The organism is Microbacterium halophytorum, assembly GCF_002970975.1.
Lineage (GTDB): Bacteria > Actinomycetota > Actinomycetes > Actinomycetales > Microbacteriaceae > Microbacterium > Microbacterium halophytorum.
This window is the reverse complement of sequence record NZ_PNFA01000008.1, coordinates 1-55,974: the sequence shown is the minus strand read 5'-3', so window position 1 is coordinate 55,974 and position 55,974 is coordinate 1. Positions and strand designations below refer to the sequence as shown.

Sequence of the window (55,974 nt, the reverse complement as noted above, 5' to 3'; positions counted from 1 at the left end):
GCCGGCATGCGCGACCACTTCGGCGACTACCAGCGCCAGCTGTTCCTGATGGACCACGCGGGCCTTCCCCTGAAGACGGTGCTCGAGCAGATCGACCTGCTGGGCGAGGAGGTCGTTCCCGTGCTGCGGCGCGAGCTCGACCGTGGGCGCCCCGACGAGGTTCCGGATGCCCCGACCCACGCAGCGCGCGTGAAGGCGAAATACGGCGACCGGCCGCCGCGGCAGCCGCGGCCGAACGCGAACCGCGGCGACAACGTGACGGGCGGCTCGCCGTACCAGGACACCCCGGAGCCCGCGGGCAGCGCCTTCGGACTGGGGGCGCAGCGATGACGACGACTTCGCTGGCGGTCGTCTCGGCGGGCCTGAGCACGCCGTCGTCGACCCGTACGCTCGCCGACAGGATCGTGTATGCGGTCCTCGCCGAGCTCGAATCGCGGGGCATCACCGACCGCGAGGCGCGCACGTTCGAGCTGCGCGACGTGGCGCACGACATCACGAACAACCTGCTCACGGGCTTCGCCCCGAAGCCGCTCGCCGAGATGAACGGGGTGATCGCCAGCGCCGACGCCGTGATCGTTGCGACGCCGATCTTCTCGACGAGCTACTCGGGGCTGTTCAAGAGCTGGATCGACGCCCTCGACCGCGACGTGCTCGAGGGCAAGCCCATCCTGATCTCGGCGACGGCGGGCACGCCGCGGCACTCGTTGGCGCTCGACTACGCCATCCGGCCGCTGTTCACCTACCTGCACGCCGAGCCCGTGACGACCGCCGTCTTCGCCTCAGCGGAGGACTGGGGAGCGGGGGCCGACGGCGTCGCGCCGCTGCAGCAGCGCATCGACCGCGCCGCCGGGGAGCTCGCCGATCGGCTCGCCGGCGGTGCGGCGGCGCGCAAGCCCGACCCGTTCAGCCCCGAGGCCTACATGAACGGAGCCGGCAGCTTCGCCGACCTGCTCACGGAGCTGCCGAACCGCTGACGGCGGGGCGCGCGGCCCGGGTTCAGCCGCTCTTGCGGCGGAACTGGCGCTGCGTATGCGCGTCGTGCTTCTCGTGGATCGCGGAATCGCCGTCGAGGTGGGCCTCGCCGCTGCGCTGCCGCGCGTTCTTCTTGTCGAGCGCCTCGCGGAACTTGCGCTTCATCTCGTCGGTCGTGCTGACGTCGTCGTCATCGTCGGAAGCCATGCCGCCGAGCATAGCGCGGTGCGGAGCCGCGTGCGCGTGCCGCGCGATCGCGAACGCCAGGGGCACATCCGGTGAACTCTGCGTGATCCGGCCGAGTTCGGCGCCGGCGGGGCCGCGGCATCCGGGATTCTGGTGGCATGCGGATCGCGGTCATCGCCGAATCGTTCCTCCCTCACATGAACGGGGTCACGGGCTCCGTTCTGCAGGTCGTGCACCACCTGCGGCAGATGGGTCACGAGACCCTGGTCGTCGCCCCGAAGGCGCCGGGCCAACCCGAAGACGTCGCGGGCATCGATGTGCCTGAGACCACGTACCTCGCCTCGCTGCCGCTGCCCAGCTACCCGGACGTCAGGGTCGCCCTGGCGCCCGTCGCGCAGCTGAAGCGCATCCTGGCCGGCTTCGCACCCGACGTCGTGCATCTCGCCTCGCCGGCCGTCCTCGGCTGGCAGGGCGTGGTCGCGGCCGATGCGCTCGGCCTCCCGACGGTCGCGATCTACCAGACCGACGTGATCTCCTACGCCGAGCGCTACGGCGTACCAGGGGCCGCGCCGTTGGCGCAGGCGCACATCGCGCGCCTGCACCGCAGGGCGACGCTGACGCTTGCGCCGTCGTCGCACGCCGAGGCGCAGCTCGCGGGCCTCGGCGTCGACCGCCTCCACCGCTGGGGCCGCGGCGTCGACGCCGAGCGCTTCCGCCCGGAGCGCCGCAGCGCCGGCTTCCGGGAGGGCGTCCTGGGGCCGGACGCGGCGGAGCCCGCGGCATCCGGAACGCGCATCGTCGGCTATGTCGGGCGGCTCGCGCCCGAGAAGCAGGTCGACGACCTCAAGGTGCTCGCGGACGTGCCGGGGACGAAGCTCGTGATCGTCGGCGACGGCCCCGAGCGCGAGAGGCTCGAGCGGGAGCTCCCCGATGCGCACTTCACGGGGTTCCTGGGTGGCGTCCAGCTCGCGGAGGCCGTCGCCAGCTTCGACGTCTTCGTGCATCCGGGGGAGTCCGAGACGTTCTGCCAGACGGTCCAGGAGGCGCTGGCGTCGGGTGTTCCGGTCGTCGCGGTCGGCCGCGGCGGCCCCGTCGACCTCGTGCGCTCCAGCGTCGACGGCTGGCTGTACCGCCCCGGCGACGTCGCGGACCTGAGGGCCAGGGTCGCCGACCTCACGGGCGACGAGACCAAGCGCGCCTCGTTCGCGGCGGCCGCGCGCGGCAGCGTCGCGGATCGCACGTGGGCGGCGCTGACCGAGCAGCTCGTCGCGCGCTACGAGGAGGCCGAGCGGCTGCGCCGGATGGACGCCGCGTCGATGGCGCGCGCGGCCAGGCGTGCGGGTGAGCCGGAGGCCGCGGCGGGCGGCGGCTGGAACCGGTACGTCGCGCTCGGCGACTCGCTCACGGAGGGTCTCTGCGACGGGTCGCGCGTGCCGGACGGCGAGTACCGCGGCTGGGCGGACCGCCTCGCGATGCTGCTGGCGCAGCACGCGCGGGGGGAGGCCTTCCGGTTCGCGAACCTCGCGGTGCGCAGCCGCCGGGTGCGCGATCTGGAGCGCGATCAGGTGCCCGCGGCGCTCGAGCTGCGGCCGCAGCTGGTGTCGATCCTGATGGGGCACAACGACCTGATCGGCCACGCCGCCGACCCGCACGCGCTGGCGGCCGAGCTCGAGCGGTCCGTCGTGCACCTACGCGCAGAGGGCATCGACGTGCTCCTCGTCACACCGTTCCTGCCGCGGCGCTTCGCCGCGCGGATGTTCGCCCGCCGGTTCGCGGCATACGCGAGCGAGCTGCGCCGCATCGCCGACGAGCATGGGGCGATGCTGCTCGATTCCGACGCGCTGCCGGAGCTCGGCGACACGGGGCACTGGTCCGCCGACAAGGTGCATCTGCGCTCGAGCGGCCACCGGATGCTCGCCTACCGCGCGGCCGAGGTGCTCGGGATGCGCGACGCGCCGCGGCTCGCGGAACTCGATCGCGCGTTCCACGAGGATGCGGACGAGCCCTCCGGCCGCTGGGTGACGCAGCACGCGCTCCCGTGGGTGTGGCGCCGCGTGCGCGGGCGCACGGCGGGCGACGGCCTGCTGCCGAAGCACAGCGACTACGTCGAGGTGCGGGCGGGCGGCTCGTCGCGCGACGGCGCCGACGCCCGATAGGGCGCGGCGCCCGGCGACCGGGGAAGCGGCCGCTGATAGGCTGGACGCACAACTGAAAAGATCACGGAGCAGGTTCGTAGGAGCTGGTCCCTAGAAGTGGCTTCCCGGGTGGCGCATCCGGTGGGCTTCTCCTGGTGGCCAGCGTGCAACTCCTCAAGCTCCTGCTCCTCTCGTATGCCCGTGCCGGACACGGGCTCGATCGAAGGAGACACCCCTTGGAGGGTCCTGAAATCACCGCAGCTGAAGCCGTTCTCGACAACGGCCGCTTCGGCACCCGCACCATCCGCTTCGAGACCGGCCGACTCGCCCAGCAGGCGCAGGGCTCCGTCGCCGCCTACCTCGACGAAGAGACCATGCTCCTGTCGGCCACCAGCGCCGGCAAGCACCCGCGCGAAGGGTTCGACTTCTTCCCACTGACGGTCGACGTCGAGGAGCGCTCGTACGCAGCAGGCAAGATCCCCGGCTCGTTCTTCCGCCGCGAGGGCCGCCCCTCGACCGAAGCGATCCTGGTCTGCCGCCTGATCGACCGGCCGCTGCGCCCGTCGTTCGTCAGCGGCCTCCGCAACGAGGTCCAGGTCGTCATCACGGTCCTGTCGATCGCGCCCGGCGAGTTCTACGACGCCCTCGCGATCAACGCGGCTTCGGCGTCGACGCAGATCTCCGGCCTGCCGTTCTCCGGCCCGATCGCCGGCGTCCGCCTCGCCCTCATCCCGGGCTACGGCTCGCACGAGGACCAGTGGGTCGCGTTCCCGAACGCCGAGCAGGTCGAGCAGTCGGTCTTCGACCTGATGGTCGCCGGCCGCGTGCTCGACAACGGCGAGGTCGCGATCATGATGGTCGAGGCTGAGGCCACCGAGGGCAGCTGGAACCACATCAAGGCCGGCGCCGTGAAGCCGAACGAAGAGGTCGTGGCGGGCGGCCTCGAGGCCGCCAAGCCGTTCATCAAGCAGCTCGTCGAGGCGCAGGCGACCATGGCCGCCAGCTCGACGAGGGAGCCGCTCGAGTTCCCGACGTTCCCCGCGTACAGCGACGAGACCTACGACTTCGTCGAGGGTCGCGCCCTCGCCGAGCTGGAGAAGATCTACCAGGTCGCCGACAAGGCCGAGCGCCAGAACGCCGACGACGAGCTGAAGGCGGCCGTCAAGGCGGAGCTGGTCGCCAAGGTCGAGGCCGAAGAGCTGCCCGCGGCGGCCCCGCTCGAGTTCTCGGCGGCGTGGAAGTCGGTCACGAAGAAGATCGTTCGCGGTCGCATCCTCACCGAGGGCGCCCGCATCGACGGCCGCGGCCTCGCCGACATCCGTCCGCTCGACGCCGAGGTGCAGGTCATCCCGCGCGTGCACGGCTCCGCCATCTTCCAGCGCGGCGAGACCCAGATCATGGGCGTCACCACGCTGAACATGCTCAAGATGGAGCAGCAGATCGACTCGCTGTCGCCGACGACGTCGAAGCGCTACATGCACCACTACAACTTCCCGCCGTACTCGACGGGTGAGACGGGCCGCGTCGGCAGCCCGAAGCGCCGCGAGATCGGCCACGGCTTCCTGGCCGAGCGCGCGCTCGTGCCGGTGCTGCCCAGCCGCGACGAGTTCCCCTACGCGATCCGCCAGGTCTCCGAGGCCCTCGGATCGAACGGCTCGACCTCGATGGGCTCGGTCTGCGCCTCGACGCTCTCGCTGCTGAACGCGGGTGTGCCGCTGCGCGCGCCCGTCGCCGGCATCGCGATGGGCCTCGTGTCGGAGGAGAAGGACGGCGAGACCCGCTACGCGGCGCTGACCGACATCCTCGGTGCAGAGGACGCCCTGGGCGACATGGACTTCAAGGTCGCCGGCACGAGCGAGTTCGTCACGGCGCTCCAGCTCGACACGAAGCTCGACGGCCTCCCCAGCGAGGTCCTCACGGGTGCGCTGACGCAGGCCAAGGAGGCGCGCCTGCGCATCCTCGACGTGCTGAACTCGGCGATCGACAGCCCCGACGAGATGGCGCCGACGGCGCCCCGCGTCATCAGCGTGCAGATCCCCGTCGACAAGATCGGCGAGCTGATCGGCCCGAAGGGCAAGACGATCAACGGGATCCAGGACGAGACGGGCGCGACCGTCTCGATCGAGGACGACGGCACCGTGTACATCGGTGCGACCGACGGCCCGACAGCCGAGGCGGCGCGCGCGCAGGTGAACGCGATCGCCAACCCGACCAACCCCGAGGTCGGCGAGCAGTTCCTCGGCACGGTCGTGAAGATCATCCCGTCGGGCGCCTTCGTCTCGCTGCTGCCGGGCAAGGACGGACGCCTGCACGTCACGCAGATCCGCAAGCTGAACGGCGGCAAGCGCGTCGAGAACGTCGAGGACGTCCTCTCGGTCGGTCAGAAGGTTCTGGTCCGGATCGCCGAGATCGACGACCGCGGCAAGCTCGCGCTCGAGCCGGTCATCGAGGAGCAGGCCGAGGTCGCCGAAGAGGCGGCCGAGTAATACGACTCGATAACGAAGGGGCCCGGATCCCCGTTTCCGCCGCGGCGGAACGGGGATCCGGGCCCCTTCCGCGATATCGTGGCGCCTGATCGGGGAGGGATCATGCAGGACAGCGCGCGCCGGATGCCAGGACTCACCTGGCAGCACCCCGCGGTCGCCGACGCCCCCACTCGCGTCTCCAGGGTCGAGCGCGCAGGGCACCCCTCCGCCCCGATCCCGACGATCGGCCCCGGTATCGGAAGCAGTCTGCGGGAGCCGCTCGGCGAGACCGGCCTCGAGGTGTTCGGCCTGATGATCGGCGGGGGAGAGTTCGGCTGGACGATCGGGCAGCAGGCGAGCTTCGCCGTGCTCGACCGCTACGCCGAGCACGGCGGCAACGCGATCCACACGGCGGACAGCTTCGCGGCCGGCCGCAGCGAGCACATCATCGGCCGCTGGCTGGCAGAGCGGGGCGTACGCGACGAGACGGTCCTGGGTGTGCGCATCGGCGGGCATCCGGATCACCCGGGGCTCGGTTCGGTGCCGCTGGTGCGGGCTGTCGAATCGTCGCTCGAGCGGCTCGGCACCGACCGCATCGACGTCGCCTACTTCGACGCATCGGAACTCGACTCGGTTCCGCTCGAGGACGCCCTCGCCACGGCGGACTGGCTCGTGGAGACGGGGAAGGTCCGCTCCTTCGGCGCGTACGGGCTCTCGGCCGATCAGCTCGTCGAGCTGCGCATCCTGGCCTCGGCCGGCTATCCCCGCATCCCGGTCATCGACGTGCCGTACAACGCGATGCGGCGCAGAGACTTCGAGGGTGATCTGCGCCTCGTCTCGCGGGCGCAGGGCATTGTCCTGACGCCGTCGCACCCACTGGAGCACGGGTTCCTCACGGGCATGCACCGCTCGCGCGCGCAGGCGGCCGCCTCGACCAGGGGAGCGCAGCTGGCCGGCCGGATGAACAAGCGCGGCACCAAGGTCCTGAAGGCGATGGACCGCATCGCCGGCGAGCTCGGTGTGCCGCACGCCGCCGTCGCAATCGCGTGGCTGCGCGCGCAGCCTGCCGTCGTCGCGCCGATCGCCAACGCGTTCGAACCGAGCCACGTCGACGAGCTCGTGCAGGGGGTCGGCGTCGCGCTGTCGCGCACGCACCTGGCCGAGCTCACCCGCGCGGCGGCATAGCCGTTCCGGATCCTGTGCGTCACGGCGCCGCGCCGAGGAGACGGTGGGCGTGCTCGCGCCGTTGACGACGCCGAGCCGGAACGAAGGTCTCGGCGATGTCGGTCATCCGTGGAAGACTGGGCGCACACCGGCGAAGGAGCTGAACATGGTCGAATCACTCGCCGCTCCCACGCTCGTCGAACCGGACCGCATCCGGCTCGGCGGCGGGCCCAGCCGAAGATTCGAGGGCGCGGACCACGGGGCGGGCGTCTCGTACTTCTACATCGACAATCGGCCGGGCCAGGGCTCGAAGCTGCACTGGCACCCGTACCCCGAGACCTGGGTCGTGCTGGAGGGCGATGTCACTTTCATCGTCGGCGACGCGCGGATCGCGGCGACCTCGGGGGACACCGTCACGGGGCCGGCCTTCGTTCCGCACAAGTTCGCCAACACGGGAACCGGCACGATGCGCCTGATCGGCATCCATGCGTCCGCCGTCATCATCCAGACCGACCTCGAATAGGGACCACCCATGTCGTTCCAGGCATACCTCGACAACATCGAGACCAAGACGGGTCTCACCCCTCGCCAGTTCATCGACCTCGCGCGGGAGAAGGGCTTCGGGCCCGACACCAGGGCGACCCCCATCCTCGAGTGGCTCAAGGCGGACTACGACCTGTCCCGCGGCTACGGCATGGCGCTCGTCCACGTGATCACGAAGGGCCCGCAGATCAGCGCGAAGCACGTCGGCACCGCCGGTTCGCACGCGGACACCTCCGACATCCTGTGGCTCGATGGCAGGGCCACCAATCCCGAGCACACCGACGAAGAGACAGCGTAACGGCGCGCGGGCGTCCGCATCTCCCTTCGGTCCGCGCCGCCGTCACCGGCGCCCGATAGGGTGGAGGCACGGCGCAGCGATGCGCTCGGCTGTGATCGAGACCGGTTCAGGAGAAGAGCGGATGACGCACTACATCTACCTCGTCCGTCACGGCGAGCACCGCGACGCGGAGTTCGGGTTGGAGGACGGCCCGCTCTCCGCCAGGGGGCAGCGGCAGGCGGCCGCCGTCGCCGATCGGCTCTCGGGGCTCCGATTCGACGCCGTCTGGCACTCGCCGCTGGAGCGGGCGAGCGAGACGGCGCGGTACGTGGCCGAGCGGCTCCCCGCGGTGGATCCGCAGCCGCACGCGCTGCTGTTCGACTGCGTCCCGACCGGGATGACGGAGGAGACCCCCAGCACCTTCGAACCGTTCTTCGGCTCGTACACCGAGGCCGAGATCGACGCGGGCCGCGCGCAGATGGCCGATGCGGTCAACGAGTTCCTCGTGCGCAAGAACGAAGACGTGCACGAGCTGCTGATCACCCACAACTTCGTCATCTCCTGGTTCGTGCGCGAGGTGCTCGAGATGCCGGAGTGGCGCTGGATGACGCTGAACCAGGCGCACTGCGGTCTGACGGTGATCGGGCAGAAGCCCGGCAGGCCGTGGACGCTGCTCACGCACAACGACCTCGGCCACCTGCCCTACGAGCTGCGCACCGGCCTCCCCGAAGACGCCCTCGTGTAGCCGGCGGAGGCGAGCACCGCGTCGGCTGCGTTCTCGTCGCATGCAGAACGCAGTACGGCCGCGCTGGGGGATCCCTTGCCGCCTAGGATGGACGCATGGCAGCACGCGTGGCCCTCGTCGGCGGAAACGGCAAGCTCGGTTCGATCATCCGGCAGGTGATCGAGGAGCACGACGGCTTCGAGGTGCACGCCGTGCTCGGTTCGTCGAGCGACTTCGCCGAGCTCGAGGGAGCCGACCTCGTCGTCGACGCGTCGGTTCCCCACGTCAGCATCGACGTGGTGCGCCGCGCGACGGAGCTCGGGCTGCCCGTCGTCGTCGGCACGAGCGGCTGGTCCGCTGAGCGCATCGCCTCGGTGGGCCCGCTCGTCGAGGCCGCAGGCACGGCCGCCGTCTTCATCCCGAACTTCTCCCTCGGCTCGGTGCTCGGCAGTGCGATCGCCTCGGCCGCGGCCCGGTTCTTCCCGTTCGCCGAGATCGTCGAGACGCACCGCGACACCAAGATCGACTCGCCCAGCGGTACGGCCGTTCGGACCGCCGAGATGATCGCCGCGGCGCGCCGCGAGCCGGTCGAGGCGCCGCACGCCGACCAGAGGGCCCGCGGGCAGCAGGTCGCGAGCGTGCCGGTGCACTCCCTGCGCCGCCCCGGCATCGTCGCGAAGCAGGAGACGATCCTCTCCGGCCCCGGCGAGAGCCTCGCCGTCGTGCACGACACGATCGATCCCGCGGCCGCGTACGCGCCCGGCATCCGGATCGCGCTCGAGGCGGCAGGGGCGGCGTCCGGCGTCGTCGTGGGCCTCGAGGGCTTCATCGACATCGGCATCGGCGTGCCCTCCGGGGGCGCCGCACGGCCCGTCGACGAGGGCGGCGTGACCGGTCAGGTGGCGACGAGCGCATGAAGACGCGCTTCGGCGTCGCGCTGATGGCGGCGGCGCTGCTGCTGTACATCGTGCTCGTGGGCGGGCGGGCCGTCGCGTTCGTCGGGACGGGCGATCCGGTCGGCATCGCGATGGGCGCCGCGCTCATCGTCCTGCCCGTCATCGCTGTCTGGGCCCTCGGGCGCGAGCTGTGGTTCGGCGTGCGCGCAGAACGGCTGGGCAAGCGCCTCGAGGCAGAGGGAGGCCTCCCGGACGACGCGGTGCACGCCGCGCCGAGCGGCCGGGTCGACCGCGCGGACGGCGAGGCGGTGTTCCCGAAGTACCGGAACCAGGTCGAGGACGCCCCCGACGACTGGCGCGCCTGGTATCGGCTCGGCCTCGCGTATGACGCGGCGGGCGATCGGCGCCGCGCCCGCGAGGCGATCCGCAAGTCGATCTCGCTCGCACCCCGCGGGGCCTGAGCGGCCCGCGCACGCAGAGAGGCGCGCCCCGGCGGATCGCAGGATCAGCCGGGGCGCGCCGCTTCGGTGCGCGGTGCCTACGCCAGCGCCGCCTCGAGGGTGATCTCGATGCCGGCGAGGGCCTGCGAGATCGGGCAGCCGTTCTTCGCGGCCTCCGCGATCTTCGCGAAGGCCTCCTCGTCGATGCCGGGGACGGTCGCGCTCACGTTGAGGTGGCTGCCGGTGACGCCGGTGCCGGGCACGAACGTGACGGACGCGGTCGTCGAGACGCTCTCGGGCGGCGTGCCGTTGCTCGCGAGCTCGTTCGACAGCGCCATCGAGTAGCACGACGAGTGCGCGGCGGCGATGAGCTCCTCGGGGGTCGTCGTCGACGAGGAGCCCTCGCTGCGGGCCTTCCAATCGACGGGGAAGGTGCCGATGCCGGAGGCGGGGGAAACGCTCCCCGAGCCCTCGAACAGGCTGCCGTTCCAGGTGGTGGTCGCTTCGCTGGTGACGCTCATGGGGAACTCCTTCTGTCGACGGTCCCGGTCATCCGCCAGCCTACTGACGAATGCGGCGCGCGTGTGGGCGCATCCGGGCTCGGTGTCGCCGGATCGCCGTAGGCTGGGGGCATGACCGCCGCCATCCCGACGCCGTACGAAGACCTGCTCCGCGATGTGCTCGCGAACGGCACGCACAAGGACGACCGCACGGGAACGGGCACGACGAGCGTGTTCGGCCGGCAGATCCGCTTCGACCTGTCGGAGTCGTTCCCTCTGATCACGACGAAGCGCGTGCACTTCCGCTCGCTCGCTCTCGAGCTGCTGTGGTTCCTGCGCGGCGACTCGAACGTCCGCTGGCTCCAGGAGCGAGGCGTGCGGATCTGGAACGAGTGGGCCGACGAGAACGGCGACCTCGGCCCCGTCTACGGCGTGCAGTGGCGCTCGTGGCCCGCGCCGAACGGCGAGCAGATCGATCAGATCGAGAACGTCGTCGAGCAGATCAGGAAGAACCCCGATTCCCGGCGCCACATCGTCACTGCCTGGAATCCGGCCGAGATCGAGGGCATGGCGCTGCCGCCCTGCCACGCGATGTTCCAGTTCTACGTCGCCGACGGGAGGCTCAGCTGTCAGCTCTACCAGCGCAGCGCCGACCTCTTCCTCGGCGTCCCGTTCAACATCGCCAGCTATGCGCTGCTGACGCACATGGTCGCGCAGCAGACCGGTCTGGAGGTCGGCGACTTCGTCTGGACGGGCGGCGACTGCCACATCTACGACGACCACCGCGAGCAGGTCGCCGAACAGCTCTCGCGCGAGCCGTTCCCGTACCCGCGGCTCGAGATCTCCCGCACCCCCGAATCGATCTTCGACTACGAGTTCGAGGACTTCGCGATGGTCGGCTACCAGCACCACCCGACGATCCGCGCGTCGGTGGCGGTCTGACGGCATGGTGCTGCGGGCGATCTGGGCGCAGACCGCGGCCGGCGTGATCGGGCGCGACGGCGTCATGCCGTGGCACGTGCCGGAAGACCTCGCGCACTTCAAGCGGGCGACGCTCGGCGCCCCCGTCGTGATGGGGCGGCGCACGTGGGAGTCGTTCCCGCCGCGCTTCCGCCCGCTGCCCGGTCGCGAGAACATCGTCATCACCCGGAACACCGGTTTCGCGGCCGAGGGCGCGACGGTCGCCGGCTCGCTCGACGAGGCGCTGGAGCGGGGGAGCGGCGGCGGAGCCGAACCGTGGGTGATCGGCGGCGGCTCGGTCTACGCCGAGGCGATGCCTCTGCTCGACGAGCTCTGGGTCACCGAGATCGACGTCGACGAACCGGGCGATGCCTTCGCGCCCGCGATCGGGCCGGAATGGCGCCTCGCCTCGAGCGACCCAGGCACCGGATGGAAGACGAGCGAGGGCGGCATCCGGTACCGCTTCCTCGTGTACGCGCGCCGCGGCACATCCTGACCCGCCCCGCCGACGCGGACCGATCCGCACGCTCAGCCGGCGGCGGCTACTCTGGTAGACATGTCGCAGCCAGCCAACCCCTTCGGTCAGGTACTCGTCGCGCTCGTCACCCCGATGACCGCCGACGGCGAGGTCGATTGGCCCGCGACGGAGAAGCATATCGACGGGGTGATCACAAGCGGTGCCGACGGCATCGTCGTGACGGGGACCACGGGGGAGACCTCGACCCTCACGGACGACGAGAAGCTGCGCCTCGTCGAGGTCGCGAAGTCGGTCTCCGGCGGCCGCGCCAAGGTGATCACGGGCGGCGGCTCGAATGAGACGGCCCACGCCATCGACCTCTACCAGAAGAGCGAGAAGGCGGGCGCCGACGGCATCATGATCGTCACGCCCTACTACAACAAGCCGACCCAGGCGGGCCTGCTCACGCACTTCCGGCTGATCGCCGACTCGACAGAGCTGCCCGTCATCCTGTATGACATCCCCGGCCGAACCGGCGTGCCGATCACGTACGAGACGCTGCTGCGCCTCGCCAAGCACCCGAACATCCTCGCGGTCAAGGACGCCAAGGGCGACTTCAGCGAGGTCAGTCGCGTGCTGAACCAGACCGATCTGCTGTACTTCTCCGGCGACGACGCCAACGCCCTGCCGCACATGGCGATCGGCGCATCCGGGCTCGTCGGGGTCACAGCGAACATCGTCGCGGCGCCGTACCGCGCCATGGTCGACGCCGTCAACCGCGGCGACCTGGCGGCCGCGACGGCGCAGCACAAGGCGCTCGAGCCGCTCGTCCGGGCCGTCATGACGCACGTGCCGGGTACCGTCGCGGCGAAGTACATCCTGCACGGCCTCGGGTACATCTCGAGCCCGCGGGTGCGCCTGCCGCTCGTGGGGCCCGAGGAGTGGGAGGCCGCCATCATCGAGGACGAGCTCGCCCTCGTCACCGGGATCGACGGGTTCGACCCCTCGAACTTCCGCCCCGACCGCAACGCGGCCGCGGGCGGCGCGCTGCCGAAGATCCCCGGCACGACGCGCTGAGGCGCGCCGCACACAGACCTCGCGGGCGCTCGACGGCCGCACACAACAGAAAACGACGACGAACCGGACGCGCACCGCGTCCCGGGAAGGCGGACCATGTCCACACCTGTCTACGACCCGCAGCCCCTCAAGAAGGGCGCGCTGCGCATCACCCCGCTCGGCGGCCTCGGCGAGGTCGGTCGGAACATGACGACGTACGAGTACGACGGCAAGATCCTCATCATCGACTGCGGCGTGCTCTTCCCCGAGGAGCACCAGCCGGGCGTCGACCTGATCCTGCCCGACTTCGAGTCGATCAAGGACCGCCTCGACGACATCGAGGGCATCGTGCTCACGCACGGTCACGAGGACCACATCGGCGCCGTTCCGTACCTCCTGCGCCTGCGCGAGGACATCCCGCTGATCGGCTCGGGGCTCACCCTCGCGCTGGTGCAGGCGAAGCTCAAGGAGCACCGCATCAAGCCCGTCCTCGAGAAGGTCGTCGAGGGCGAGCGATGGGACATCGGCCCGTTCGACCTCGAGTTCGTCGCGGTCAACCACTCGATCCCGGATGCCCTGGCCGTCGCCGTCCGCACATCGGCCGGTACGGTGCTCCACACGGGTGACTTCAAGATGGATCAGCTGCCGCTCGACGGCCGCATCACCGACCTGCGCGCCTTCGCCCGCCTCGGCGAGGAGGGCGTCGACCTGTTCCTGCCGGACTCGACGAACGCCGACGTGCCAGGGTTCACCCCGACCGAGCGCCAGATCGGGCCCGTCCTCGACCAGGTGATCGCCAAGACGCCTGGTCGCGTCGTCGTCGCGAGCTTCTCGAGCCACGTGCACCGCGTGCAGCAGGTGCTCGACGCGGCGAACGCCAACGGCCGCCGTGTCGCCCTCCTGGGCCGCAGCATGGTCCGCAACATGAAGATCGCGGCCGACCTGGGCTACCTCAAGGTGCCGGACGGCGTGCTGATCGACTACAAGAAGGCGCGCGACGTGCCCGACGACAAGATCGTCTACATGTCGACCGGGTCCCAGGGCGAGCCGATGGCCGTGCTCAGCCGCATGGTCAACCTCAACCACGAGATCGAGCCCGGCCCCGGCGACACCGTCATCCTCGCGTCGAGCCTGATCCCCGGCAACGAGAACGCCGTGTACCGCGTGATCGACGGGCTCACGAAGCTCGGCGCGAACGTCGTGCACAAGGCGAACGCCAAGGTGCACGTCTCGGGCCATGCGGCGGCGGGCGAGCTGCTCTACTGCTACAACATCCTGCGCCCGAAGAACGTCTTCCCCGTGCACGGCGAATACCGCCACCTGACCGCGAACGCGAAGATCGCACAGGACAGCGGCATGGACCCGGAGCGCACGATCGTCGGCGAGAACGGCACGGTCATCGACCTCTCCGGCGGCGTCGCGACCGTCGCCGGTCAGCTCGACATCGGCTTCATCTACGTCGACGGCTCCAGCGTCGGCGGCGTCACGGACGCCGACCTCAAGGACCGCAGAACGCTCGGCGAGGAGGGCTTCGTCTCGGTCGTCGTCGTGATCGACTCGAAGACCGGCAGGATCGTCTCCGGCCCCGAGATCCACGCACGCGGCGTGGCCGAGGACGACAAGGTCTACGAGAAGATCAAGCCGAAGATCGCGAAGGCGCTCGAGGAGGCCGTGCAGAACGGCGTGCGCGACAGTCACGCGCTGCAGCAGACGGTTCGCCGGACGATCGGCCGCTGGGTCGGCACCTCCCTCCGCCGCCGCCCCATGATCGTCCCCGTGGTGATCGAAGCCTAGGGTGCGCTGATCCAGCCGGCGCCGCCGGCGGCCGCTGGACCAACGCGCCCCGGGCCGCCGAGCCGACGCGCTCAGGCGCGGACCCGCAGGCGTCAGAGCGCGCGATCCCGCGGCTCCCAGAACTCCCGGAAGCCGCGGGATCGCGCGTTTCTGCGGCCGAATGTCGGCGGGGACGCGTACCGTTGAGCCCATGGCCCGTGCGAGCACTGCGAAGAAGAGCACGCGCTCGAAGACCTCGAGCGCGAAGAAGCCCGCGCCCGCGCCGAAGAAGTACGTCGGAGACGACGACGCACCGGGCGCCGCCGTCCGAGCCTGGGGCGGCCTCTCCCGAGCCGTCGGCGGCCTGTTCCGCGTCTTCGGTGCCGAGGAGCTCGAAAAGGGCGACAGGCGCGACGGCTTCCCGACGTTCCTCGTCCTGCTGGCGGTCGCCGGCGCCGTCACGGAGTGGTTCTTCATCGGGAACCCGGTGGCGCAGCAGATCAGCGCCTACACGTTCGGCATGCTGATCGGTCGCGAGGCCTTCGTGTTCCCCGTGATGCTGCTGTTCCTCGCCGGCTGGCTCTTCCGCCACCCGTCGAGCGTGAACAACAACGGCCGGATCGGTATCGGCTTCGGTCTGCTCACGATCGTGGTGACCGCGTTCTGCCACGTCGCGGGCGACCAGCCGCAGCCGCAGGCGGGAATGCCGGCGCTGAGCGCATCCGGCGGCCTGTTCGGCTGGATGCTGGGGCAGCCGCTGCTGATCCTGACACCGATCGGCGCGTACATCGTGCTCGCGCTGCTGGGCGTGCTGAGCGTCCTGATCCTGACCAAGACGCCGCCGAACCGCATCGTGGCACGCCTGGGCGAGCTGTACGACTGGATGTTCGGCACGGAGCGCGCCCAGGCGTCCTCCGAGACTGCGGCGACCGAGGTCCTCGAAGAGCCGAAGAAAAAGCGCCGCTCGAAGAAGGGCGACGACGAGGACGACGCGGGCGACGACGACGAGCTGCCGTGGTGGCGCCGGAACAAGACGGGGCGCGAGGAGACGACGGACGTCGTCACCGACCCGCAGGATCTGACGGAGCTCCTGCCGACGCAGGCCGACGGCGGCTACGACAAGGCCGTCGTGGTCGACGAGCCGGCGGCCGATGCGGCGACCGAGGTGCTCTCCGACATCGGCGGTGTGACGGCGGGGCTCGCGGAGTCCGGTTCGACCGCGCTGATGGGCGACGACGACACGGGCGACCTGTCGGAGGGGCTCGCAGGCCTGAGCAGTTTCGGCACGGATGGGCCGGGCGGCCGCGGGCCGCAGCCGCCCGAGGCGCACTACGACCTGCCCAGCGCAGCGACCCTCTCCGCGGGCCCGCCCGCCGTGGCGAAGTCCGAGGCGAACGACAAGATGGTCGCGCAGATCGAGAGCGTCTTCGAACAGTTCAAGGTCGACGCGAAGGTCACAGGCTTCTCCAGGGGGCCGACGGTGACGCAGTACGAGGTCGAGCTCGGCCCCGGCGTCAAGGTCGAGAAGATCACACAGCTCTCCAACAACATCTCGTACGCCGTCGCGTCGAACGACGTGCGCATCCTGGCGCCGATCCCCGGCAAGAGCGCGATCGGCATCGAGATCCCGAACCTCGATCGCGAGACGGTCGCGCTCGGCGACATCCTGCGCTCTCCCGCGGCGCAGCGCTCGACGCACCCGCTCACGATCGGCGTCGGCAAGGACGTCTCCGGCGGCTTCGTCGTGGCCAACCTCGCGAAGATGCCGCACCTGCTCGTGGCCGGTTCGACCGGGTCCGGCAAGTCGAGCTTCGTGAACTCGATGATCACGAGCCTGCTCATGCGCGCCAAGCCGAGCGAGGTGCGCATGGTGCTCGTCGACCCGAAGCGCGTGGAGCTGACGAACTACGCCGGCGTCCCGCACCTGATCACCCCCATCATCACGAACCCCAAGAAGGCGGCGGAGGCGCTGCAGTGGGTCGTGAAGGAGATGGACATGCGGTACGACGACCTCGCGTCGTTCGGCTACCGCCACATCGACGACTTCAACAAGGCGGTCGTGGCGGGCGAGGTCGTGCTCCCTCCGGGCAGCGAGCGCGTGCTGAAGCCCTACCCGTACCTCCTCGTCGTCGTCGACGAGCTCGCCGACCTCATGATGGTCGCGCCGCGCGACGTCGAGGACTCGATCGTCCGCATCACCCAGCTCGCCCGCGCATCCGGGATCCACCTCGTGCTCGCCACGCAGCGGCCGTCGGTCGACGTCGTGACCGGCCTCATCAAGGCGAACGTGCCCTCGCGCTTGGCCTTCGCCGTTACGAGCGTCACGGACTCCCGCGTCATCCTCGACGGGCCGGGCGCCGACAAGCTGATCGGCCAGGGCGACGCGCTGTTCTCGCCGATGGGCTCGGGCAAGCCCTTCCGGCTCCAGGGCGCGTGGGTCACGGAGGACGAGATCGACGCCGTCGTGAAGCACGTCACGCGGCAGGCGCAGCCGGAGTACCGCTCCGACGTGGCCGAGGCGATGGACGCGCCGAAGAAGGAGATCGACTCCGACATCGGCGACGACCTCGAGGTGCTGCTCGCGGCCGCGGAGCTCGTCGTCTCGAGCCAGTTCGGATCGACGTCGATGCTGCAGCGCAAGCTCCGGGTCGGCTTCGCGAAGGCAGGTCGGCTGATGGACCTGCTCGAATCGCGCGAGATCGTCGGCCCGAGCGAGGGCTCGAAGGCTCGCGACGTGCTGGTCGCGCCCGAGCAGCTCGCTGCGGTGCTCGCGAAGTTGAAGGGCGAGGAGCCGCCGGCGGGAGCCGCGCCGGCCCCCGCGACGCCGGCGGCAGAGCCCGATGGCGGCGATCGCTACGGCGCTGATCCGATCGAGGCGCAGTACGAGGGCCTTTCCGTGGAGGACCACGACGACGACGGCGACGAAGACGCCTGGCAGCTGACAGGACGTGACTGACATGGCCGGCATCCCGCGACAGCTCCCGAACGCGATCACGGTCGTGCGCATCCCGCTCGCCGGGGTGTTCTTCGTGCTGCTGCTGATGGCGGGGCCAGCAGGGGAGGCGAGCCTCGGGCTGCGTCTGTGGGCGGCGGTCCTGTTCATCGTCGCGATCTCGACCGACTGGATCGACGGCTACCTGGCGCGCAAGTACGACATCGTCAGCGACTTCGGCAAGCTCTGGGATCCGATCGCCGACAAGCTGCTGACGGGCCTGGCGTTCGTCGGGCTCGCCCTGCTGGGCGAGGTGGAGTGGTGGATCGTCATCGTCATCCTCATCAGGGAGTGGGGCATCACGGTGCACCGCCTGGTCGTGCGCAGGACGCACGTCGTCGCCGCGGCCTGGCTCGGCAAGGTGAAGACGATGGCGCAGGGGATCGGCCTGTCGTGGGCGCTCCTGCCCGGATACGTCGTCGTCGGCGACTTCTGGTGGGCGCTCGTCACCGCCATCGTGATGTGGGTCGTCCTGGTGCTCACGATCGTGAGCGGCATCGACTACATCGCTGCCCAGGCCCGCGGCGCCAGGGCCGCGCGCGGCGACCGGTGACGATCGCGGCCGAAGCGCTCCTCGACGCGCTGCGCGAGCGGGGGCTCCGCATCGCCGTGGCAGAGTCGCTCACGGGCGGCCTGGTAACGGCCGCGCTCGTGGAGATCCCCGGGGCATCGCTCAGCCTGAGCGGCGGCGTCACGGCGTACGACACGGCGCTGAAGCACAGCGTGCTCGGGGTCGACGTCGCACTGCTCGCGGAGCACGGCGCCGTGCATCCGGATGTCGCATCGCAGATGGCGGACGGGGTGCGGCGCGCGCTCGCGGTCGGAGGCTCCGCTGCCGACGTCGGCGTCGCGACGACGGGGATCGCCGGCCCCGACTCGCCCGACGGGCAGCCGGTCGGCACGGTGTACGTCGCCGCGTCCGGCCCGGCCGGTGAGCGCGTCGAGCGGCACGTCTTCGCCGGCGGCCGCGCCGAGATCCGCGCTCAGGCGGTCGCCGCGGCGCTCGAGATCGCGTGCCGGGTGCTATGAATCCGCTTCGAAGCGGCACGATTCGGCGACTTTTTCGCGTGAATCCCAGCACGACGCGGCCGGGGCGGGGTTAGATAGAACCAGCGGGATTAGATTTCGCGTCTCGGTCGTTGTACTGTGATGCACCCGCACAAGCCGGCTGCAGGAGGAGGGGCCCGAGATGATCCTGGTACGTCAAGAGATCGGCGACGTGCTCCGCGAGCTCCGCCAGCGACAGGGGCAGACGCTGCGCCAGGTCGCGAGCAGGGCGTCAGTGGCGCTCGGCTACCTCAGCGAGGTGGAGCGCGGGCAGAAGGAGGCGTCGAGTGAGATCCTCGCCTCGGTGGCCGAGGCGCTCGACATCCCGATCTCCACGATCATGCGCACGGTAGGCGATCGCCTCGCGGTGCTCGAGGGCGTCGACCACTTCCCAGACGTCGTCCCCGACGACCTCGTGGCCGAGGTCGGCCCCGAGCTGTCGCTGCGCTGACGCGTGAAGCGCAGCGAGTTCCTGCGGGCCGTCGACGACGAGTTCGGCGCGCGCGCCGCGAGCCTCACGAACGATCTCGTGCTTCCGTCGTTCGGTCGGTCGGCGAACGAGGCGATCGATTCCGGCATCGCACCGCGCGACGTCTGGTTCGCGCTCTGCGAGGAGGCCGATGTGCCCGTCGAGCGTCGGCACGGTGCGGGGCTCCTCGAGCCAAAGCGCGGCTGAGCGCCCGGAGGCACGTTCGATTCTCCTTTCGGCGTGTCGTCGAAGATCTGTTCGATGACGGCGCGTAGTGTTGTCCACACGTGGCGATGATCCGTGATCTGCTCACAATCGCAGGCGGTCGCCGATGAATGTCGGAGGCCCCTCGTACTGTGTGGACCACGGCACCAGCCACGCGCCTTGTCGACACAGCCCGGCCGACCGGTCGGGCGGCGACAGCCTAGAGGCAGCGGCCCACGAGCAGCAGAAGGAGAACGCGATGCCCGCAGCAGCAGACCGCGAGAAGGCCCTCGAAACGGCCCTCGCACAGATCGACCGACAGTTCGGAAAGGGCTCGGTCATGCGGATGGGCGGCGAGGAGCGCGCCCCCGTCGAGGTGATCCCGACCGGTTCCATCGCGCTCGACGTCGCGCTCGGCGTGGGCGGCCTGCCGCGCGGCCGCGTCGTCGAGATCTACGGGCCGGAGTCGTCGGGTAAGACGACGCTGACCCTGCACGCGATCGCGAATGCGCAGCGTGCCGGCGGCATCGCGGCGTTCGTCGACGCCGAGCACGCGCTCGACCCGGAGTACGCCAAGAAGCTCGGCGTCGACATCGATGCGCTCCTGGTCTCGCAGCCCGACACCGGTGAGCAGGCGCTCGAGATCGCCGACATGCTCGTCCGTTCCGGAGCGATCGACCTCGTGGTGATCGACTCCGTCGCCGCGCTCGTGCCGCGCGCCGAGATCGAGGGTGAGATGGGCGACTCGCACGTCGGCCTGCAGGCCCGACTGATGTCGCAGGCGCTGCGCAAGATCACGGGCGGCCTGAACCAGACCAAGACGACCGCCATCTTCATCAACCAGCTCCGCGAGAAGATCGGCGTGTTCTTCGGGTCGCCCGAGACGACCGCCGGCGGCAAGGCCCTGAAGTTCTACGCGTCGGTCCGTCTCGACATCCGCCGCATCGAAACGCTGAAGGACGGCTCGGACGCCGTCGGCAACCGCACGCGCGTGAAGGTCGTCAAGAACAAGATGGCGCCGCCGTTCAAGCAGGCCGAGTTCGACATCCTGTACGGCACGGGCATCTCGCGCGAGGGCAGCCTGATCGACTTCGGCGTCGAGCACGGCATCGTCAAGAAGTCGGGCTCGTGGTACACCTACGACGGCGACCAGCTCGGCCAGGGTAAGGAGAACGCCCGCAACTTCCTCATCAAGAACGACGACGTCGCGCTCGAGATCGAGAACAGGATCAAGGCGAAGCTCGGCATCGGCGGCGCGAAGCAGGAAGACGCTCCCGAGGCGGAGGCGCCGGCGCGCAAGTCGGCGTGAGCGGGGAGGCAGGCGGTGCGCTCGCGCGCCGTCGGCCGTCCCCGGCCGGCCGCGCTTCGCGCCGGCCGTCGACCGCGGATCGGTGCCGTGGCGACCGCCCGACGGCGCCGCGGCACGGGCGTCGCACCGTGAAAGGGTCGGCCGCCGGGGAACTCGAACGAGGTGACAGCATGGGTGAGTACGAAGACCACGACGGCCTTGCGCCGGTGATCCCGATCTTCGGCGGCGGCGCTCCGCGCGCGGCCGTGACGCACGACGAAGCGGTCGGTCCTGCCGACGAGGGCGAGCATCGGTACCCGGTGCGACGGCTGCCGCGCCAGGGCGAGGAGGAATCCGCGGGCGACGGCTCCGCGGCTCCCTCGCGGAGCGCGGTCGACACGGCCCGAACGCCCGAAAGCGGGGCGTCGTCATCGCGCGGCGTCGGCGATGACGGGCCCGGCGGCGCCCGGGAGGGTGACGGCAGCCGGGCCGCGCGCCCCGAGCCCGAGGCCGGTGACGCCGCGGCGGACGCGGACGAGGAATGGCACACGACCTGGCGGGGGCCGGCCCCGGGCGAAGTGGGCCTTCGACCCGCCCCGCGGATCGAGACGGTTGAACGCGGGGGAGTGCACTTCCTCGAACTGCCGAACGGCGTTGCGGATGCGGCGACGGGCCGGCCTTCGCTCGATGAGACGGCGGAGAAGGCGGAGCGCCGGCTGCTGCGCTCGCTCGGCTCCCGCGGGCTCAGCGTCTCCGAGGCGAGGGCGAAGCTGCGCCAGCAAGACCTGCCGGCGGAGGCGATCGACGACGTCATCGATCGGCTCGAGAGAGCCGGCGCGCTCGACGACGCGAAGCTCGCGGAGCAGATCGTGTTCCAGGCGACGACGCACCGCAACGAGGGTCGCAAGGCGATCGCGCAGTCGCTCGCCAAGCGCGGCATCTCGCGCGACACCATCGAGGCGGTCGTTGCGGAGCTGCCCGACGACGACTACGAGCGTGCGCTCGAGTTCGCGCGGGGCAAGGCGCGTCAACTGGCGCGGCTCGACGACGACGTCGCGCTCCGGAGGCTCGTCGGTCAGCTCTCACGGCGCGGCTACGGCGGGCTCGCGATGAGCGTCGCGCGTCGCGCGCTCGACGAGCAGGCGCGGCCGACCAGGGGCACGGTGCGGTTCGAATAGGCGTCGCCTGCGCGTGCACGACCCCCGCGCCCGCGGCCGCGGCGCCCCGCACTCCCAGCGCCCGCGCGTAGAATGACGGCGTTATGACTGCCCCATCCAGTGCCCCGACCCTGATCGAGCCGTCGCCGGCCGCGCGAGCGGCGGACGGCCGTGCGCGCTCCTACGAGGTGCGCACCTTCGGCTGCCAGATGAACGTGCACGACTCCGAGCGGCTCTCGGGGTCGCTCGAGAGCGCAGGCTACGTGAGGGCCGCCGAGGGCGAGGACGCCGACGTCGTCATCATCAACACCTGCGCGGTGCGGGACAACGCCGCCGGCAAGCTCTACGGCACGCTCGGCCACCTGAAGGGCCGCAAGGACAAGCACGAGGGCATGCAGATCGCCGTCGGCGGCTGCCTCGCGCAGATGGACAAGGACGTCGTGCAGCAGAAGGCGCCGTGGGTCGACGTCGTCTTCGGCACGCACAACATGGGCTCCCTCCCGCAGCTGCTCGAGCGCTCGCGCCACAACGACGAAGCCGAGCTCGAGATCCTCGAATCGCTCGAGGTCTTCCCGTCGACGCTGCCGACCAAGCGCGACAACGTCTACAGCGGCTGGGTATCGATCTCCGTCGGCTGCAACAACACCTGCACGTTCTGCATCGTGCCGAGCCTGCGGGGCAAGGAGAAGGACCGCAGGCCCGGCGACATCCTCAGCGAGATCAAGCTGCTCGTCGACGACGGCGCGCTCGAGGTCACGCTGCTCGGCCAGAACGTCAACTCCTACGGCGTGGAGTTCGGCGACCGGCTCGCCTTCGGCAAGCTCCTCCGCGCCTGCGGCGAGATCGAGGGCCTCGAACGCGTGCGCTTCACGAGCCCGCACCCCGCGGCGTTCACCGACGACGTCATCGACGCGATGGCCGAGACGCCGAACGTGATGCCGCAGCTGCACATGCCGCTGCAGTCGGGCAGCGACCGCGTGCTGCGCGCCATGCGCCGTTCGTACCGCAGCAAGAAGTTCCTCGGCATCCTCGAGCGGGTGCGCGAGCGGATGCCGCACGCAGCCATCACGACCGACATCATCGTCGGCTTCCCCGGGGAGACCGAGGAGGACTTCCAGGAGACGCTGCGCGTCGTCGAGGAGGCCCGGTTCTCCAGCGCCTTCACGTTCCAGTACTCGATCCGCGAGGGCACGCCGGCCGCGACCATGGCGGACCAGGTCCCCAAGGAGGTCGTGCAGGAGCGCTACGACCGCCTGATCGCCCTGCAGCAGCGCATCACGCTCGAGGAGAACGAGAAGCAGGTCGGTCGCACGGTCGACGTGCTCGTCTCCACGGGCGAGGGCAAGAAGGATGCGGCCACCCACCGGCTCACGGGCCGCGCGGAGGACAACCGTCTGGTGCACTTCGAGGTGCCCGACGGGTCCGAGACGCCGCGCCCCGGTGACGTCGTCACGGTCACGATCACGCACGGCGCCCCGTCGCACCTGCTCGCGGACGCGCCCGACGGCGCCCCGCTGAAGCTCCGTCGCACGCGCGCGGGCGATGCATGGGAGAACGCCGACGCGGCCAGCTGCGCCGTGCCGGCGGGCGGAGAGGCGCAGCCGGCCGGGCCCGTCAAGCTCGGCCTCCCGACGCTCCGCGTCGGCGTCTGACCCGGATGACCGCGCGGGCGACGCTTGGGCCGCGAGGGACGGCGCGCACGACCGGTGAGCCGGGTGCGGCGAGATCCGAGCCGGACGGTCGGCTCTTCGCCGTCGTCGGCGCGACCGGCACCGGCAAGAGCGAGCTGTCCCTCGACCTCGCCGAGGCGATCGCGGCGCGGGGCGGGCGCGCCGAGATCGTGAACGCCGACGCGATGCAGCTGTACCGCGGCATGGACATCGGCACGGCGAAGCTCGCGCCGGGCGAGCGCCGCGGCATCCCGCACCACCTGTTCGACGTGCTCGACGTCACGGAGGATGCCGCCGTCGCGCGCTACCAGGACGAGGCGAGGGCCGCGATCGCCTCGGCGTTCGCGCGCGGTGCCGACGCGATCCTCGTCGGCGGGTCGGGTCTGTACGTGTCGAGCGTGATCTACGACTTCCGCTTCCCGCCCCGCGACGACGCGCTGCGCGCCCGGCTGGAAGCGGAGCTGGACGCCGACGGCGCGAGCGCGCTCTACGCGCGGCTGCGCGAGCGCGATCCGGCGACGGCGGAGCGCGTCGACCCGCGCAACGGCCGCAGGGTCATCCGGGCCCTCGAGGTCCTCGAGCAGGGCGAGGCCGGCCACGGCGCCGCCCTCCCGAGCGAGCCGGTTCCGTGGCACAGGGAGACGTCGATCATCGGTCTGCGCGCGGAGCGTGCGGAGCTCGTCGCGCGGCTCGACCGCCGCGTCGAGTGGATGTGGGCCTCAGGCATGGTCGACGAGGTCGCCCGGCTGCGCGAGCGGGGCCTCGAGCGCGGCGCGACGGCCAGTAGGGCGATCGGCTACGCGCAGGCGCTGGCGCAACTGCGCGGCGAGGCGAGCGAGGCCGAGGCGATCGCCGAGACGCAGGCGCTCACCCGCCGCTACGCCCGGCGCCAGGTGAGCTGGTTCAAGCGCTACGCGGGCACGACGTGGCTGGATGCGCCGGCGACGCCGGCACAGGCGGAATCCCTCGCGGCCGGCGCGCCGGCCGCGTGAGCTCCCGCGCGGCGGCGGTTCGCGCGGCGCCCGTAGACTGGGGCGCATGGCGGACGTCGCATTCACCAAGGGCCACGGCACGGGCAACGACTTCGTGGTCGTCTCCGATCCGGACGGCGACCTCGACCTGACGGACGACCAGGTCGCCGCGCTCTGCGACCGCCGCTTCGGCATCGGGGCGGACGGGCTCCTGCGCGTCGTGCGCTCGGCGCGCATACCGGAGGGCGAGGCGGTCCTCTCGGAGGACGGCGCCGCGGAGTGGTTCATGGACTACCGCAACGCCGACGGCTCGAAGGCCGAGATGTGCGGCAACGGCGTGCGCGTCTTCGCGCGCTTCCTGCTCGACTCCGGGCTCACGGAGCTCGCGGAGGACGCGGAGCTCGCCGTCGGCACCCGCGCGGGCGTGAAACGCGTGACGCGCTCGGACGACGGCTTCCGCGTCGACATCGGTCCGTGGCGGACGACGGCCGCGGAGCCGACCGTGCGGGCCCGCGGGCTCAGCGTCGCGCGCCCCGGCCTGGGGATCGACGTCGGCAACCCGCACATCGTCGTCGCGCTCGCCTCGGAGCAGGAGCTGGAAGGCCTCGACCTCACGGTGCTTCCGATCGTCGAGCCCCTGCCGGAGCACGGCGCGAACATCGAGTTCGTGGTTCCGGAGGATCCGCTCGTCTCCGGCGGCGTCGGCCACGTGCGGATGCGCGTCTTCGAGCGGGGCGTCGGCGAGACGCTCAGCTGCGGCACCGGCGTCGCCGCGACGGCGCTCGCGGTCCGCGAATGGGCGGGCACGGGTGCCCCGGACCGCTGGCGGGTGGATGTCCCCGGCGGCACGCTCGGGGTCACGATGGAGCAGCGCGAAGACGGCGAGCACGTCCTCCTCTCGGGCCCCGCGGCACTCGTCTACACGGGAACCGTCGCCCTCGCGGACTGACGCGGTCTGGGGTCGGTCCCTCCCGTGCTCCCGTCGCAGATTCCACGCCATCTGGGCACGCCAGAGCACGTCGTTCGTCACCGCGAGGGTGGGCATCCCGAGTTCGGGCGGCGCCTCCCGTGCTCGCGTCGCAGATTCCGCGCCATCTGGGCACGCCAGAGCACGTCGTTTGTCACCGCGGCGGCGGAGAGCGGGCCTCAGACGACGTCGATCGGGGCGGTGCGCGGGCTGCCGTGGCGGCGCACCTTGATGATCCGGTAGCCCTTCGCCGTCGCGTGCCGGCGGACGCTGAAGTCCTCGGGCAGCGCGGCGCCGAGCCAGCGCTGCAACGAGTCGCTGCCGAGGTCGCGCTTGACGACGAGGTAGGCATCGCTGCGCTCTTCGAGGCGGGGGAGCCACGACTCCATCAGGTCGTGCAGCACGGCCTTGCCGACCCGGATGGGCGGGTTCGAGCGGATCGTTCGGAAGAGCACTCCGGCGGGCACTTCATCCGGCCGCACGGCCACGACGTTGTCGAGGCCGAGCTCGGCTGCGTTGGCGCGCACGAGGTCGAGGGCGCGCTCGTTCACGTCGACGGCCCAGACGCGGGCGTGCGGCGACGCGCTCGCCATGTCGAGCGAGATCGGCCCCCAGCCGCACCCGATGTCGAGGAAGTCACCGCCGGCGGGCGGGGCCGGCGTGTTCGCCAGGAGCACGCGAGTGCCCGTGTCGAGACGATCGGGGCTGAACACCCCTGCGTTCGTGGTGACCTCGACGTCGCGACCCGCGATCGGGATCCGGATGCGCCGCGGCTTGTCGATGCTGGAGGGAGCTTCGCTGAAATAGTGGTCTCCCATAGCTCGCAAGGTTACCCTTAAAGGCTCCCGTTCCGCATCGAAGGAATTCATGACTGACACGATCCACGGCACTCCCGACACCGAAGACGCCCCGCACTCCGCATCCGACGATGCCGTCGAACGCGTGCTGGCACGGGCGGAATCGCGCGGAGGGGCCAGGATCTTCGGCGCTGCGCAGGCGCTGCAGGACGACTCGACCGCGCAGGGCGCCGGCGAACAGCACTGGGACGTCGAGGACCGCCACGCGCTCCGGCGCGTGCCGAGCCTGTCGACCGAGCTCGAGGACGTCACCGAGGTCGAGAACCGCGAGATCCGGCTCGAGAACGTCGTGCTCGTCGGCGTGTACACGCAGGGCTCGCTCGACGATGCGGAGAACTCGCTGCACGAGCTGGCGGCGCTGGCGGAGACGGCCGGCGCCGTCGTGCTCGACGGCGTGCTCCAGCGCCGCCCGCACCCCGACCCCGCGACTTACCTCGGCAAGGGAAAGGCCGAGGAGCTCCGCGGGCTCGTCGCGGCCTGCGGTGCCGACACGGTGGTCGCCGATACCGAGCTCGCCCCGTCGCAGCGCCGAGCGCTCGAAGACGTCGTGAAGGTCAAGGTCGTCGACCGCACCGCCGTCATCCTGGACATCTTCGCCCAGCACGCCAAGACCCGCGAGGGCAAGGCCCAGGTCGAGCTCGCCCAGCTCGAGTACCTCCTCCCGCGACTGCGCGGCTGGGGCGACTCGATGAGTCGGCAGGCCGGCGGCCAGGTCGGCGCGGGCGGCGCCGGCATGGGCTCGCGCGGCCCCGGTGAGACGAAGATCGAGCTCGACCGCCGCCGCATCCGCACCCGGATGGCGCTCCTGCGCCGCCAGATCAAGGGCTTCGCGCCCGCCCGCGACGCGAAGCGCTCGGAGCGCAAGCGCCACACGATCCCGTCGGTCGCGATCGCCGGCTACACGAACGCCGGCAAGTCGAGTCTGCTCAACCGCCTCACGGCCGCCGGCGTGCTCGTCGAGAACGCCCTGTTCGCCACGCTCGACTCGACGGTTCGGCGCACGCAGACCGCCGACGGTCGGGTGTTCACGTTCGCCGACACCGTCGGCTTCGTGCGCAACCTGCCGCACCAGCTCGTCGAGGCCTTCCGCTCGACGCTCGAGGAAGTCGCCGATGCCGATGTGATCGTCCACGTCGTCGACGCGAACCACCCCGACCCCGCCGGGCAGATCCAGACGGTGCGCGACGTGCTGGGCGACGTCGGCGCGCGCGATCTGCCCGAGATCGTCGTCTTCAACAAGGTCGACCTCGTCGACGAGAGCACGCGCCTCGTTCTGCACGGCCTCGAACCCCGCGCGGTCTTCGTCTCGTCCCACACCGGCGAGGGCATCGAGGAGCTGCGTCGGGTCGTCGAGGAGGCGCTCCCGGTGCCCGCCGTCGAGGTGAGTCTCGTCGTGCCGTACAGCCGCGGCGACCTGGTCTCGGCCGTGCACGAGCACGGTCACATCATCGAACGCAGGCACGAGGCCGACGGAACGTTCATCAGGGCTCGCGTCGCGCCTTCCCTCGCGGCCGAGCTGGAGGCCGCCGCGGTCTGAGCGGGGCGTCGGGCGGCACCTGGAGCGCCGCCGACAGCGAACCGCGGTCCGCGGCTACTCCAGCCCGACGGGCTGCACGCCGGGCGCGTCGAACCCGAGCACCTCGCCGAGGAACGCGAGCTCGCTCGCGAAGGCGCGTTCGAGCGTCTCCGCGCGGCGGAAGCCGTGCGATTCCCCGTCGAACAGGATGTACGCGTGCGGGACGCCGTTGGCCGCCATGGCGTCGCGGAGCGCCTCGGACTGCGACGGCGGCACGACCGGGTCCTCCGAGCCCTGCAGGATGAGCAGCGGGGTGGTGAGGGTCTCGGGGCGCGAGAGCGGGGAGCGATCGATGTAGGTCTGCTCGGCTTCCGGGAGCGGGCCGACCAGGCCGTCGAGGTACCTGGCCTCGAAGTCGTGCGTATCCGCGACCAGTCGGCGCAGGTCCGCGACGCCGTACCGGCTGATGCCCGCCGCGAAGACGCCGGTGTCGGCTACGGCGCAGAGCACGGTCCACCCGCCGGCCGAACCGCCCTTGATCGCGACGCGGGCGCCGTCGGCCAGGCCCGCCTCGACGAGGCCGGATGCGGCGGCGGCGACGTCCTGCACGTCCGTGACGCCCCACCCGCCGTTCAGCCGCTCGCGGTACGCGCGCCCGTAGCCCGTCGAACCGCCGTAGTTCACGTCGAGCACGCCGATGCCGCGGCTCGTGAAGAACGCGGCGGCGAGCGAGAGCGTTCCGGACGAGTGCGCCGTCGGGCCGCCGTGGACCAGCAGCAGGTACGGGGGCAGCTCGCCCTCGGGAGCGCGCACGTGCGGATGCGTCGGCGGGTAGTCGAACGCGTGGACGGGCCCGTTCGGGCCGGGGACCGTGAGGGCGCGCGGGCGCGGCAGGTAGGCGTCGTCGAGCGACGACTGGCCGCCGCGCAGCGACTCGAGGGCGTGCCCCGCGACGTCGAGGAGCCACAGCCCACCGGGCACCGTCGACCCCGCCCCCGTGAGCAGCACCATCCCGTCGCGCTCGTGCCGTACGAGGACGTTTCCCGTCAGGGGCGACGCGAGCAGCTCCTCCGACCCGGTCGCGGGGTCTACGATCGCGAGCTGGTCCGAACCGTTCGTCTGCACCGCGAGGATGCGGCCGTCGGGGAGCGGCGCGTACCAGCGCGTGCCCACGTTCCAGAGGGGGCCGCCGGTGTCGGCGTCGGTCGACAGGATCGCGCGCGGTTCACCGGCGAGGCCGCCTGAGACGCGCACGCGGTGCAGGTTCCAGCGCTGATCGCGGCCGGGCGCCGGCTCGTCCGCGAGGAAGGTCAGCTCCCCGGGCGCCGTCCATTCCGGCTGCAGCGCCGCGACATCAGCGTCTCCGTGCCCGCCCGCGACGACGCGGTAGTCCGCGACGGCGCCGTCCGCGCCGATGGCGCCCAGGCGCAGCTCCGCGGCGTCCCATGGCATGTCGGGGTGGTCCCAGGCGATCCAGGCGAGCATGCCGTCCTGCGGGGCGGGGTAGGCGACGAAGTCGCTGCCGGCGACGACGCTGCGCACGAACCCCGATCCGGATGCGGCCGAGCCGTCGAGCGGGATCGTCACGATGTCCCGCTCGGGGACGGGGGCGTCGCCGTGCACCTCGCGCACGGCCCAGAGCGCGCCCTCCGCGAGCACGAGGTCGCCGTACGCGGTGTTCGTCGCCTCCGGCGTGATCGGCTGCGGCACGCCGCCCGGCCGGAAGCGGTAGACGCGCTGATCGGACTGCTCGACGAAGTACGCCGTCCCCTCGTCGTCGGCCGTCCAGGCGCCGCCGCCGTACTCGTGGACGCGGGAGCGCACGTTCCACGGCGCGGGCAGCAGCACCTCGGCGTTCTCGGCGCCCTCCCGCATGAGGGCGGAACGGCCCCCCTCGGCGGGGATGCCCTCGTTCCACCACACCTCGTCGCCGACGAATCGAGCGCCCCCGATGCGCAGCGTGCCGCCGGCGACGGCGGCGGGCTCGATCGGGGATGGCCAGGAACCGTAGGGCAGCGTGTCCATACCGCCCACGCTATGGGATGTCGCCGACATCCGGCTCCGCCGCGCGCCGCTCGCGGCGCCGCACGCGTCAGACGGCTCTGAGGACCGCCACGATCTTGCCGAGGACGGTCGCCTCGTCGCCGAGGATCGGCTCGAAGTTGGTGTTGCGCGGCAGCAGCCACGTGTGGCCGTCCCTCTGGCGGAAGACCTTGACGGTCGCCTCGCCGTCGAGCATCGCGGCGACGATGTCGCCGTTCTCCGCCGTTCCCTGGGAGCGCACGACGACCCAGTCGCCGTCGCAGATCGCGGCGTCGATCATCGACTCGCCCTGCACCTTGAGCATGAACAGCTCGCCCTTGCCGACGAGCTGGCGGGGGAGCGGGAAGATCTCCTCGACCTGCTGGTCGGCGGTGATCGGAACGCCGGCCGCGATCTGCCCGACGAGCGGGATCATGGCGGCGTCGCCCACCTGCGGCGCCGAGTCGGCCGGGTTCTCGCCCGCCGTTCCCGGCAGGTCGATCAGGACCTCCATCGCGCGGGTCTTGCCGGGGTCTCGGCGCAGGTAGCCGCTCAGCTCGAGCTGGCCGAGCTGGTGCGTCACGCTCGAGAGCGACTTGAGCCCGACGGCGTCGCCGATCTCGCGCATCGACGGCGGGTAGCCGTTCGTCTGGATCGAGCGCTGGATGACCTCGAGGATCGCCAACTGCTTGTCGCTCAGGCTGCGGCGCCGCCGCGTGCGCGCGTGCGTGGCGTCCGTCGCTTCGGCTGCGGCGTCGTCGCTCATGGTGGGGCTCCCTGTCGGTGCGAGAACTCGAATGTCTGAGGTCGGTGATGGAGTTTCCTCCGTCACCCCGACGCTATCGCAGTCGGCGGGAGTTTCGAGAGATTTGTTCGAGCGTGTTTCGCACGAGTCGCAGATTCCGTCGAAGAAACGCTTGACGAAGTGATGGATTCGAAGATAGATTCGGTACGTACCTTCGCTCCTGGGCCTCCCGGCCGAGGCCCAGGAGCGAAGGAAGTCCCACCCGAGGAGGAAGCATGACTACAGCAGCTCTCGCCGCACCGCGCACCCGGCTCCGCCTGACGGTCCGCGGTCGCCGCGTGCTCGCCGGCCTCGCCGCGCTCCCGGTCGTCGCCGGCCTCGCCATCGCCGCCATCGCCGGCGGGGGTGCCGCGATGGGGTCCGACGAGTCGGCGCCCGCCGACGCGTTCGAGACGGTGACGGTGCTCTCGGGCGACTCGCTCTGGACGATCGCGCAGAGCGTCGCTCCCGGTCACGACCCGCGCGACGTCGTCGACGCCATCGCGCACCTGAACCAGCTGCCAGGCGGCGCGCTGGTCGCGGGGCAGGAGCTCTCGATCCCCGCCGAGTACGCCGCGGAGTGATCGAGCGCGGCGCCGCCCGCGCCGCATACGATTGTGACGTGACGTCGCTCTCCTTCGAAGACCTCCCCGTCCGCGACGACCTGCGCGGCCAGTCGCCCTATGGTGCGCCGCAGGCGCCGGTGCCCGTCGCGCTCAACGTGAACGAGAACACCCATCCGGTGCCGGATGAGGTCGTCGCCGATGTCGTGGCGGCGGTCGCCGAGGCGCTGCGTGGCGTGAACCGCTACCCGGATCGCGAGTTCACCGAGCTCCGCGAGGGGTTCGCGCGCTACCTGGGGCACGGGCTCGACGCGTCGAACATCTGGGCGGCCAACGGGTCCAATGAGGTGCTGCAGCACATCATGCAGGCCTTCGCGGGGCCCGGCCGCACAGTGTTCGGCTTCGCGCCGACCTACTCGATGTACCCGCTGCTCGCCCGCGGCGTCGGCTCGGACTGGGTCGCCGGCACACGCGGCGAAGCATTCGAGATCGACCCAGCCGACGCCGCGGCGCAGGTCCGCGAAGCGCGGCCCGACGTCGTGCTGCTGTGCGCCCCGAACAACCCGACGGGGACTCCGCTCCCGCGCGACGTGATCGAGGCGGTGTACGACGCGACCGACGGCGTCGTCGTCGTCGACGAGGCGTATGCCGAGTTCTCCCGCGGCGCCGGGAGCGCCCTTCCGCTGCTCGAGGGCAGGGAGCGGCTCGTGGTGTCCCGCACGATGAGCAAGGCGTTCGCCTATGCGGGCGCGCGCGTCGGATACCTCGCGGCGCACCCGGCCTTCGTGGACGCGCTCCGGCTCGTCCGGCTCCCGTATCACCTCAGCGCTCTCACGCAGGCGGCCGCCGTCGCCGCGCTTCGGCACGCGGAAACGATGCTCCGGACGGTGGACGATATCGTCGCGCAGCGCGACCGGATCGCGGCGGGCCTCGCCGACCTCGGCTACGCGGTCTACCCGTCCGGCGCGAACTTCGTGCTCTTCGCGGGCGTTCCGGACCCACGAGCGATGTTCTCGGCACTCCGCGAACGCGGCATCCTCATCCGCGATATCGGCATTCCGGGCCACCTGCGCGTGACGGCGGGCACGGTGGAGGAGTCGACGCTCTTCCTCGAGGCGATGGCCGATCTCACGCCGTGACGGGGGCGGCCGACCATAGGATGGACCCATGACCAGCGACCGCATCGCCAGCCGCACGCGCTCGACCAGCGAGTCCTCGATCGAGCTCGAGCTGAACCTCGACGGAACGGGGCGCAGCGACATCTCGACGAGCGTGCCCTTCTTCGACCACATGCTCACGGCGTTCGCGAAGCACTCGCTGACCGATCTGACGGTGCGTGCGACGGGCGACACCGACATCGACGTGCACCACACGGTGGAGGACACGGCGATCGTGCTCGGCGGGGCCATCCGGGAGGCGCTCGGCGACAAGGCGGGCATCTCGCGGTATGGCGACGCCCTCGTGCCGCTCGACGAAGCGCTCGCGCAGGCGGTCGTGGACATCTCCGGCCGCCCGTACCTCGTCCACACGGGCGAGCCGGCCGGCTTCGAGATGCACCTCATCGGGGGCCACTTCACGGGCTCGATGGTGCGCCACGCGTTCGAAGCGCTGACGTTCCACGCCGGCCTGACGGTGCACGTGCGCGTGCTCGCGGGCCGTGACCCGCACCACATCGCGGAGGCAGAGTTCAAGGCCCTCGCCCGCGCGTTCCGGCAGGCGAAGGCCATCGACCCCCTCGTCGAGGGCATCCCGTCGACCAAGGGCGCGCTGTGACGGGCGACGCTCCGCTCGTCGCGGTCCTCGACTACGGCTCCGGCAACGTCCACTCCGCCGTCAAGGCGCTCCAGGCGGCGGGGGCCGACGCGCGGCTGACGCGCGACCGGGGGCTCGTCGCCGACGCCGACGGCCTCCTGGTGCCGGGTGTCGGCGCCTTCGCCGCCGTGATGGAGCAGCTGAACGGCATCCGGGGCGGGGAGCTGATCGAGCGGCGCCTCTCGGGCGGCCGGCCGGTGCTCGGGATCTGCGTCGGCATGCAGGTGCTGTTCGACCGCGGCGTCGAGCGCGGGGTCGAGACGGAGGGGCTGGGGGAGTGGCCCGGCGAGGTCACTCGCCTCGAGGCCGACGTCGTGCCCCACATGGGGTGGAACACCGTCGCGCCGGGCGAGGGCTCCGTCCTGTTCCGCGGTGTCGAGGACGAGCGCTTCTACTTCGTGCACTCCTACGCCGCTCAGTCGTGGTCGCTCGACGTGATCCCGCCGTTCCCGGCGCCGGCGGTGACCTGGTCGAACCACGGGGGTCCGTTCATCGCGGCCGTCGAGAACGGGCCGCTCAGCGCGACCCAGTTCCACCCCGAGAAGTCCGGCGAGGCGGGCGTGCAGGTGCTGCGCAACTGGGTGGGTTCGCTGCGCGACTGAGCGCGGGGCCAGAACGGCAAACGGCGCCGCGGCATCCGGAGCATTCTGGCCCGAGGGGGTCGGCCCGACACACCGAGATGCGCGACGCCGCGTGCGGATTGGCACGAACCGCTCGGCGCGCGTACCTTTGGTGCTCGTGCGGCTCCGCGGGACGGCCCTGCGGGCACGAGGAGATATGAACGATTTCGCTTCCACGCCTTCACTGACACTTCTTCCTGCGATCGACGTCGCCGACGGCAAGGCCGTGCGTATGACGCAGGGCGAGGCCGGCACCGAGACCAGCTACGGCAGCCCCGTCGAGGCGGCCGAGAACTGGGTCGATCAGGGGGCCGAGTGGATCCACCTCGTCGACCTCGATGCCGCCTTCGGCCGCGGCAGCAACGCTTCGGTGATCCGCAAAGTCATCAAGCAGGTCAAGGGCGTGAAGATCGAGCTCTCCGGCGGCATCCGCGACGATGCGTCGCTCGAGGCGGCGCTCGCGAGCGGCGCGCACCGGATCAACCTGGGCACGGCCGCGCTCGAGAACCCCGAGTGGACGAGCTCGATCATCGGCAGCTACGGCGAGGCGATCGCCGTCGGCCTCGACGTGCGGGGCACGACGCTCGCGGCCCGCGGCTGGACGCAGGAGGGCGGCGACCTCTGGGAGGTGCTCGACCGCCTCGAGGAGGCCGGCTGTGCCCGCTACGTCGTCACCGACGTGACGAAGGACGGCACGCTGCGCGGCCCGAACCTCGACCTCCTGCGCGACGTCGCCCGCCGCACGGACAAGCCCGTGATCGCCTCCGGCGGCGTCTCGAGCCTCGACGACATCCAGGCCCTGCGCTCGCTCGTGCCCGAGGGCATCGAGGGCGCGATCGTGGGCAAGGCCCTCTACGCGGGCGCGTTCACGCTGGTCGAGGCGCTCGACGTCGCCGGCGACTGAAACCGGATGAGCGACAGCGTCCCGCACCACGAGCCGGCGGCAGGGCCGGGCGGAGACTCGCCCGCTGACGGCGATTCCGCGGGCGTCCCCTGGGCGGGCCGCGCGTTCCGGCCGAACCCGGCCGCGGGAGACGACGGCTCGGCCGACCCGCGCCTGCGTGCGGCGCTCGAGGGTTTCCGCGCGGGGACGCGCGACCAGGTCGCGGTGGTCGATGCGCTCCGCGAGGCACGCGTTCTGGCGCCCCTCGTCGCCGAGAAGGGCGACGAGGGCGTCGGTGCGCACGGGCTGGCGGTCGACAAGACGCAGGAGCTGTCGATCGTGACGGTCGCGGCGCCCGACGGGCGCAAGGTGCTCCCGGTGTTCTCGAGCGTCGACACCATGCGGGCGTGGGACCCGAACGCCCGCCCCATCCCGGTCGCGGGCACGCGCGCGGCGCTCGCGGCGGCGGGGGAGGACACCGACCTCGTCGTCGTCGACCCGACGAGCGCGACGGAGTTCGTCGTCCGCCGGCCGGCGGTGTGGGCGATCGCCCGGTCGCAGCCGTGGGAGCCCGCCTGGCTCAGCCCCGAGGTGGCGAGCGGCCTGCACGAGTCCGTCGGCCAGGAGCTGGCGGTGCTCGACATCGCGATCGAGCCGGGCGATCCGGAGGCCCGCCTGCGGGGGCCCGAAGCGATCATCCGGCTGCGCCTCGTCGAAGGGCTCGACCGCTCCGAGCTCGACACCGTGCTGCGGCGGCTGTCCGCCCGCTGGGCCGCCGACGACCGGATCGCGGTGCTCGTCGACAGCCTGCAGGTCACGCTCGAGCGCTGAACGGGAACGGCAGGCGCCTGACGCTCCCGTTCGACGCTCGGTCAGATGACCGGGCCCGTCCACTTCTCGCCGGGGCCGGAGCCGGGCGCATCGGGGACCATGCTGATCTCGCGGAAGCGGAGCTGGAGCGAGCGGAGACCGTCGCGGATGGGGCGGGCGTGCATATCGCTGATCTCGGGGGCCGCTGCCGTCACGAGCCCCGCGAGCCCGTTGATGAGCTTGCGCGCCTCGTCCAGATCGACGAACTCCTCCGCGTCCTCGCCATCGGCGAGCCCGAGCTTGACGGCCGCGGCGCTCATCAGGTGCACGCACGCGGTCGAGAGCACCTCGACGGCGCCGACGTCTGCGATGTCGCGCTCGGCATCGACGGCGGCCGACGCCTGCTCCTGCTGCTCCCAGCGTTCGTGGCGGTCCGCGTCGAAGGCGTGGCGGTGCCCGCTGTCGTCGGGAGAAATGGTGCTCATCGGGAACTCTCTGGTAGACTCGTCGCCGGCTCCGGATTTTCCGGACGAAAGAGGATTCTCATCCCACCCGCGCTTGCCGCTCCAGGCTACCGGGTCACACACTCCGCCCGCGCTGTGCGCGGGTCGTCGCTCGCAGAGCGGGCGTGTCGGGTGGGCCGACGTCTGTCGTCGTGCACGGGTGGAATGCGACTCCTCTTCGCCCGCAGCGCGAACGTCGCGCCGCGGTGGCCGAAGCCACCACACCCTAGGAGTTCCGCATCAGCGATCCCCGCACCAACGAGCGCATCCGCGTTCCGGAGGTCCGACTCGTCGGGCCTAACGGCGAACAGATCGGCGTCGTCCGCATCGAGGCTGCGCTGCGTCTGGCACAGGAAGCCGACCTCGATCTGGTCGAGGTCGCACCTCAGTCGAAGCCGCCCGTCGTCAAGATCATGGACTACGGGAAGTTCAAGTACGAGGCCGCGCAGAAGGCCAAGGAAGCGCGCCGCAACCAGGCGAACACGGTCCTCAAGGAGGTCCGTTTCCGACTGAAGATCGACGCGCACGACTACGAGACCAAGCTCAAGCGTGCGGAGAAGTTCCTCCAGGCCGGAGACAAGGTCAAGGCGATGATCCTGTTCCGCGGTCGGGAGCAGTCGCGTCCCGAGATGGGCGCGAAGCTGCTGCAGAAGTTCGCGGAGGACGTGGCGGAGTTCGGTTCGATCGAGCACCGTCCGACCCTCGACGGGCGGAACATGACGATGGTGGTGGCACCCCACCGCAACAAGTCCGACGCGAAGGCGGAGCAGAACGCCGTCCGCGCGAAGAACAAGCAGGCCGCGCGCGATGCGAAGGCGGCCGAGAAGGCGGAGTAACCGCCCTCACGCACTTCCCGCGGAAGCGGGCAGCAACTGGACGTCGCCCCCGTGCGGGGCGCAGACCAAGGAAGAGAAGATGCCGAAGCAGAAGACCCACTCGGGCAGCAAGAAGCGCTTCAAGATCACCGGCAGCGGCAAGATCAAGAAGCAGCAGGCGGGTATGCGCCACAACCTCGAGCACAAGTCGAGCCGCGTGACCCGTCGCCTGAACCGCGACCAGATCGTCTCGGGCAACGACGTCAAGACCGTCAAGAAGCTCCTCGGGCGCTGAGCCGCGAGAGCCGTTAGGGAAACAGAGCAATGGCAAGAGTCAAGCGGGCAGTAAACGCCCACAAGAAGCGCCGCGTCATCCTCGAGCGCGCCTCCGGTTACCGCGGTCAGCGTTCGCGCCTGTACCGCAAGGCCAAGGAGCAGGTCACCCACTCGCTGGTCTATGCGTACCGCGACCGCCGCAAGCGCAAGGGCGAGTTCCGCCGCCTGTGGATCCAGCGCATCAACGCCGCGAGCCGCGCACAGGGTCTGACCTACAACCGCCTCATCCAGGGCCTGAACCTGGCCGGCGTGCAGGTCGACCGCCGCATGCTCGCCGAGCTCGCCGTGAACGAGCCGGCGGCGTTCAACTCGCTGGTCGAGACCGCCAAGAAGGCGCTCCCCGCCGACGTCAACGCGCCGAAGGCCGCGTAAGCACGTCGCCGGACGAAGGAGGGGCACCCCGCGAGGGGTGCCCCTCCTTCTGCGTTCCCGGCGACGGGGCGCCGCGCGCGCATCCATGCGGCGCGCGATGCGATCGTCAGCCGTGGAACCGCATCCGGTATCGGATGACGCCGTCGGCCGGAGGGGCGGGCCCGTAGACTGGGGCGGTGCTGACGAACCCCCGCTCGCCCCGCGTCCGCGGCATCGCGAAGCTCGCAGGGCGCCGCGCACGGCGCGAGACGGGAACGTACCTGCTCGAAGGGCCGCAGGCGGTCAGGGAGGCGCTCGAGTTCGCCGCAGGCTCGGTCATCGATGTCTATGCGACCGAGCAGGCACTCGAGCGCAACCGCGACATCCGGACCCTGCTGGCCGATGCGGGGCTGCGCGTCGAGCTCGCCGCCGGTGACGTGATCGATGCCATGGCCGACACGGTCACTCCGCAGGGCGTCGTGGCCGTGGCCAGGCAGGCGCCCGCCGACCTCGACGACGTCTTCGCGGCGCGGCCGCGGCTGGTCGCGATCTGCCACGAGATCCGCGACCCCGGCAACCTCGGCACGATCATCCGGGCGGCCGACGCCGCCGGCGCCGGCGCCGTCGTGCTCACGGGCGACACTGTCGACCCGTACAACCCCAAGGTCGTGCGCTCGACGACGGGTTCGCTCTTCCACGTCCCGGTGGCGTTCGGGGCCGAGCTGCCGGATGTCGCGGCGCGCGCCAAGGGCGCCGGGCTGCGCGTCCTCGCGGCCGACATCGGCGGCGACGACCTCCTCGCCGCGCGCGGGGAGCTGGCGTCCCCCGTCGCCTGGCTCTTCGGGAACGAGGCGCGCGGGCTCGACGACGCCGCCCTGAGCGAGGCCGACAGGGCGCTGCGGCTGCCGATCTACGGCAGGGCGGAATCGCTGAACCTCGCGACGGCCGCGAGCGTGTGCCTGTACGAATCAGCGTTCGCACAGCACGTGGCTGACGTCCAGTAGGTGCGCCTTCGCATTCTGCTCACCTGTTACGAACCGGTTACGCAGAACGTGTCGTGTGGCGCGCGGCAGGCGGTGCCCCTAGTGTGTGAAACATGGCAGAGCCACTCGTCGTCGTCGACCACGTCCAGAAGCACTACGGTGACTTCCACGCGCTGAAGAACATCGATCTCACGGTCGATCAGGGCGAGGTCGTCGTCGTGATCGGTCCGTCCGGCTCGGGGAAATCGACGCTGTGCCGCACGATCAACCGCCTCGAGACGATCACGAGCGGCACCATCAAGATCGACGGCAAGGAGCTCCCCGCCGAGGGCAGGGCGTTGGCACAGCTCCGCGCCGACGTCGGCATGGTGTTCCAATCGTTCAACCTCTTCGCGCACCTGACGATCCTGCAGAACGTCACGCTCGGCCCCATCAACGTCAAGGGCATGAAGAAGGCCGACGCCGAGCGCGAGGCGCGCCAGCTCCTCGCCCGCGTGGGCGTGGAGCAGCAGGCCGACAAGCTGCCCGCTCAGCTCTCGGGCGGCCAGCAGCAGCGCGTCGCGATCGCCAGGGCGCTGGCCATGCGGCCCAAGGTGATGCTGTTCGACGAGCCGACCAGCGCCCTCGATCCGGAGATGATCAACGAGGTCCTCGACGTCATGGTGCAGCTCGCCAAGGAGGGCATGACGATGGTCGTCGTGACCCACGAGATGGGCTTCGCGCGCAAGGCGGCCGATCGCGTCGTGTTCATGGCCGACGGTGAGATCGTCGAGCAGGCCGACCCGGAGAGCTTCTTCACGAATCCGCAGTCCGACAGGGCGAAGGACTTCCTGTCGAAGCTGCTCACCAACAACTGAGACTCCCATCACCGGCGCCGCTCACAGCGAATCGGGCGCCGCCACCCAACCAGGAGGAACCATGCGCAAGACACGCACTCTCGCGGCCGTCGGCATCGCGGCCACGGCGCTGCTCGCCCTGACGGCGTGCAACAGCGGCAGCCCGACCGAGCCGGCGACGGGCGGGGAAGAGGGCGGCGACGCCCCGGCCCTGCCGACGTACGAGGTCGCCGAGCCCGACCTCACGGGCAGCCCGACGTACGACGCGATGGCCGAGCGCGGCGGCCCCGTCATCGGCGTCAAGGAGGACCAGCCGAACCTGGGCTACCTCGACGCGACGACGGGCGAGCGCAGCGGCTTCGACATCGAGGTCGCCCGCTGGATCGCCGCTTCCCTCGGCTTCGAGGAGGGCGACATCACGTACGAGCCGATCGCGTCGGCCAACCGCGAGCAGGCGCTCGTGAACGGCGACATCGACTACTACGTCGGCACCTACTCGATCACGGACGAGCGCAAGCAGCAGATCGACTTCGCCGGCCCGTACTTCGTCACGGGGCAGGGCTTCCTCGTCGCCAGCGACAGCGACGTCACCGAGGTCGAGGACGAGTCGAGCTTCAACGGGAAGACGGTCTGCTCGGCGACGGGCTCGACGCCGATCCAGAACATCCGCGAGAACTTCCCCGAGGTCAACACCGAGGAGTACGACATCTACTCGGCCTGTGTCGAGGACCTGCTCAGCGGCAAGGTCGACGCCGTCACGACGGACGCGGCGATCCTCGTCGGCTACGCGGCCCAGTACCCGGACGAGCTGACGGTGCTGCCCGACGCCGAGGGCAACGACCCCGGCCTGTTCACCGAGGAACGCTACGGCGTCGGCGTGCCGAAGGGCGACGCCGCGCTGCAGGAGCACATCAACACGCTGTTCACGGACGGCGGCGAGACCTGGCAGGGCATCTACGACGCGACGCTCGGCCTGTCGGGGACGACGGCAGAGCAGCCCGCGGTCGACCCGGTCCAGTGATCGCCGGGGGAGCGGGGCCGCTGGGCCCCGCACCCCCTCCCACAACCTGAAGGAGCAAGACGAGTGGACGCCATCACAGGCAATCTCGACCTCTGGGGCGTCGGGGTCACGTACACCCTGGTGGTGTTCTTCTTCGGCGGCATCATCGCCCTCGTACTCGGCACGGTCATCGGCGCGATGCGGGTCTCGCCCGTGCCGATCGCCCGCGGCGTCGGCACGGTCTACGTCAACCTCATCCGGAACACCCCGCTGACGCTGGTGTTCTTCTTCTTCGTGTTCGGGTACAGCGCTCTGGCGCTGCCGACGCTGCCGAACGTCATCCTCGGCATCCTGGCGATCGGCGTCTACACGTCGACGTACGTGGCCGAGACGCTGCGCGCCGGCATCAACACGGTTCCCGTCGGGCAGGCCGAGGCGGCCCGCGCGATCGGGCTGCCGTTCGGCAAGGTCATGACCCTGGTGGTGCTGCCGCAGGCGTTCCGCTCGGTCGTGCCGCCCATGATGAGCGTGTTCATCGCCCTCCTGAAGAACACGACGGTCGCGGCCGGTTTCTCGATCGCAGTGCTGCCGAGGTTGCAATCGGACATCTCGAACTCGCACACCCGAACGGGCAGTTCGATGGAGGTCCTGCTCTGGGTGGCGCTCATCTTCGTCGCGCTCGTGATGCTGTTGACCTGGTTGCAGCGAACGCTCGAGAACCGTTGGAGGATCGCGCGATGACTTCCGTCCTGTACGACGTGCCGGGGCCGAGGGCCCGCCGTCGCAACGCGATCCTCGCCATCGTGACGATCGCCGTCGTCGTCGCGGTGCTCGGCTTCGTCGCCTGGCGCCTGAGCCTGACGAACCAGTACGACGCCTCGAAGTGGAACGTCTTCACATACTCCCTCGTGTGGCAGACGATCGGCGAGATGCTCGTGAACACGCTGCGCGCCTTCGCGCTGGCGGCCGTGCTGAGCCTCGCCCTCGGCTTCGTGCTGGCGATCGGCCGGCTCTCGGACCACGCCTGGGTGCGCGTGCCCGTCACCGTCGTCACCGAGCTGTTCCGGGCCATCCCGGTGCTGGTGCTGATGATGATCCTCTACTACGGGCTCCCTTCGCTCGGCGTCACGATGGACCCGTACTGGGCGGTCGTGCTCGCACTGATGGCATACAACGGGTCCGTCCTCGCCGAGGCGCTGCGGGCCGGCGTCGAGTCGCTCCCGAAGGGCCAGAGCGAGGCGGGCTACGCGATCGGCCTGCGCAAGAGCGGCGTCATGGTCAAGGTCCTGCTGCCGCAGGCGATCCGCGCCATGCTGCCCGTGATCATCGCGCAACTCGTCGTGGTGATGAAGGACACGGCGCTCGGCTTCCTGATCACCTACCAGGAGCTGCTGTACTACGCGAAGCTCCTGAGCAGCCAGCAGGGCAGGCCGATCCTCCAGGCCGCCCTCATCATCGGCGGCATCTACGTCATCATGTGTCTTCTGCTGAGCTGGCTGGCCAAGTGGGTCGAGCAGCGCTCGCGCCGCTCGCCGAAGGTGGCGAAGACCGTCGCGCACGATCCGGCCGCCGATGACGAAGGCACCCTCACGGAGGCGATCGCGCTCCAATCGCGCTCGAGGAGGATCGAATCGGCCGATGACTCCGAGCGGTGAGGCGGCCTCCCGACGAAAACATGCTGGCAATGCGAGGCACAGCATATTTTGCTAAGCCGGATCCGGTCCGAGTCCTTGGTGCGTATGAATCATGCAGGTCAGGTCGGTGAGTTTCGACGACAATCAGCAGAACATGCGCCGACTCGGGGCATGAGGTAGCACATTGTAAGCTCTGGCGCGTAGGTGCGGTCTGAAGCTGCGGGCCTCTAGGGGGCTTGGCGACGTCGCTGGACAGGTTTTGGAAGCACAACGTGGCGCCGAAGAGTTGTTCGAACATGCTGATGGCTGCATCGGCTGGACCGTTGTTCGTGCCGGGGAAGGCGAAGAACGCGAAGAGATCGCCAGCACGCCGCTTGCACGTGTCACCGATTTTGCCCAGCTTAAGCAGATTTTCTGAGACATCGCGGCCCAGATCCTCGATGACGCGTTCTTAGATTCCCGTCCTTGTCACGAGTGCGCTCCGTCTGTAGGCAGCAATCGTGCTCCGGCATTAATCCCCGTCGACCTCGATAGCGACGTGATCGGGGTGGGATACGGAGACGCCGGTCGAGCTTTGCGAGCTGATGATGCGTCAACAATTTGAGCCTGTGTGCAACGGGTGTCGACACCCGAGAAAGAAGCCGCCCTTCCTGCTCCGATCGCCGGAAGCATCCTGTCAGACACGCTGACGGGTCTCGTCGAGCGCGTCCCCTAGGTGTGATGTCCAGGGAGGTTGTTGAGTCTGCTGGTCGGTGGGCCGCTGATCGCGGACTGGTGCCGGTGATGATTGTAGAAGTGCAGCCCGCCTGGCAGCGCGTCGCGCCGCTCGGTCTCTGACGAGTAGAACCTCGCGCAGGCCCAACCATCTGCGAGGGTGCGGTGGAAACGCTCGATCTTCCCGTTGGTCTGCGGCCGATACGGGCGCGTCTGCTTGTGGACGATGCCGAGCCGGGCGCAGGCATCGCGCCAGGCGAACGACTTGTAGGCCGACCCGTTGTCGGAGAGCACTCGCTCGACAACGACGCCGTGCTCTGCGAACCAGGCAAACGCGCGCTCGAGGACGCCGATGGCGGTGACGGCCTTCTCATCCGAGCAGATCTCGGCGTAGGCGACGCGGGAGTTGTCATCGACGACCGTGTGGACGAACGCCGTGCCGATCAACGCCCGATAGTTCTTCCCGCGCGTGATGTTGTCGCTGGAGCGCCGATTCGCGTGGCCTTGCTGACGACCGACGTAGCGGTGCCTGCCTCCGTCGGGGATGTTGCCGAACTTCGTCACGTCGACATGGATCATATGAGCCCGGATGCGGGTGCTCGTAGCGCCGCAGCGGCCCACCCGTGACGCGGTCGATATGCGACAGCCTGTTCACGCCGCACCGCACCAAGACCACGTGGACGGTCGAGGTGGCGAGCCCGAGCCGGCCGGCGATCTGCACGGGGCCGAGCCGGAGTCGCCAGCGCAACGCGATGATGCGCTTCTTCACCACTTCCGGCGTCTTGCGCGGGATCTGACGGGGCCTGCTCGACGCGTCCTGCATCCCGGCCGGTCCTTCGGCTCGGTAGCGGGCCGCCCATTTGCGGGCGGTGACGGGCGAGACCATGAACATCTTCGCCGCAACGGCGACCGGGTATCCGTCATCGACGATCAGGTGCGCGAGGCGGAGTCTCGTGCGCGGGGTCAGGACAGCGTTAGCGTGGGACACGAGGGCCTCCTCGGGCTCGTGAAGCGGTGAACTAGACAGCTCCACTTCACCGTCCGGAGGCCCTCACCCCTCGGAAGGACTCAACCCCGCGTCGGGAAGCAACGTCCCTGGACATCACACCTAGTCGGCGGCGGCCTCGACGCCTGCCGTCGTCGCATCCATTAGCGTCTGGACGGGTGTCGGTGCGCAAGAGTGTATCCGTGCTACAAGGTCGTCCGCACCATCCACACCGGCGCCTGCTTCCTCGCCGAATGGCAGCAGGCCTCGACACACTGTTTGTGATCGTCGACCGCGCGAGAAGTGGGTACGGCCGAGGTCACGGGGCTGCTGGATCTGGCCGGCCGGCCGGGATGTGCGTCAAAGTCCGACGAGAACTCGCCCACCCAGGCGCGCAACTCCGCTTTGAAGTCGTCGACAAGTATCACTTCACCGCGTTCGCGACGAACACAATCCGCAGGCAAGTTGCCGACCTCGAACGTCGCCTCCGCCGCCGGGCACACGGCGAAGACCTCATCCAGGGCGTGAAGACGTCGACCTGAGGAACCTTCCCCGTTGGGCAGCTCCGCCCAGATCCGGCGTTGATGCCTCGTCGTCGCCCTGCACAGCGACGTCCTTGCCTGAATGGGGACGTTCCCGCCTACCGCATCGCACGGAGGAGGTGCTGGGCACCGAAGCGGCTCCGGCATCGTCTGTTCGCCCTCCCCGGATTCTCGCGAGCACGGGACGGCGGATCCGACTGCGGTTCCCGAACCGATCCGAATCGCCCCAGGTCCGCGCGCCGTCGGTCGCCCGGCTCTGCGCGCTAGCCGTGCCCGTTGCGTGACGTCTTCGCCAAACGCGCTACTTCCCCTGCACGGAGGAAGACCGAGGCCGACGATCCACATCGCGCGACCGCTATTTGGGACCGACGGCTTTAGGAATCACTTGCTCCAGCAAACGCGACGCGCTACTCTACGCGGTCGTCGACTGGCGCGTGATTCAACTATCAAACGGTATCGGCCGAAACCGGCCAGTGTCCTATATGGGACTTGAGTTCTCCATATGCTTGAATGCAGTGTAGTAGCAGGATAGGTAATAGCACGACCTGGAATGGTCTGTGTATTAGGTTGCACGCGAATTGATATGTTGAAGGTGATATTTGTGCGTCGTACGTCTTCAGGACTCCGAATGGCTCGAAGGGGCATGGTAGCCAGAACAATGGCCATGGGGGTACTGCTCGTCACCTCCCTCTTGGGCGGGGCAACAGTTGCAACTGCCGCAGAGGCGCGGGGGCCTGCCGGACCGTGTGCTGGTACCAGTCAGGGGATTGTGGTGACCGAGTCGTACGGTGGAGCGCAAGTTAAGCTGCAGAACTGCATGAATTCTGAGGCTCGAGTCCGGATGCACTTCGAGAAAGTTCTGAGTGGTGAGGCATTTAGTGGGCATTGCAGAATCCTCGCGCCAGGTCAGTATGTTGAGTTCATCAACCAGCCACAGAAGACGTTCACGCACTGGACTTGGTGCTGACGCTAAGTTTGTCAGCCGACTTAGGGAGGAAGAACGATGAAGAAGCGTGTTTCGCGCGCGGCATTGCTGATCGCGTGTGTTGCTGTTCTCGGTATTGTAGCTCCAGCAACGGGCGCGTCGGCGACGTCTGCTCGCGGCCCAGTCGGACCTTGTGGTAGTACTCAGCCTGCAATCAAGGTTACGACCTCTGGGCCGGTTACAAGTGTTCAAAACTGCAAGTTGTCTGAGGCTCGGGTTGAGGTGTTTGCGGGATATCCTAGCGAGATCGTGAGCATGGGATGCTTCGCACTTGCGCCTGGTGAGGTTTATAAGCACGATTCAATGACGACGATGCTGCCATATTCGTCCTGGGCCTGGTGCTAGGTCAATATTCCTGCGTCGCACGGCTGTTGTGATGCGGGCCCGGTCTTGAGTATGCGTTTCTCAGGAATGCCGCGTACAGAACTGGTGGAGCCTGGCTGCGCTTCGGAATTGGTCAGTTGGGTCGCCTGGTGATGGGAAGCTTCCACGCGTTCCCTACGCCACGGACTGTCACGGTTGACCTGGTCGATCGCTGTCTGCCGCAACAGAAAAGGGCTCTTGGTCGGGGCGAACAGTTCTTAGACAAGAACTGTTCGCCCCGACCAAGAGCACCTTCAAAGTGGAGGCTACCTGTGCGTGTCCGAGTCTGCATGTCGACGCGGCGATTTCAGCGCGATCGGTCACGCCGGCGATGTGTCGCCCACCGATTTCGTCCGCGCGACGGGTCTGCACCGTGCGCTCTCGAAGACGCTCGCGCCGTGGCGGAAGCCGCTGTCCCGGCACGATCCAGGCAAGATCATCCTAGATGCCGCGATCATCCTCGCCCTTGGTGGTGACGCGCTCAGCGACATCGCTGTGCTTCGCGCGAAAACTGCCGTCTACAGTCAGGTCGCGTCGGACCCGACAAACTCGCGCACCATCGCCGCTCTCGCGGGGGACGTCTCGCGGGTCGAAGCAGCTGTCGCGACGGCCAGGCGATCCGCTCGCCAGGCGGCATGGGTGCGGGATGGCGAGCATGCACCGGGCATTGCCCGGTTGCCCGGCGAGCCGGTGGTCGTCGATCTGGACGCGACGCTGACCACCGCGCATTCGGAGAAGGAAGACGCCAGGTCGACATTCAAACGGGGCTTCGGCTTCAATCCGCTCATCGCGTCTGTCGATCACGGGCAGGGCGGGACCGGGGAGAAGCCCGCGATGAGACTGCGGCCCGGGAACGCGGGATCCAACACCCTCGACGAACACATCGATGGCGCGTTCGCGCAGCTGCCCGGCATCAATCCCTGGCGGCCGGGAAGATCGATCTTAGACCGCGCTGACGGCGCGGTCGGCACGAAAGGCTTCCTCGCCCGGCTCACGATGCGACGCGTCGCCTGTTGTGATGTCCGGGCAGGTTGTTGAGTCTGCTGATAGGTGGGCCGCTGACCGCGGAGTGGTGCCGGTGATGATTGTAGAAGTGCAACCATCGCGGTAGTGGGGCGCGCCGTTCTGTCTCTGATGCATAGAACCCGGCGTAGGCCCAGCCGTCCGCAAGGGTGTGGTGAAACCGCTCGCTCTTCCCGTTCGTCTGTGGCCGATACGGGCGCGTCCGCTTGTGCGTGATGCCGAGCCTGGCGCCGGCGCCTCGCCAGGCGAACGACTTGTACGCGGATCCGTTGTCGGACAGGACGCGTTCGACGCTGGCGCCGCACTCGGCGAACCTAGCGACAGCGCGTTCGAGGACGCCGATTGCGGTGACAGCCTTCTCGTCCGTGCAGATCTCGGCATAGGCGACGCGGGAGTTGTCATCGAAGACGGTACGGACGTACCCGGTGCCGACGTTCGGCTCGAGGCGTGCGTGACGCTTGCCCGTCTGCTTCGCTGTGGCCTCACGGTTCCGGTCGCCCTGCTGCTTACCCACGAAGCGCCAGCCGCCGCCGTCGGGGATGTTGTCGAACTTCGTCACGTCGACATGGATCAGCGGTCCCGGATAGGGATACTCGCAACGCCTCAGCGGTTCGCCGGTGACCCGGTCAATATGCGACAGCCGGTTCACCCCGCAACGCGTCAGGACGGCGTGAACGATTGAAGCGGCCAGCCCGAGCCGGCCAGCGATCTGCGCCGGGCAGAGCCGGAGCCGCCACCGCAACGAGGTGATCCGCTTCTTCACCTGCTCGGCCGCCTTGTGCGGGATGCGGTGGGGCCTGCTCGATCGCTCCTGCATCCCAGCCGCGCCCTCGGACCGGCAATACGCAGCCCATTTGCGAGCGGTGACGGGCGAGACCATGAATAGCCTGGCCGCGACAGCGATCGAGTAGTGGTCGTCGATGATCAGGCGCGCGAGGCGGAGCCTCGTGCGCGGGGCGAGGACAGAGCTAGCCTGGGACACGAGGGCCTCCTGGGTGCTTGTGAAGCATTGAAATAGACAGCTTCACTTCACAGCCCGGAGGCCCTCATCTCTGGGAAGACTCAGCCCCGTGTTCGGAACAACGTCCCCGAACATCACATCTAGCCGGTCGGATTCACTCTCCCGTTCGAGACCTCGGAGATCTACCGCTTCATTCCGGAGGCCGAACGGCAGGCCGCGATCAATGCCGACGGCGAGCCCCGCAACGGCGCGGGCGTGGCCGAAGTGATCGGGCCGCTCGACCTGTCGGGGTGGCCGGACGGGATGCGCGTCGTCGTCCGCCGGGAGCGCTCCACCCCGGTGCGAAGCTCCGGTTCGACGACGTCGAAGGCTCCCGGTGTTCGCGACGAACACCACCCGTGGGCAGCTCGCCTGTCTCGAGCTCCGCCACCGCCGCCATGTCCGCGCCGAGGATCGCACCAGCGAGGCGAAAGACACCGGCTTGCGTAACCTCCCGCAGAACACGTTCAGTCAAAACCGAGCCTGGTGTCTCATCGTCGGCATCGCCAGCGAACTGATCGTCTGGCTCGGCCTTCTCGCGTACCCCGCCGAGCAGGCGCGCCACTGGGAGCCGAAACGCCTCTAGCACCGCCTGTTCGCCCTCCCAGCCGTGATCGCCTGCACCGGCAGGCGCGTGTGGTTGCGGTTCGCGAACCGGCCGAGATGAGCGAGCGTGCTCACCGCCGCGATTGCCAGACTGCGCGCTGCTCGCATCTGCCGGCCGACACACCCATCTCATCTGCTCGCCCACGAGCTCGAAGGACCCCGGCCCGGAAGCCCGCCCCGCGCTCGATAGTCATAACTCATGTCAGAATCAACGCTCGAGTCCGGCGACAACGCCTCAGAAGCCACCGTGGACGCTCGATGAAAGATCGAGGTGAGATGGATCGCTGTCACAGGCGAGAAATGTTTGGCGCGATGGTGATTGGCACCCAAGAACTTCTATGCTGTCGAGAGTTGCGCTCTAGGTGGTAGTCACTTTTTTCGAGGAGTGCCCTAGTTCTCGTGGCAATGCCTGGTTTCTCTTGTTGGTCCGAAATTCTACTCCGTATAACCATGTTCGATTGAGGAACTGGCCATTCCCCGGCCCCTGTATTCAACGGTGTCCTGTAGGGTTGAACTTAGATCGAGCGGCCTCGTTGAGTCATGCGCGAGCCCGAGCAAGGTGCGCATATTGCAACGCCAGTTTCGTTGCATGATGCACGCTTCGTCTCTTCGTCTGTATGAGCCGACGTCACGGCGGCGCGACCGCCAGCCCCCTTGAGAAAAAAGGGGCGGCACTATGGGGGCCGCGCCGTCGCGTGACCGGCCCGCCGCGCGGCGCCGGTAGAATCGGTTCTCGTGTCCGAACCAGTCGAAATCACGCCAGAGGCGGTGGAGTCCGCCGTCGCCGAAGCGCTCGCCGCGGTCGCCGCCGCCGACGATGTCGCGGAGCTGAAGGCAGCCCGTGCCGCCCATCAGGGCGAGGGCAGCCCGCTCGCCGCCCTGAACGCGCAGATGCGCAACGTGCCGAAGGAGCGCAAGGCCGAGTCCGGCAAGCTCGTCGGCGCCGCGCGCGGCAGGGTGAACCAGGCGTTCGCCGCACGCGAGGAGGAGCTCGCCGCCGCGGAGCTCGCCGCGCGCCTCGAGTCCGAGCGCATCGACATCACGGCCGTCGGCACCCGCACCCGCACGGGGGCGCGCCACCCCATCAGCGTGCTCCAGGAGCAGGTCGGCGACATCTTCGTCGGCATGGGGTGGGAGATCGCGGAGGGCCCCGAGCTCGAGCACGAGTGGTTCAACTTCGACGCTCTCAACTTCGACGAGGATCACCCCGCCCGTCAGGAGCAGGACACGTTCTACGTCGACCCCGTCGCGCGGCACCTCATCATGCGCACGCACACGAGCCCCGTGCAGGTGCGCTCGAAGCTGACGCGAGACCTGCCGATCTACGTGCTGTGCCCGGGCCGCACCTACCGCACCGACGAGTTCGATGCGACGCACCTGCCGGTGTTCAACCAGATCGAGGGCCTCGTCGTCGACAAGGGCATCACGATGGCGCACCTGAAGGGCACGCTCGACTACCTCGCGAAGCGCATGTTCGGCGAAGACGCGAAGACGCGCCTGCGCACGAACCACTTCCCGTTCACGGAGCCCAGCGCCGAGTTCGACCTGTGGCACCCGACCTTCAAGGACGGCCCGCGGTGGATCGAGTGGGGCGGTTGCGGCATGGTGAATCCGAACGTGCTGCGCGCGGCCGGCATCGATCCGGATGTCTACAGCGGCTTCGCGTTCGGCGTGGGCATCGAGCGGTCGCTGATGTTCCGCAGCGACGTCAAGGACATGCGCGACATGGCAGAGGGCGATGTCCGCTTCAGCGAGCAGTTCGGGATGGTGGTCTGATGCGCGTTCCGCTTTCGTGGCTCCGCGAGTTCGTTTCGGTGCCGGATGAGGCGACAACGGACGACGTGTTCGCGTCGCTCGTGTCGGTCGGCTTCGAAGAGGAGGAGGCGATCACCTTCGACGTGACGGGCCCCGTCGTCGTCGGCCGGGTGGTCTCGTTCGAGGTCGAGCCGCAGAAGAACGGCAAGAACATCCGCTGGTGCCAGGTCGACGTCGGCGAGGCGAACGGCGGCGTGCGCGGCATCGTCTGCGGCGCGCAGAACTTCCTCACGGACGACAAGGTCGTCGTGACGCTGCCGGGCGCCGTTCTGCCCGGCGGCTTCGCGATCGCCGCCCGCAAGACGTACGGCCACGTGTCAGACGGCATGATCGCCTCGGCGGCCGAGCTCGGTCTCGGCCTCGAGAGCGACGGCATCATCCGGCTCGTCGAGATGGGCCTCGACCCGGAGATCGGCGCCGACGCGGTCGCGCTGCTCGGGCTCGACGACGCCGCCGTCGACGTGAACGTGACGCCCGACCGCGGCTACGCGCTGTCGATCCGCGGCCTCGCCCGCGAGTACGGCCTCGCGACCGGCGCGGCCTTCTCCGACCCCGCTGAGCGCGAGGTACCCGTCCCCTCGACCGGCTTCGACGTCGCGATCGACGACGCGGCCCCGATCCGCGGCAACGTCGGCGCCAGCCAGCTGGTCGCCCGCGTCGTCCGAGGCGTCGACCCCTCGCGCCCGACGCCCCCGTGGATGATCGCGCGGCTCTCGCTCGCGGGCATCCGGTCGCTCGGCGTGCTCGTCGACATCACGAACTACGTGATGATCGAGCTGGGACAGCCGATCCACGGCTACGACCTCGACCGGCTCGACGGCGGCCTCACGGTGCGCCGGGCCGCGGCGGGGGAGAAGCTGACGACCCTCGACGGCCAGGAGCGCACGCTCTTCGCCGAGGACCTGCTCATCACCGACGGCTCGGGCCCCATCGGCCTCGCCGGCGTCATGGGCGGCGGGCCGACGGAGATGAGCGACGCGACCGAGAACGTGCTGATCGAGGCAGCGACGTTCGACCGCGTCTCGATCGCGCGCACGGCGCGGCGCCACAAGCTGCCGAGCGAGGCGTCGCGCCGCTTCGAACGGGGCGTCGACCCGGCAGTCGCGGCGGTCGCCGCTCAGCGCGTGGTCGACCTGATGGTCGAACTCGCCGGCGGGACCGAGACCGACGAGGGCGGGGTCGCTGGTTCGGTCACGAGCCTCGCACCCGTCGAGCTGCCGGGCGGGTTCGCGAGCGGACTGATCGGCGTCGACTACTCGGCCGATCGGATCCGCGAGGTCCTGGAGCTCATCGGCTGCGCCGTTGCGGACGCGGGCGACGGCTGGGCTGTCACCCCGCCGACGTGGCGCGGCGACCTCGTCGACAAGTGGTCGCTCGTCGAGGAGATCGTGCGCGTCGACGGCGTCGACCGCGTGCCGTCGATCCTGCCGACACCGCCGGCGGGCGGCGGATACACACCGCGACAGATGGGTCGCAGGAGGATCGCCAACGCGCTCGCGGCGGCCGGCTTCGTCGAGGTCCCGTCGTTCCCGTTCGTCTCCGAGCAGCAGAACGACCTGCACGGCTCCGCCAGCGGGGAGCACGCGCCTGCTGTGAAGCTCGCCAATCCGATCAGCGCGCAGCAGGGCTTCCTCCGCCGCTCGCTCGTCCCCGGGCTCGTGCAGACGGCGCACCGCAACATCGCGCGGGGCCTGACCGACCTCGCCCTGTTCGAGATCGGCCACGTGTTCCGTCCCGAGCCGGGCGTGACCTACGGCACGGACTCCGTGCCTCCCATCGCACAGCGGCCGAGCGACGAGACCCTCGCGGAGCTGAACGCGTCGATCCCGCCGCAGCCGCGCAGGGTCGGGCTCCTCCTGACGGGAAGCATCGCGCCCAAGCAGCCGGGCCGCGCGGCCGAGGCTGCCGGCATCGCGGTCGCGCTCGACGCCGTCCGGACGATCGGCGTCGCCGCCGGCATCGCGATCGACGTCGCGCAGGGAGCGCGCGCGGCGCTCCATCCCGGCCGCACTGGCGTGCTCACGGTGGCGGGCGAGGAGGTCGGCTACGTCGGCGAGCTGCTGCCGCAGGTCGCGGACGATGCCGACCTGCCGCAGCGCACCGTCGTCGCCGAGCTCGATGTCGACGCCCTCCTCAACCTCGCGGGCGAGCGCGTCGTCGTCGCGTCCCTGTCGACGTACCCCGCCGCGACGCAGGACGTCTCGCTCGTACTCGGGGCAACCGAGCCCGCCGCCGACGTGCGCGCGGCGCTCGCCGAGGGCGCGGGTGCGCTGCTCGAGTCCATCCGGCTCGTCGACGACTACCGCGGCGACGGCGTTCCCGATGGACACAAGAGCCTCACGTTCGCGCTCCGCTTCCGTGCGGACGACCGGACGCTCACGGCGGCGGAGGCGACGGAGGCCAAGCTCGCGGGCGTCTCGGTGGTGGAGGAGCGCTTCGGCGCGAAGATCCGCGACTGAGCGGCTCGGCTCGAAGGGGGTCGCGGAGCGTTCGCTCCGCGACCCCCTTCCGCGTCTCCGCGCGCTCGGCGGCGTCGAGGGCCCGCACAGCGGACGTGCGGCAGACGGAGGGGCATGCAGACCTCGGCCGTCGGTGGACGCGACGTGTGCTCGATCCGGCGCAGTGGAGTCCGCGGCGCGGCCGAACGGATGATCGCGACCATTTCGCAAGGCCGATCGGCCGATGCGCGGCGGGTCGGCCGGCGGCGAGCATTGCCGCATGACAACGACATCGAGCCCGCAGAAGCAGCGCCGGCGCATCCGCACACCCGCCCGCGAGCGCTGGCTCATCGCGGGACTCCTGACCCTCGCGCTGGTGCCGTCGGTCGCGGGCGCGGCCCGCGTCGGCAGCGTCGCCGCGGTGGACCCCGCCACGCCCGACCGCTTCGCCGGCGACCCGCTGCCGGTCGTCGCCCACATCATCGCCGCTGTCGTGTACGCGGCGGTCGGTGCGTTCCAGTTCGCCCCGACGTTCCGGCGCGCGCACATGGTGTGGCACCGCTTCGCCGGGCGCTATCTGCTGGTGCCCTCCGGATTCGTCGTCGCGGTCAGCGGCCTGTGGATGAACGCGACGTACGCGTTCCCCGCGGTCGACGGCCTCGCCCTGATGGTGTCGCGCTGGGCGGTCGGCGTGTGGATGCTCGCGTGCCTCGTGCTCGCGCTGATCGCCGTCGCACGGCACCGCTACGACGCCCACGGGGCATGGATGATCAGGGCGTACGCCGTCGCGATGGGGGCGGGCACGCAGGTTCTCACCGCCGGGCCGACGTCGATCCTGTTGGGGCATCCGGACGAGCTGCGGCGCGTGATCGAGATGGATGCCGGCTGGCTGATCAACATCGTCGTCGCCGAGGTCATCATCCGCATTCGGCACGCGCGCCGGAGCAAGGGATGACTAACGTGTCAGCCATGGACGCGCGCATCGAACGGGCATGGCGCGCTCCCGCGGCGCCCGGTGCGACGGGGCCGCGCGTGCGCGACGGCGTGATCGCGCTGATCGCCGCGGTGGCGGCGATCGCGGAGGCCGCGCTGCGCACCGACCTCGTGTGGCCGGCCGCGTCCGCGGCGATCACGATCGCGGTCCTGCCCGGCCTGCTGTGGCGGCGCGCGCATCCGCTCGCTGTCGTCGCGGGGATGACCGCCGTCTCGGCGGCCGCCGAGATCGCCGCGTTCTCGGCGGGGGCGCCCTTCGGTGCGCTCGGCGCGGTCGTCGTGATGCTCGCCGTGCCGTATGCGCTGTTCCGCTGGGGAACGGGGAGGGCCCGCATCGTCGGCGCACCCGTGCTGGCCGCGGGGATCCTCGTCTCCCTCGTCACGGGAGGCGACGGCGCGGTGGGCGCGGCGGCGGGCGCCCTCATCGTCGGCGGCGCCTGCCTCGTCGGCGTGATCCGGCGCCAGCGCGTGGAAGCGCAGGCGGCGCGGCGCGAGTACGAGCGCACCGCGGAGCGCGAGGAGCTCGCGCGCGACCTGCACGACACCGTGGCGCACCACGTCTCGGCGATCGCGATCCGCGCCCAGGCGGCGCAGGCGCTGCCGCCGGATGCCGGCCACGCGCCGACTGCGTTCGCCGCCATCGAGCGGGAGGCGCGCGACGCGCTCGCCGAGATGCGCTCGCTGGTGCGCACGCTCCGGGGAGGCGGGGTCGCGCCGCTGCGGCCGATCGCCGGGCTGCCCGACATCGAGGCCCTCGCCGCGGCCGGGCCTCCCGCCGTCGAGGTGACGATTCCGCCCGGCGTGGGGGAGTCGGTCGAGCGGATGCCGCGGCTCGTCCGCAACGTGCTGTTCCGCATCGCGCAGGAGGGCGTCGCCAACGCCAGGCGCCACGCGGCAGGTGCCACGCGCATCACAGTGGCGATCGACGCGGACGCCGCCGGCGTGGAGCTCACCATCGCCGATGACGGCGCGCCGCTGCCGAGCGCGCCGCCGGCTGGCTTCGGGATCGCGGGTATGACCGAGCGCGCGGCGATGGTCGGCGGCACCCTGGTGGCGGGGCCCGCTGGTTCGGCCGTGCCCGCGCGGAGCGCCGGCGGCGCGGGGGATCGCCCCGCCGGCGGGTCCGCGGGAGCGGGCGAGCGGGCGGTGGACGACGGCGGGAGACGGCTGGTCGGCGCGGGATGGGTCGTCAGGGCGGTGGTCCCCGCGCCGGGGCGACAGAACGGGGGACCGGCGTGATCGAGGTGCTCATCGCCGACGATCAGGAGTCGATCAGGGCGGGCCTGCGGATGATGCTGGGGGCGCAGCCCGATCTCGTGGTCGTCGGCGAAGCGCCGGACGGCGTCGTCGCCGTCGACCTCGCGCGGCGGCTGCGCCCCGACGTCGTGCTGATGGACATCCGGATGCCCAGGATGGACGGCCTGGCCGCGGCGCGCGCGCTCGCCGCCGATGCGGATCCGCCGGCCGTCGTCGTCCTGACCACGTTCGACCTCGACGAGTACGTGCACCAGGCGCTCCGGGCGGGGGCGCGGGGGTTCCTGCTCAAGGACTCGGGGCCGCGGCTGCTCGCGGAAGCGGTCAGGGCCGCGGCGAGCGGCGATGCGCTCATCGCACCGGAGATCACGACGCGCCTGCTGGCGGCGTTCGCCCCTGCACGGGGCGCCGACGAGCCAGCCGTGCCCCTCACCCCGCGGGAGGAGGAGGTGCTCGTCGCGCTCGCCGGTGGCCTCACGAACGCCGAGATCGGCGGCCGCCTGCACCTCTCGCTCGGCACCGTGAAGGCGCACATCGCCTCCGTGCTCGACAAGCTCGGGGCGCGCAACCGCGTCGAGGCGGCGATGTGGGCGTACGAGTCGGGCCGCGTGCGCCGGCGCTGAGCCCGCTCCGGCTCGCGCGCCCGGGGCGCCGCAGGTTCGGCGGATAGGCTGGCGGTCGCTCGACGAGGGGAGCACGATGATCCGGACGAACACGGCGCTCCGCGCCGCGGCGCTTGCCGCGATGGCTGGGCTGGGGCTCGCCGGCTGCGCATCCGGGCCATCGGTCGAGCCGACGGGCGAGACGACGACCGTCACGATTACGGCGGTGGGCATGGCCTACGACCCCGCCGAGATCGAGGTGCCGCTCGGCGACCGCCTCGTCGTGGAGTTCGAGAACGCCGACGCGATGGTCCACGACATCACCTTCGGAAACGGCGAGGCGAGCGAGCGGGTCCCATCCGGCGGAACTGAGACGATCGACGTCGGCGTGGTCGACGGCGACATGGAGTTCTGGTGCTCGGTGGCGGGCCACAGGGCCCAGGGCATGGAGGGCGTCGTCGTCGCGGCCGACTGACGTCCCGAACCTCCCCGTCGCCGTCGCGGATTCCGCACCTCTCCGCCGGTTCCTGGCACGGATCTTGTCACGGCGACGGTACCGGCCCCGCGCTCGGGGCCTTCCACCGCGGGCCTTTCCGCGGGAGACTGGGGGGTGTCCGACGGAAGGAGCAGTCATGCGCGCACAGCCGGGGGACCGCCTGCACGTTCACGGCCGAACGGTGGGCGATCCGGATGATGTCGCCGAGGTCGTCGAGGTCCGCGGGGAGGGCGGAGCCCCGCCGTACCTCGTGCGCCACGCGGACGGCCGGGAGGCACTGATCTTCCCGGGCCCCGACGCCGAGGTCGAGACGGCGTAGCGGCCGCCGTGCGGGGTCCGCGCACGCCCTCACGTGGTCGCGGTCGCAGATTCCGCGCCGAGAACCTCGCGGAGCGTCGGATGTCAAGCTGTGTGGAGTCACTCGGTTCAGATTGTGACTGCTTCTTTGTTGGGTAGGTTGATGCCGACGTGGTCGGCGGGTGATGGCGTGACCGGCCGGCTCCGGAACCGTTCGGGGTGG

At 70.3% G+C, this 55,974-nt stretch carries 56 protein-coding genes and 1 pseudogene (1 of these 57 only partly in view); 49 read left to right on the top strand and 8 right to left on the bottom strand.

What is annotated here, in order from left to right; translation table 11 throughout:
• Together C0010_RS09660 and C0010_RS09655 are read left to right on the top strand one after the other, a co-directional pair.
• Positions 1-330 carry the 3' portion of an LLM class flavin-dependent oxidoreductase gene (locus C0010_RS09660; RefSeq protein WP_105566873.1) on the top strand. It extends 894 nt beyond the left edge of the window, so the window shows 330 of its 1,224 coding nt (coding positions 895-1,224); its start codon lies beyond the left edge, outside the window; it ends in the stop codon at positions 328-330.
• Entirely contained in the window at positions 327-974 is a 648-nt protein-coding gene (locus C0010_RS09655; protein WP_105566872.1) for a CE1759 family FMN reductase, read from the top strand. Before C0010_RS09660 ends, C0010_RS09655 begins: the two co-directional genes overlap by 4 nt.
• A 22-nt stretch (positions 975-996) precedes the next feature.
• Here C0010_RS09655 and C0010_RS09650 read toward each other — a convergent pair whose 3' ends face one another.
• Entirely contained in the window at positions 997-1,179 is a 183-nt protein-coding gene (locus tag C0010_RS09650) for a DUF5302 domain-containing protein (protein WP_105566991.1), read from the bottom strand.
• Between the two features lie 137 nt (positions 1,180-1,316).
• Here C0010_RS09650 and C0010_RS09645 point away from each other — a divergent pair, with 137 nt between their 5' ends.
• The 8 genes from C0010_RS09645 (at position 1,317) to C0010_RS09610 (ending at position 9,823) form a co-directional block, all read left to right on the top strand.
• Complete coding sequence (locus C0010_RS09645; protein ID WP_105566871.1) at positions 1,317-3,314, top strand: glycosyltransferase; 1,998 nt, start codon at positions 1,317-1,319, stop codon at positions 3,312-3,314.
• Between the two features lie 215 nt (positions 3,315-3,529).
• Positions 3,530-5,779: a polyribonucleotide nucleotidyltransferase gene (locus C0010_RS09640; RefSeq protein WP_105566870.1), complete on the top strand. Its 2,250-nt coding sequence runs from the start codon at positions 3,530-3,532 to the stop codon at positions 5,777-5,779.
• A gap of 102 nt (positions 5,780-5,881) precedes the next feature.
• Positions 5,882-6,943: an aldo/keto reductase gene (locus C0010_RS09635; protein WP_232531891.1), complete on the top strand. Its 1,062-nt coding sequence runs from the start codon at positions 5,882-5,884 to the stop codon at positions 6,941-6,943.
• A 145-nt stretch (positions 6,944-7,088) separates the two neighbouring features.
• A complete protein-coding gene (locus C0010_RS09630; protein ID WP_105566989.1) occupies positions 7,089-7,445 on the top strand; it encodes a cupin domain-containing protein in 357 nt (118 codons plus the stop codon).
• A gap of 9 nt (positions 7,446-7,454) precedes the next feature.
• Positions 7,455-7,763 (top strand): DUF4287 domain-containing protein, encoded by a 309-nt coding sequence (locus C0010_RS09625; protein ID WP_105566869.1) that lies wholly within the window; start codon positions 7,455-7,457, stop codon positions 7,761-7,763.
• Positions 7,764-7,884: 121 nt separating this feature from the next.
• On the top strand, positions 7,885-8,487 hold the full coding sequence (locus tag C0010_RS09620) for a histidine phosphatase family protein (RefSeq protein ID WP_105566868.1): 603 nt from the start codon (positions 7,885-7,887) through the stop codon (positions 8,485-8,487).
• Positions 8,488-8,582: 95 nt separating this feature from the next.
• On the top strand, positions 8,583-9,383 hold the full coding sequence (locus C0010_RS09615) for a 4-hydroxy-tetrahydrodipicolinate reductase (protein ID WP_105566867.1): 801 nt from the start codon (positions 8,583-8,585) through the stop codon (positions 9,381-9,383).
• A complete protein-coding gene (locus C0010_RS09610; protein ID WP_105566866.1) occupies positions 9,380-9,823 on the top strand; it encodes a tetratricopeptide repeat protein in 444 nt (147 codons plus the stop codon). The genes C0010_RS09615 and C0010_RS09610 overlap by 4 nt, the downstream gene beginning before the upstream one ends.
• A 77-nt stretch (positions 9,824-9,900) precedes the next feature.
• Here C0010_RS09610 and C0010_RS09605 read toward each other — a convergent pair whose 3' ends face one another.
• Complete coding sequence (locus tag C0010_RS09605; RefSeq protein WP_105566865.1) at positions 9,901-10,323, bottom strand: OsmC family peroxiredoxin; 423 nt, start codon at positions 10,321-10,323, stop codon at positions 9,901-9,903.
• A 111-nt stretch (positions 10,324-10,434) separates the two neighbouring features.
• On the opposite strand from C0010_RS09605, the gene C0010_RS09600 reads away from it, so the two are divergent.
• From C0010_RS09600 to dapF, 14 genes are all read left to right on the top strand, one after another.
• Positions 10,435-11,244, top strand: coding sequence for a thymidylate synthase (locus C0010_RS09600; RefSeq protein ID WP_105566864.1), 810 nt, complete (start codon positions 10,435-10,437; stop codon positions 11,242-11,244).
• A gap of 4 nt (positions 11,245-11,248) precedes the next feature.
• A complete protein-coding gene (locus C0010_RS09595; RefSeq protein ID WP_105566863.1) occupies positions 11,249-11,758 on the top strand; it encodes a dihydrofolate reductase in 510 nt (169 codons plus the stop codon).
• A gap of 60 nt (positions 11,759-11,818) precedes the next feature.
• On the top strand, positions 11,819-12,796 hold the full coding sequence (gene dapA / locus C0010_RS09590) for a 4-hydroxy-tetrahydrodipicolinate synthase (protein ID WP_105566862.1): 978 nt from the start codon (positions 11,819-11,821) through the stop codon (positions 12,794-12,796).
• 96 nt (positions 12,797-12,892) lie between these two features.
• Positions 12,893-14,569 carry a ribonuclease J gene (locus C0010_RS09585; RefSeq protein WP_105566861.1) on the top strand — a complete coding sequence of 559 codons (1,677 nt, stop codon included), beginning with the start codon at positions 12,893-12,895 and terminating at the stop codon, positions 14,567-14,569.
• Between the two features lie 190 nt (positions 14,570-14,759).
• A complete protein-coding gene (locus C0010_RS09580; protein ID WP_105566860.1) occupies positions 14,760-17,504 on the top strand; it encodes an FtsK/SpoIIIE family DNA translocase in 2,745 nt (914 codons plus the stop codon).
• Between the two features lies 1 nt (position 17,505).
• Positions 17,506-18,093, top strand: a complete 588-nt coding sequence (gene pgsA, locus C0010_RS09575) for a CDP-diacylglycerol--glycerol-3-phosphate 3-phosphatidyltransferase (RefSeq protein WP_105566859.1) — start codon at positions 17,506-17,508, stop codon at positions 18,091-18,093.
• Positions 18,090-18,569 (top strand): CinA family protein, encoded by a 480-nt coding sequence (locus tag C0010_RS09570; protein WP_105566858.1) that lies wholly within the window; start codon positions 18,090-18,092, stop codon positions 18,567-18,569. The genes pgsA and C0010_RS09570 overlap by 4 nt, the downstream gene beginning before the upstream one ends.
• Positions 18,570-18,729: 160 nt before the next feature.
• Positions 18,730-19,038 (top strand): helix-turn-helix domain-containing protein, encoded by a 309-nt coding sequence (locus tag C0010_RS09565; RefSeq protein WP_105566857.1) that lies wholly within the window; start codon positions 18,730-18,732, stop codon positions 19,036-19,038.
• A gap of 3 nt (positions 19,039-19,041) precedes the next feature.
• On the top strand, positions 19,042-19,263 hold the full coding sequence (locus C0010_RS09560) for a DUF3046 domain-containing protein (RefSeq protein ID WP_105566856.1): 222 nt from the start codon (positions 19,042-19,044) through the stop codon (positions 19,261-19,263).
• 256 nt (positions 19,264-19,519) lie between these two features.
• The gene (gene recA / locus C0010_RS09555) at positions 19,520-20,569 is read left to right on the top strand and encodes a recombinase RecA (RefSeq protein WP_105566855.1); all 1,050 of its coding nucleotides are present in this window, start codon (positions 19,520-19,522) and stop codon (positions 20,567-20,569) included.
• Positions 20,570-20,739: 170 nt separating this feature from the next.
• Complete coding sequence (locus C0010_RS09550; RefSeq protein ID WP_105566854.1) at positions 20,740-21,726, top strand: regulatory protein RecX; 987 nt, start codon at positions 20,740-20,742, stop codon at positions 21,724-21,726.
• Between the two features lie 83 nt (positions 21,727-21,809).
• Positions 21,810-23,357 carry a tRNA (N6-isopentenyl adenosine(37)-C2)-methylthiotransferase MiaB gene (gene miaB, locus C0010_RS09545; protein WP_105566853.1) on the top strand — a complete coding sequence of 516 codons (1,548 nt, stop codon included), beginning with the start codon at positions 21,810-21,812 and terminating at the stop codon, positions 23,355-23,357.
• 5 nt (positions 23,358-23,362) lie between these two features.
• On the top strand, positions 23,363-24,367 hold the full coding sequence (gene miaA / locus C0010_RS09540; RefSeq protein WP_105566852.1) for a tRNA (adenosine(37)-N6)-dimethylallyltransferase MiaA: 1,005 nt from the start codon (positions 23,363-23,365) through the stop codon (positions 24,365-24,367).
• Between the two features lie 46 nt (positions 24,368-24,413).
• Positions 24,414-25,295, top strand: a complete 882-nt coding sequence (dapF, locus tag C0010_RS09535; RefSeq protein ID WP_105566851.1) for a diaminopimelate epimerase — start codon at positions 24,414-24,416, stop codon at positions 25,293-25,295.
• A 197-nt stretch (positions 25,296-25,492) separates the two neighbouring features.
• On the opposite strand, the gene C0010_RS09530 is transcribed toward dapF, so the two are convergent.
• Positions 25,493-26,131 (bottom strand): class I SAM-dependent methyltransferase, encoded by a 639-nt coding sequence (locus C0010_RS09530; RefSeq protein WP_105566850.1) that lies wholly within the window; start codon positions 26,129-26,131, stop codon positions 25,493-25,495.
• 49 nt (positions 26,132-26,180) lie between these two features.
• Between C0010_RS09530 and hflX the strand changes: the two genes are divergently transcribed.
• Positions 26,181-27,707 (top strand): GTPase HflX, encoded by a 1,527-nt coding sequence (gene hflX, locus C0010_RS09525; protein WP_105566849.1) that lies wholly within the window; start codon positions 26,181-26,183, stop codon positions 27,705-27,707.
• Between the two features lie 54 nt (positions 27,708-27,761).
• Here hflX and C0010_RS09520 read toward each other — a convergent pair whose 3' ends face one another.
• Both C0010_RS09520 and lexA read right to left on the bottom strand, forming a co-directional pair.
• On the bottom strand, positions 27,762-29,711 hold the full coding sequence (locus C0010_RS09520) for a S9 family peptidase (protein ID WP_105566848.1): 1,950 nt from the start codon (positions 29,709-29,711) through the stop codon (positions 27,762-27,764).
• Between the two features lie 67 nt (positions 29,712-29,778).
• Positions 29,779-30,474: a transcriptional repressor LexA gene (lexA, locus tag C0010_RS09515; protein WP_105566847.1), complete on the bottom strand. Its 696-nt coding sequence runs from the start codon at positions 30,472-30,474 to the stop codon at positions 29,779-29,781.
• Positions 30,475-30,728: 254 nt separating this feature from the next.
• Between lexA and C0010_RS09510 the strand changes: the two genes are divergently transcribed.
• The 6 genes from C0010_RS09510 to C0010_RS09485 all read left to right on the top strand — a co-directional run bounded on the left by C0010_RS09510 (position 30,729) and on the right by C0010_RS09485 (position 35,201).
• Positions 30,729-31,076 (top strand): LysM peptidoglycan-binding domain-containing protein, encoded by a 348-nt coding sequence (locus C0010_RS09510; RefSeq protein ID WP_105566846.1) that lies wholly within the window; start codon positions 30,729-30,731, stop codon positions 31,074-31,076.
• 38 nt (positions 31,077-31,114) lie between these two features.
• Entirely contained in the window at positions 31,115-32,194 is a 1,080-nt protein-coding gene (locus C0010_RS09505; protein ID WP_105566988.1) for a histidinol-phosphate transaminase, read from the top strand.
• A 28-nt stretch (positions 32,195-32,222) separates the two neighbouring features.
• On the top strand, positions 32,223-32,828 hold the full coding sequence (gene hisB, locus C0010_RS09500) for an imidazoleglycerol-phosphate dehydratase HisB (RefSeq protein ID WP_105566845.1): 606 nt from the start codon (positions 32,223-32,225) through the stop codon (positions 32,826-32,828).
• A complete protein-coding gene (gene hisH, locus C0010_RS09495) occupies positions 32,825-33,469 on the top strand; it encodes an imidazole glycerol phosphate synthase subunit HisH (protein ID WP_105566844.1) in 645 nt (214 codons plus the stop codon). Before hisB ends, hisH begins: the two co-directional genes overlap by 4 nt.
• A gap of 175 nt (positions 33,470-33,644) precedes the next feature.
• On the top strand, positions 33,645-34,391 hold the full coding sequence (priA, locus tag C0010_RS09490; RefSeq protein WP_105566843.1) for a bifunctional 1-(5-phosphoribosyl)-5-((5-phosphoribosylamino)methylideneamino)imidazole-4-carboxamide isomerase/phosphoribosylanthranilate isomerase PriA: 747 nt from the start codon (positions 33,645-33,647) through the stop codon (positions 34,389-34,391).
• A gap of 6 nt (positions 34,392-34,397) precedes the next feature.
• Entirely contained in the window at positions 34,398-35,201 is an 804-nt protein-coding gene (locus C0010_RS09485; RefSeq protein ID WP_105566842.1) for an SseB family protein, read from the top strand.
• Between the two features lie 41 nt (positions 35,202-35,242).
• Here the strand turns inward: C0010_RS09485 and C0010_RS09480 are convergent, their stop codons facing one another.
• On the bottom strand, positions 35,243-35,665 hold the full coding sequence (locus C0010_RS09480; protein ID WP_105566841.1) for a DUF1844 domain-containing protein: 423 nt from the start codon (positions 35,663-35,665) through the stop codon (positions 35,243-35,245).
• Between the two features lie 257 nt (positions 35,666-35,922).
• Between C0010_RS09480 and infC the strand changes: the two genes are divergently transcribed.
• The 9 genes from infC (at position 35,923) to C0010_RS14955 (ending at position 42,056) form a co-directional block, all read left to right on the top strand.
• The gene (gene infC / locus C0010_RS09475; RefSeq protein WP_105566840.1) at positions 35,923-36,519 is read left to right on the top strand and encodes a translation initiation factor IF-3; all 597 of its coding nucleotides are present in this window, start codon (positions 35,923-35,925) and stop codon (positions 36,517-36,519) included.
• Positions 36,520-36,598: 79 nt separating this feature from the next.
• Positions 36,599-36,793 carry a 50S ribosomal protein L35 gene (rpmI, locus tag C0010_RS09470; RefSeq protein ID WP_105566839.1) on the top strand — a complete coding sequence of 65 codons (195 nt, stop codon included), beginning with the start codon at positions 36,599-36,601 and terminating at the stop codon, positions 36,791-36,793.
• A 29-nt stretch (positions 36,794-36,822) separates the two neighbouring features.
• Positions 36,823-37,206 (top strand): 50S ribosomal protein L20, encoded by a 384-nt coding sequence (rplT, locus tag C0010_RS09465; protein ID WP_105566838.1) that lies wholly within the window; start codon positions 36,823-36,825, stop codon positions 37,204-37,206.
• 176 nt (positions 37,207-37,382) lie between these two features.
• A complete protein-coding gene (locus C0010_RS09460) occupies positions 37,383-38,189 on the top strand; it encodes a TrmH family RNA methyltransferase (protein WP_105566837.1) in 807 nt (268 codons plus the stop codon).
• Between the two features lie 92 nt (positions 38,190-38,281).
• Positions 38,282-39,025 (top strand): amino acid ABC transporter ATP-binding protein, encoded by a 744-nt coding sequence (locus C0010_RS09455; protein ID WP_105566836.1) that lies wholly within the window; start codon positions 38,282-38,284, stop codon positions 39,023-39,025.
• Between the two features lie 61 nt (positions 39,026-39,086).
• A complete protein-coding gene (locus C0010_RS09450; protein ID WP_105566835.1) occupies positions 39,087-40,025 on the top strand; it encodes a glutamate ABC transporter substrate-binding protein in 939 nt (312 codons plus the stop codon).
• Positions 40,026-40,088: 63 nt separating this feature from the next.
• Positions 40,089-40,745, top strand: a complete 657-nt coding sequence (locus C0010_RS09445; protein ID WP_105566834.1) for an amino acid ABC transporter permease — start codon at positions 40,089-40,091, stop codon at positions 40,743-40,745.
• Complete coding sequence (locus tag C0010_RS09440) at positions 40,742-41,659, top strand: amino acid ABC transporter permease (RefSeq protein WP_105566833.1); 918 nt, start codon at positions 40,742-40,744, stop codon at positions 41,657-41,659. Before C0010_RS09445 ends, C0010_RS09440 begins: the two co-directional genes overlap by 4 nt.
• A 238-nt stretch (positions 41,660-41,897) precedes the next feature.
• Positions 41,898-42,056 (top strand): hypothetical protein, encoded by a 159-nt coding sequence (locus C0010_RS14955; protein ID WP_158685419.1) that lies wholly within the window; start codon positions 41,898-41,900, stop codon positions 42,054-42,056.
• A gap of 293 nt (positions 42,057-42,349) precedes the next feature.
• Here C0010_RS14955 and C0010_RS09435 read toward each other — a convergent pair.
• Positions 42,350-43,340: pseudogene (locus C0010_RS09435) on the bottom strand (IS481 family transposase).
• Between the two features lie 2,163 nt (positions 43,341-45,503).
• Between C0010_RS09435 and C0010_RS09425 the strand changes: the two are divergent.
• A complete protein-coding gene (locus tag C0010_RS09425) occupies positions 45,504-46,265 on the top strand; it encodes a transposase (RefSeq protein WP_158685417.1) in 762 nt (253 codons plus the stop codon).
• On the opposite strand, the gene C0010_RS09420 is transcribed toward C0010_RS09425, so the two are convergent.
• Entirely contained in the window at positions 46,219-47,232 is a 1,014-nt protein-coding gene (locus tag C0010_RS09420) for an IS481 family transposase (protein ID WP_232531888.1), read from the bottom strand. The two genes, C0010_RS09425 and C0010_RS09420, sit on opposite strands and share 47 nt — an antisense overlap.
• Positions 47,233-47,587: 355 nt before the next feature.
• On the opposite strand from C0010_RS09420, the gene C0010_RS15415 reads away from it, so the two are divergent.
• From C0010_RS15415 to C0010_RS09380, 8 genes are all read left to right on the top strand, one after another.
• On the top strand, positions 47,588-47,836 hold the full coding sequence (locus tag C0010_RS15415) for a transposase (protein ID WP_105566830.1): 249 nt from the start codon (positions 47,588-47,590) through the stop codon (positions 47,834-47,836).
• Positions 47,837-48,591: 755 nt separating this feature from the next.
• Positions 48,592-49,632 carry a phenylalanine--tRNA ligase subunit alpha gene (pheS, locus tag C0010_RS09410; protein ID WP_105566829.1) on the top strand — a complete coding sequence of 347 codons (1,041 nt, stop codon included), beginning with the start codon at positions 48,592-48,594 and terminating at the stop codon, positions 49,630-49,632.
• Complete coding sequence (gene pheT, locus C0010_RS09405; protein ID WP_105566828.1) at positions 49,632-52,130, top strand: phenylalanine--tRNA ligase subunit beta; 2,499 nt, start codon at positions 49,632-49,634, stop codon at positions 52,128-52,130. Before pheS ends, pheT begins: the two co-directional genes overlap by 1 nt.
• A 259-nt stretch (positions 52,131-52,389) precedes the next feature.
• The gene (locus C0010_RS09400; RefSeq protein WP_105566987.1) at positions 52,390-53,064 is read left to right on the top strand and encodes a DUF2306 domain-containing protein; all 675 of its coding nucleotides are present in this window, start codon (positions 52,390-52,392) and stop codon (positions 53,062-53,064) included.
• On the top strand, positions 53,061-54,341 hold the full coding sequence (locus C0010_RS09395; protein ID WP_158685415.1) for a sensor histidine kinase: 1,281 nt from the start codon (positions 53,061-53,063) through the stop codon (positions 54,339-54,341). Before C0010_RS09400 ends, C0010_RS09395 begins: the two co-directional genes overlap by 4 nt.
• Entirely contained in the window at positions 54,284-54,979 is a 696-nt protein-coding gene (locus tag C0010_RS09390; RefSeq protein WP_105566826.1) for a response regulator, read from the top strand. Before C0010_RS09395 ends, C0010_RS09390 begins: the two co-directional genes overlap by 58 nt.
• Before the next feature lie 76 nt (positions 54,980-55,055).
• A complete protein-coding gene (locus tag C0010_RS09385; RefSeq protein ID WP_105566825.1) occupies positions 55,056-55,433 on the top strand; it encodes a cupredoxin domain-containing protein in 378 nt (125 codons plus the stop codon).
• A gap of 157 nt (positions 55,434-55,590) precedes the next feature.
• Positions 55,591-55,773, top strand: a complete 183-nt coding sequence (locus C0010_RS09380) for a DUF1918 domain-containing protein (protein ID WP_105566824.1) — start codon at positions 55,591-55,593, stop codon at positions 55,771-55,773.
• Positions 55,774-55,974 lie beyond the last annotated feature (201 nt).

What these genes read in the sequence shown, in the direction of transcription:
- C0010_RS09655 (WP_105566872.1), top strand. Translation starts at nt 327, where the DNA reads ATGACGACGACTTCGCTGGCGGTCGTCTCGGCGGGCCTGAGCACGCCG.
- C0010_RS09650 (WP_105566991.1), bottom strand. Translation starts at nt 1,179, where the DNA reads ATGGCTTCCGACGATGACGACGACGTCAGCACGACCGACGAGATGAAG.
- C0010_RS09645 (WP_105566871.1), top strand. Translation starts at nt 1,317, where the DNA reads ATGCGGATCGCGGTCATCGCCGAATCGTTCCTCCCTCACATGAACGGG.
- C0010_RS09635 (WP_232531891.1), top strand. Translation starts at nt 5,882, where the DNA reads ATGCAGGACAGCGCGCGCCGGATGCCAGGACTCACCTGGCAGCACCCC.
- C0010_RS09630 (WP_105566989.1), top strand. Translation starts at nt 7,089, where the DNA reads ATGGTCGAATCACTCGCCGCTCCCACGCTCGTCGAACCGGACCGCATC.
- C0010_RS09625 (WP_105566869.1), top strand. Translation starts at nt 7,455, where the DNA reads ATGTCGTTCCAGGCATACCTCGACAACATCGAGACCAAGACGGGTCTC.
- C0010_RS09620 (WP_105566868.1), top strand. Translation starts at nt 7,885, where the DNA reads ATGACGCACTACATCTACCTCGTCCGTCACGGCGAGCACCGCGACGCG.
- C0010_RS09615 (WP_105566867.1), top strand. Translation starts at nt 8,583, where the DNA reads ATGGCAGCACGCGTGGCCCTCGTCGGCGGAAACGGCAAGCTCGGTTCG.
- C0010_RS09610 (WP_105566866.1), top strand. Translation starts at nt 9,380, where the DNA reads ATGAAGACGCGCTTCGGCGTCGCGCTGATGGCGGCGGCGCTGCTGCTG.
- C0010_RS09605 (WP_105566865.1), bottom strand. Translation starts at nt 10,323, where the DNA reads ATGAGCGTCACCAGCGAAGCGACCACCACCTGGAACGGCAGCCTGTTC.
- C0010_RS09600 (WP_105566864.1), top strand. Translation starts at nt 10,435, where the DNA reads ATGACCGCCGCCATCCCGACGCCGTACGAAGACCTGCTCCGCGATGTG.
- C0010_RS09595 (WP_105566863.1), top strand. Translation starts at nt 11,249, where the DNA reads ATGGTGCTGCGGGCGATCTGGGCGCAGACCGCGGCCGGCGTGATCGGG.
- dapA (WP_105566862.1), top strand. Translation starts at nt 11,819, where the DNA reads ATGTCGCAGCCAGCCAACCCCTTCGGTCAGGTACTCGTCGCGCTCGTC.
- C0010_RS09585 (WP_105566861.1), top strand. Translation starts at nt 12,893, where the DNA reads ATGTCCACACCTGTCTACGACCCGCAGCCCCTCAAGAAGGGCGCGCTG.
- C0010_RS09580 (WP_105566860.1), top strand. Translation starts at nt 14,760, where the DNA reads ATGGCCCGTGCGAGCACTGCGAAGAAGAGCACGCGCTCGAAGACCTCG.
- pgsA (WP_105566859.1), top strand. Translation starts at nt 17,506, where the DNA reads ATGGCCGGCATCCCGCGACAGCTCCCGAACGCGATCACGGTCGTGCGC.
- C0010_RS09565 (WP_105566857.1), top strand. Translation starts at nt 18,730, where the DNA reads ATGATCCTGGTACGTCAAGAGATCGGCGACGTGCTCCGCGAGCTCCGC.
- recA (WP_105566855.1), top strand. Translation starts at nt 19,520, where the DNA reads ATGCCCGCAGCAGCAGACCGCGAGAAGGCCCTCGAAACGGCCCTCGCA.
- C0010_RS09550 (WP_105566854.1), top strand. Translation starts at nt 20,740, where the DNA reads ATGGGTGAGTACGAAGACCACGACGGCCTTGCGCCGGTGATCCCGATC.
- miaB (WP_105566853.1), top strand. Translation starts at nt 21,810, where the DNA reads ATGACTGCCCCATCCAGTGCCCCGACCCTGATCGAGCCGTCGCCGGCC.
- miaA (WP_105566852.1), top strand. Translation starts at nt 23,363, where the DNA reads ATGACCGCGCGGGCGACGCTTGGGCCGCGAGGGACGGCGCGCACGACC.
- dapF (WP_105566851.1), top strand. Translation starts at nt 24,414, where the DNA reads ATGGCGGACGTCGCATTCACCAAGGGCCACGGCACGGGCAACGACTTC.
- C0010_RS09530 (WP_105566850.1), bottom strand. Translation starts at nt 26,131, where the DNA reads ATGGGAGACCACTATTTCAGCGAAGCTCCCTCCAGCATCGACAAGCCG.
- hflX (WP_105566849.1), top strand. Translation starts at nt 26,181, where the DNA reads ATGACTGACACGATCCACGGCACTCCCGACACCGAAGACGCCCCGCAC.
- C0010_RS09520 (WP_105566848.1), bottom strand. Translation starts at nt 29,711, where the DNA reads ATGGACACGCTGCCCTACGGTTCCTGGCCATCCCCGATCGAGCCCGCC.
- lexA (WP_105566847.1), bottom strand. Translation starts at nt 30,474, where the DNA reads ATGAGCGACGACGCCGCAGCCGAAGCGACGGACGCCACGCACGCGCGC.
- C0010_RS09510 (WP_105566846.1), top strand. Translation starts at nt 30,729, where the DNA reads ATGACTACAGCAGCTCTCGCCGCACCGCGCACCCGGCTCCGCCTGACG.
- hisB (WP_105566845.1), top strand. Translation starts at nt 32,223, where the DNA reads ATGACCAGCGACCGCATCGCCAGCCGCACGCGCTCGACCAGCGAGTCC.
- priA (WP_105566843.1), top strand. Translation starts at nt 33,645, where the DNA reads ATGAACGATTTCGCTTCCACGCCTTCACTGACACTTCTTCCTGCGATC.
- C0010_RS09485 (WP_105566842.1), top strand. Translation starts at nt 34,398, where the DNA reads ATGAGCGACAGCGTCCCGCACCACGAGCCGGCGGCAGGGCCGGGCGGA.
- C0010_RS09480 (WP_105566841.1), bottom strand. Translation starts at nt 35,665, where the DNA reads ATGAGCACCATTTCTCCCGACGACAGCGGGCACCGCCACGCCTTCGAC.
- rpmI (WP_105566839.1), top strand. Translation starts at nt 36,599, where the DNA reads ATGCCGAAGCAGAAGACCCACTCGGGCAGCAAGAAGCGCTTCAAGATC.
- rplT (WP_105566838.1), top strand. Translation starts at nt 36,823, where the DNA reads ATGGCAAGAGTCAAGCGGGCAGTAAACGCCCACAAGAAGCGCCGCGTC.
- C0010_RS09455 (WP_105566836.1), top strand. Translation starts at nt 38,282, where the DNA reads ATGGCAGAGCCACTCGTCGTCGTCGACCACGTCCAGAAGCACTACGGT.
- C0010_RS09450 (WP_105566835.1), top strand. Translation starts at nt 39,087, where the DNA reads ATGCGCAAGACACGCACTCTCGCGGCCGTCGGCATCGCGGCCACGGCG.
- C0010_RS09440 (WP_105566833.1), top strand. Translation starts at nt 40,742, where the DNA reads ATGACTTCCGTCCTGTACGACGTGCCGGGGCCGAGGGCCCGCCGTCGC.
- pheT (WP_105566828.1), top strand. Translation starts at nt 49,632, where the DNA reads ATGCGCGTTCCGCTTTCGTGGCTCCGCGAGTTCGTTTCGGTGCCGGAT.
- C0010_RS09400 (WP_105566987.1), top strand. Translation starts at nt 52,390, where the DNA reads ATGACAACGACATCGAGCCCGCAGAAGCAGCGCCGGCGCATCCGCACA.
- C0010_RS09395 (WP_158685415.1), top strand. Translation starts at nt 53,061, where the DNA reads ATGACTAACGTGTCAGCCATGGACGCGCGCATCGAACGGGCATGGCGC.
- C0010_RS09390 (WP_105566826.1), top strand. Translation starts at nt 54,284, where the DNA reads ATGGGTCGTCAGGGCGGTGGTCCCCGCGCCGGGGCGACAGAACGGGGG.
- C0010_RS09385 (WP_105566825.1), top strand. Translation starts at nt 55,056, where the DNA reads ATGATCCGGACGAACACGGCGCTCCGCGCCGCGGCGCTTGCCGCGATG.
- C0010_RS09380 (WP_105566824.1), top strand. Translation starts at nt 55,591, where the DNA reads ATGCGCGCACAGCCGGGGGACCGCCTGCACGTTCACGGCCGAACGGTG.